The organism is Gilliamella sp. B2828, from assembly GCF_026537125.1.
Classification (GTDB): domain Bacteria; phylum Pseudomonadota; class Gammaproteobacteria; order Enterobacterales; family Orbaceae; genus Gilliamella.
This window is the reverse complement of record NZ_JAFNMU010000001.1, coordinates 284355-342025: the sequence shown is the minus strand read 5'-3', so window position 1 is coordinate 342025 and position 57671 is coordinate 284355. Positions and strand designations below refer to the sequence as shown.

Sequence of the window (57671 nt, the reverse complement as noted above, 5' to 3'; positions counted from 1 at the left end):
TTTAATTGGTAAATCTGCACTTAAATCAATTTTATCCTGTTTAGTTTTATCTTTAGCTGTTTTACCTTGACGTTTCGGCTTATTATTACTGCCTACTAACGAAAAATCAATTTTACGTTCTTCAGGGTTCACATTATCGACTTTAACCTGTACTTTATCACCCAAACGATATATGAAACGAGTATTTTCGCCAATTAAGCGATTGCGTGAGCCATCAAAATTATAATAATCATTTTCAAGTGAAGAGACATGAACCAAACCGTCAATAAACAAATCATCCAAACGAACAAAGAATCCAAAATTAACGACGCTTGAAATTGTTCCATTAAACACTTCTCCAACATGATCTTGCATGTAATCACATTTGAGCCAGTCCACTACATCACGCACGGCTTCATCAGCTCGTCGTTCAGTCATTGAACAGTGTTCACCAAAGTAAAGCATTTCACTAGTATTATAACGATAACCACCAGTTTTACTGGTTTTATGATTTTGGTCAGCCAAGATCCATTTAATAGCTCGATGTAACAGTAAATCGGGATAACGACGAATAGGCGAAGTAAAGTGTGCATACTCTTCCAGCGCCAAACCAAAGTGGCCTCGATTTTCTGGATCATAAATAGCTTGTTTCATTGATCGTAAAATAACAGTTTGTAGCATTTCATGATCTGAACGCTTTTCAACAGCAACCATTAACTCTGCAATATCTTTTGGTTTAGGATTTGGACCACCACCAAGGAACAACCCTAGTTCACTTAAAATACTGCGCAGATTATTCATGCGCTCTTCATCAGGTTTATCATGTACTCGGAATAAAGACGGAACATCCGCTTTAATGACGAATTTTGCAGCAGCTACATTCGCTAAAATCATACACTCTTCAATAATTTTATGAGCGACATTACGTTGAGTCAGTTCAATGCTTTCAATACGTTTATCAGCATTAAAAATGAATTTTGGCTCTTCGGACTCAAAACCTATCGCACCGCGTGCAATACGAGCTTTATCTAGTACATTATAAAGACCTTGCAAGTTTTTAAGGTGTGGCACTAAATCACGATAATGTTCAAGCAATTCTTTATCACCATCTAAAATTTTGGCTACTTTGCTATAAGTCAATCTTGCATGAGAATTCATCACGGCTTCGTAAAACTCAAAACCAGTTAGACGACCTTTATTTGACACCGTCATTTCGCACACCAAACATAAGCGATCAACTTGCGGATTTAATGAACAAAGCCCATTAGATAACACTTCTGGCAACATAGGAATCACACGAGAGGGGAAATAGACTGATGTACCGCGTAAGCATGCTTCTGTATCTAAAGCCTTACCTGGTCGGACGTAATAACTCACATCCGCAATAGCAACCCATAAACGATAGCCTCCACCACGATTTTTTTGGCAATAAACAGCATCATCAAAATCACGGGCGTCTTCGCCATCAATGGTAACTAAAGGTAATTCGCGCAAATCCTTACGGCCTTTTTTGGCGTTTTCTGGAACTTGCTCAGTAAATTTGCTGGTCTCTATTATCACTGTTTTAGGTAATTCATAAGGAATTTCGTGATTACGAAGCGCAATATCAATAGCAAGGTTGGTTCCCATAATTTCACCAAGCACTTCTTTAATGGTCCCTACCGCTTTCTGACGACGCTCAGGACGTTGCTGTAATTCAACAACCACTACTGATCCCATACGCACAGTACGATGCGCTTTACCAACAATTAATATATCAAAATTCAACCGACTGTCATCCGGCACGACAAAGCCAACACCTTGTTCAATAAAATATCGTCCAACGATAAAATTACTGCGAGGTTCTAAAATTCGCACTACACGTGCTTCAATTTTACCACGATGTTGCGTCCCCATTGGTTGAGCTAAGATCACATCACCTTGTAACACTTTTTTCATCTGTTCGGGTGATAAAAAATAATCTTCTGGAGTACCTTCTACTCGCAAAAAACCGAAGCCATCACGGTGTGCAATTACACTCCCTTTAACCATATCGAACTTTTCAGGTAAGGCATAACATTTGCGACGGGTAAATACAACTTGTCCGTCACGTTCCATCGCTCGAAGACGACGATGTAAAGCTACTTTTTGCTCATCGTCTTTTATTGAAACAGCTTGGGCAATCTTTTCTAAATTTGCAGGTTTCGCTTCTTGTTTAAGATAATCTAAAATAAGTTCACGACTGGCAATTGGAGAATCATACTTTTCTGATTCTCTATCAAAGAAAGGATCTTTTATCATAAATAACATCCTGTGATCTAATATTATTGCTAGCATAACACAGAGTGATATAACTTAAAATGAACATTCAATTTATCAACAACAATCAGGGAAATCTTAATTTATTTTTAATTTTTATTAATGAATTATTAATATTGGTAAACACAAAAAGCGGATGTTAAGATTTAGTCAATTCTACACCAACAGCAATCGAGCATTTATAGGATAATTTACGTTTATCAATCAAATGATACCAATATGCTATATATCGACTTAATATTGATATAAAATATAATGTTAAATAGCTATAACTTAGCTAGGAATGTCAAAAATCAAGCAATACGGATAAACATGAAAAAAACAATTGTTTGTATTTTAGAAATGATTCTTTGGACTTTTGTAATATTACCTGGTGGGTTAGTTGCGGGTCTTGTAAACTATTCAGCAGAAAGCTGGCTTGATATGTTCACTTTTGAGCAATTAAGGTTTGCTTTTTTTAGCCTTATTTTATCAGTTATCACTGTATTTATATTATTTTTTTGGAATAAACAGCTCGATAATTGGTCTAAATATTTATTTATCTCTATCTTTTTATGCATTTTAGCTTCGTATTTACCTATTTTTTCACCTCCTGTTGCCTATTTTATTAGAGCCTATGGTATTTATAATATCATTGTTTTAGGAGCAACTTTAGCCGTTCTGTCTCTGTTTAGTTATTAAAAAAGTTGGTATTTTCATTAACTTTCAAATTTCTCATCAAGGTTATTGTTAATGCTAAGGCGTTATCGAACGCCTTGACCCATTAAATTTAGATGATATTACTGTCTATGATCGAGTTTTTCACGTTCAATAGCTCGATAACCAATATCATGACGATAAAAGCAACCGTGCCAACGTATATTATTCACTTGCTGATAGGCACGTTGTTGAGCATCTAATACTGTATTTCCTAAAGCGGTAACACATAATACGCGTCCTCCATTAGTAAATACTTGCCCTTTTTCAAAACTGGTACCGGCATGAAATACTTTACAATCTAAGGAGGATTCGGTTGGTAATCCAATGATTTCATCTTGCGTATTATAGTCGCCTGGGTAACCGCCTGCGGCCATTACAATACCGAGTGCAGGTCTAGGATCCCATTTTGATTTTACGGTATCTAATTTACCATCAACGGCAGCTAAACATAATTTGATTAAATCTGATTGCAAACGCATCATGATCGGTTGGGTTTCTGGATCACCAAAGCGACAGTTAAATTCTATAACCTTGGGATTTCCCTCTTTATCAATCATCAAACCAGCATATAAAAATCCAACATACACATTACCTTCTTGTGCCATACCATTGACGGTTGGATAAATGATTTGATTCATGATGTTAGCAAAAACCTCATCGGTCACAACCGGTGCTGGGGAATATGCTCCCATACCACCAGTATTAAGGCCAGTATCACCATCACCAACGCGTTTATGATCTTGACTAGTTGCCATTGGTTCGACATGTTTGCCATCAACCATAACAATGAAGCTGGCTTCTTCACCTTCTAAAAACTCCTCAATAACCACACGATGCCCAGCATCACCGAAAGCATTACCAGCCAACATATCTTTTACAGCAGCTTCAGCTTCTTCAAGTGTCATCGCCACAATAACACCTTTACCCGCAGCTAAACCATCCGCTTTAATCACAATTGGTGCGCCTTTCTCATGTATATAAGCAAGAGCTGGTTCGACTTCAGTAAAATTCTGATATTCAGCGGTAGGGATGTTATGTCGTGCTAAAAAATCTTTTGTAAAGGCTTTCGAACCTTCAAGTTGTGATGCCGATTTTGTTGGACCAAAGATTTTTAATCCCGCCTTTTGAAAACTGTCAACAACGCCAATAACTAAAGGTGCTTCAGGACCAACAATGGTAAGATCAATTTGTTCTTGCTGAGCAAAATTTAATAATCCACTAACGTCCGTGGCTTTAATATTAATATTTTCCAGACCTGATTCAAGTGCAGTCCCTGCATTTCCAGGAGCGACAAAGACTTTAGATACTAATGGAGACTGTGCTATTTTCCAAGCTAACGCATGTTCACGCCCACCATTACCAATCACTAATACTTTCATAAAAGATCCTTTATATGCTTCTTCCTTAAGAAGATAACCAATGTAATTTTAATAAAGATAAAACAAACTTAAAAAATGCATTAATGCCTAAAATGACGCATGTTGGTAAAAATCATCGCAATATCATGTTCATTCGCAGCTTGGATAACCTCTTCATCACGAATCGATCCTCCTGGTTGAATTACGCAAGTTACCCCCGCAGCCGCAGCTGCATCAACACCATCACGGAATGGAAAAAATGCATCAGAAGCAACGACAGAACCAGCAACTTCCAGATTTTCATCTTGTGCTTTCATTCCTGCAATTTTAGCGGAGTACACACGACTCATTTGCCCTGCACCAATACCAATGGTCATTTTATTTTTTGCATAAACAATCGCGTTCGATTTTACAAATTTAGCCACTTTCCAACAAAATAGTGAATCTGAAAGCTCTTGCTCAGTTGGCTGTCGCTTGGTGACTACTGTTAGTTGTTCGGGTGAAATCATATCCATATCACGCGATTGCACTAACAAACCTCCAGTAACGCGCTTGAAGTCCAAGCTGGCTAATGACGACGTTGACCATTTACCACATTCAAGCACACGCACATTTTTTTTAGTTTGTGTAACAGCCAACGCATCAGTACTGATTGACGGTGCAATAATCACTTCAACAAATTGTTTATCAATGATTGTCTGAGCAGTCTTAGCATCCAACTGTCGATTAAAAGCAATAATTCCACCAAAGGCAGAAGTTGGATCGGTTTTAAAGGCATTAAGATAGGCATTTAAAATATTATTACTTACAGCAACACCGCATGGGTTAGCGTGTTTAACAATTACGCAAGCTGGTTCATCAAAGGATTTCACACATTCTAGCGCTGCATCCGTATCAGCAATATTATTGTAAGATAATTCTTTGCCTTGTAGCTGTTTAGCTGTAGCAATAGAAGCTTGTTCAAAATTTTCTTCAATATAAAAAGCTGCCTGTTGATGAGCATTCTCACCATATCGCAAATCTTGTTTTTTAACAAATTGAAGATTTAAGGTTCGTGGAAACTTTCCTGCTGGCTTTTCGATTTCACCATAATATGGGGGAACCAATTTGCCAAAATAGTTGGCAATCATACCATCATATTTAGCAGTATATTCAAATGCTTTTATTGCTAAGTTATATCGATATTTAAAAGATAAACAATTTTGTTGTTCATCCAACATATCAATGATTGTACTATAGTCCCGACAATCTACTACAATAGCGACATCTTTGTTGTTTTTTGCAGCGGAGCGTACCATCGTTGGTCCACCAATATCAATATTTTCTATCGCTTCTTCTAAAGTACAATTAGCGTTGGCAACTGTTTTTTCAAAAGGATATAAATTTACAACGACCATATCTATAGCGTCGATATGATGTTGCTGCATGACTTGATCATCTATTCCTCGACGCCCCAAAATGCCGCCATGTATTTTGGGATGTAAAGTTTTGACGCGTCCATCCATCATTTCTGGAAAACCCGTATAATCGGACACTTCAATGACTGGAATATGGTGGTCGATTAATAATTTGGCGGTGCCACCAGTAGAAAGGAGTTCAATATTTCTTTTTGATAATGCTTTGGCGAATTCAATAATACCCGTTTTATCAGAAACACTAAGTAAAGCACGGCGAATAGGACGAAACTGCTGCATGAAAAACTCCGAAATTTATATTCTAAATCCAAGTCTGTAAGTGGATATTATATATAAAATCAGAAACGATGTTTAGTATTAACTCCTTAAAAAAAATCGAAACATTTGAATTATATTATTTTCATAGGCAAGAATTATAAAAATAACCTGTCTTATTTATGATTACCTTATTATTAACCTGCAAAATTTACATAATGAAATGTATCTACGAATGATCCATTTAGTGGGGAAAATGCTAATTACAAAGAATATATTGCTGTTATCTAGGAAAAATTGCCTCTATGACTATAATCACTTGTACTTTTAATATTGGCAGAAATCCGATAAGTACGATTAAATAAGCTTAATTATCGTAAACATGGTAATCATACTATTATAAACAAATTAACGATATAATAAAAAATATCCTTCAAACTATGGCTGAATTTTTAGTTAAGTTTTACTATTAAGAATGGAGATTAACCCATTAAATTAGGTTTTCGAATAGAGAGATTAAGTTTATTGATTAAAATTTTTTAGAAATAAATATTAAAAAACACAACGTTTAAGAATAGCTATTAATAAAAAATCAGGCAAAATATTTACCTGATTTTTTTACTAAATTTCAATTAATCATCACTATATCCTAAGCTACGTAACGCGCGCTCATCATCGGCCCAGCCGGCTTTAACTTTGACCCAAAGTTCCAAATGTACTTTGTTATCAAAAAATGACTGCATATCCTTACGGGCTTCTATACCGATTTTTTTTATTTTTTCACCTTTGTTGCCGATAACCATTTTCTTCTGACCATCTCTTTCAACTAATATTAACCCGTTAATACGATACATTCCATTGCGTTCATCAACTTTAAATTGCTCAATTTCAACAGTCACAGAGTATGGTAATTCATCACCTAAAAAACGCATTAACTTTTCACGAATGATTTCGGACGCCATAAAACGTTGAGATCGATCGGTAATATACTCTTCAGGAAAATGATGTTCGCCTTCTGGCAAATGTTCTTTAACAATTTTTCTTATAATGTCAATGCCATCACCTTTTTCAGCGCTAATTGGCACTACATCAACAAAATTAACTTTTTGGCTAATTTCTTGAATATGTGGTAATAGTTGAGTTTTATCGATAACGTTGTCAATTTTATTGATAACCAACAATACTGGGCATTTGCAATCTTTAAGTTTGTTGGCAACCATTTCATCGTCATCATTCCAATGGGTTCCTTCAACAACAAAGATAACTAATTCGACATCACCAATTGAACTGCTTGCAGCACGATTCATTAAGCGATTAATAGCTCTTTTTTCTTCAATATGTAAGCCCGGAGTATCAATATAAATAACTTGATCATTATCTTGAGTATCAATACCAACAATACGGTGACGCGTAGTTTGCGCTTTACGCGATGTTATAGAAACTTTCTGGCCTAGTAGTTGATTTAATAATGTTGATTTACCCACATTTGGTCGACCTACTATGGCGACAAATCCACAATGTTGTGTTGCTTTTGTCATTTTATACCTAATTGATTAAGTGCTTCTTGAGCAGCAGCTTGCTCGGCTTTGCGACGGCTTAGACCTCGCCCTAAATATTCACGACTATCATTCTCAAGTTTACATTGAATTAAGAATTCTTGCTCATGATTATCACCCGTTACTTCGAGAATTAAATAACATGGGCGCTCACAATGAATGCCTTGTAAATATTCTTGTAAACGTGTTTTGGCATCTTTTTGTTTAATACCTGGTTGAATCTGATTCAATCGAGTTTGATACCAAGTCAAAATTAAGCGTCGTACAGTTTCGATATTGCTATCTAAATAAATGGCACCAATAATGGCTTCAACCGCATCGGAAATGATCGAGTCGCGACGAAACCCGCCACTTTTTAATTCACCTTGACCAAGGATAAGATAATCACCTAATTTAAATTCTTTACCCATTTCAGCCAGTGTTTGCCCACAAACAAGTGTTGCGCGCATTTGACTCAAATCGCCTTCATCTTGTTTGACAAAACGTTCATACAGTTCATTAGCAATCACAAAACTTAAAATTGAATCACCTAAAAACTCTAAACGTTCATTATGCAATTTGTTAGCACTTCGATGAGTCAGTGCTAATTCTAATAAGGATAAATTATTAAATTGGTAACCAACTGATTGTTGTATTTGACTAAATTTTTTCATTATCATTACAATTAATGTATACCACCAATACGGCTAAATCGAATGCCTGTTGGCCATTCATCTGGTTGTTTCTCGAAACTGATCCAAATTGCTGTCGCACGACCAACAAAATTCTGCTCAGGTACAAAGCCAAAATAACGACTATCACCACTATTATCTCGATTATCACCCATCATGAAATAGTGATCTTTCGGTACTACCCATGTAGCAATTGGTTGACCATTTTGGCGATAGAAATATTTAGGATCCTCATGTGAACCTTGGGTGGTTAAAATTTCATGAGGTTTATCACCTAACGTTTCTTGTTGCATATTCATATTAAGTGATACAACAGATTGAGAATTTACAATCCCTTTATCAGCATACTGCTCTAATGTATAAAAATTCGGATTTGTTTTAAACTCTTGATGAACTTCTTTCCAATTGCTTGGTTGTGGTTGCGTATAATGTAAGTCCAATGGTTCAGATTTTTGTCCATCAATACAATTAGTTTCATCAGTTTGACAGGCAGGATAAATCAATATTTTCTTCTCTTTAACAAGATAGACAATTTTATCTCCTGGCATTCCAACGACGCGTTTAATAAGGTCCATTTGAGGTATGTTTGGATGTTTAAATACAGCAACATCCCCCCGTTTAGGATGACCTGTCGAGATTAATACTGTATTAGTAATAGGATCTCTTAATCCATAAGAATACTTTTGAACTGCAATAAAGTCTCCAATAAGCAAAGTTTGCATCATTGAACCTGAAGGTATTTGAAAAGGTTCGAATAAAAATGAACGAATGACAAATACAACAAATAAAACAGGGAAAAACGATGCGATACTTTCAACCCAACCTTTAGGTTTACCGACTTCAGCAAGTATTTTTCCATCAATTTCGCCGTTATGTTGCTTACGAACTTCTTCAACTTTTTGTTGTCTTGCTGGTTTCCATCTAAATTTCTCTAGAAACCAGAAGATTGCAGTAATCAATGTAGCTACTGTTAATATGATGGCAAATATTCCAGCCATTTTTTACCTCTTTAACTGATTAATCTTTTCCCACATGTAAAATGGCCAAAAACGCTTCTTGCGGTAATTCAACATTACCAACTTGTTTCATGCGTTTTTTACCTTCTTTTTGCTTCTGTAACAGTTTCTTTTTACGGCTAACATCACCACCATAGCATTTGGCTAATACGTTTTTACGTAATTGTTTAACCGTTGAACGAGCAATAACATGATTACCAATAGCAGCCTGAATAGCAATATCAAACTGCTGACGAGGAATAAGGTCTTTCATTTTTTCTACTAATTCTCGTCCACGATAAGGTGCATTATCTTTATGTGTAATTAATGCTAATGCATCAACACGTTCACCATTAATTAATACATCTAATCGCACCATATCAGCAGCTTGGAATCGTTTAAAACTGTAATCCAATGAAGCATAACCGCGAGAAGTTGATTTTAATTTATCAAAAAAGTCTAAAACCACTTCTGTCATTGGAATTTCATAAGTCAATGCAACTTGATTACCGTGATAGACCATATTTGTTTGCACACCACGTTTTTCAACACATAACGTAATTACATTACCTAAATAGTTTTGTGGAACCAATATATTACATTCAGCAATTGGTTCTCGTAATTCTTGAATATTATTTACTGCTGGAAGTTTAGCTGGACTATCCACGTATATAATTTCATTAGAAGTCGTTAATACTTCATAAACTACTGTTGGCGCTGTCGTGATGAGATCTAGATTATATTCTCGTTCTAGACGCTCTTGTATGATCTCCATATGTAATAAGCCAAGGAAACCACAACGAAAACCAAATCCTAAAGCGCCAGAATTTTCTGGCTCATAAAATAATGATGCGTCATTCAAACTTAATTTGCCCAGAGCATCTCGGAAAGCTTCATAATCATCTGAGCTTGTTGGAAACAAACCAGCATAAACTTGCGGTTTGACTTTTTTAAAACCAGGTAATGGTTTATCTGCTGGCCTTTTAGCTGAAGTTAAAGTATCACCTACTGGCGCACCTAAAATATCTTTGATGGCACAAACCACCCAGCCAACTTCACCACAATTTAAAGTATCTTTATCAACTTGTTTAGGCGTAAAAATACCTAGACGATCGACATTATAAGTCATACCTGTACTCATAACTTTAATTTTATCGCCTTTGTGTAATTCGCCATTTTTAATACGAATTAAAGACACAACCCCTAAATAATTATCAAACCATGAGTCAATAATTAGTGCTTGTAGTGGTGCATTGGAATCCCCTTCCGGTGGAGGAATATCTTTTACTAATTGCTCCAATACATCTGCCACGCCCAGTCCTGTTTTAGCAGAGCAACGAACTGCATTACTTGCATCAATACCTACAATATCTTCAATTTCTTCAGCCACGCGTTCAGGTTCTGCCGCAGGTAAATCAATTTTATTGAGTACTGGAACAACTTCTAAATTCATATCTAAAGCAGTATAACAATTTGCAAGGGTTTGCGCTTCAACTCCTTGGCCAGCATCAACAACTAATAATGCACCTTCACAGGCTGCAAGTGAACGAGAAACTTCATAAGAAAAGTCTACATGTCCAGGGGTATCAATAAAATTCAGCTGATAGGTTTGACCATCATTTGCATGATAATCTAACGTAACACTTTGAGCTTTTATTGTAATACCACGTTCACGTTCCAGATCCATTGAATCAAGAACCTGCGCTTCCATTTCACGATCAGAAAGCCCTCCACAAATTTGGATAATACGATCTGAAAGTGTTGATTTACCATGGTCAATATGAGCAATGATTGAAAAATTGCGGATATTTTTATTCATATCAATAAATTATATTTTATGTTTTAGTTATATACTCTTAATTACCCGAAATGTTATTACAAAAAATAACAGGTTAGATAATCATGAAAAATAGGAAAGGAACATTTTACACATTAATAACCGCAAAGCATAGTGTTATCGAAAGTTTTGCGATTATTTCTCCACAATATTTTGGGCAATACGCTCAATAGTAACTTTAGGCAGATTACCAATAATAATAATATTTTTATTATTAATATTTGTCGAAAATATAGTACGATCGCCTTGCATAATAAGCTGATTTGATTGATTTGATTGATCTGAAGACACATTAACAGTAAATGAAAAAACTCCATCAGAAAACAATTTAGTGGCGATATCAGAATTATAAAAATTAACATTATAAGCAGCAATTTCTTTAAATCCTTTAGGTAACCATGCTAAACGCCAAACTTCAAGTATGTTATTTTGTTTTTCAATTGATAATAAAATAGGATAAGTACGGCTATCTATATATTCTTTGATCGTTTTTGGTTCAAAATTTTCATTTAAATCAACCACTTTTTGTTGGCTAATGATTTCACCACTTTGATCAAGTAGGTCAATTCGAAGAGGTAAAAAATTTTCATCATCAATCCAAATAATATAGCTATAACGATCTTTATCTTTAGCAATGATTTTAACCAATTGGACACTATGATTTGCTGTTCTGGTTTTACCTAACAAAATGAAATCATAAACATCAACTAATTGACTAAAATCATTATAAATAACATCAGGAAAGGCTTCTGTGATGCGTGAGCTAGTAATTGAAAAAGAGGCACTATCCGGTTGAAAATAACTTGTTACACCATTGTGCAAAATGATTTCTTTTGCTGGACCTTCAAGATAAAGTAATTGCGCTTTGATATTATCTTGCTTTTCAGAACCTAAATGAGAATATTCATAAGTGGTAACATATTGATCTTTATCTTGAGAAAGAAAATGAATTTGATATGTGCTGGTTTTGACAGCTTTGTGCATATTATTTAGTAATTGTAACGCTTTTTCGGTATCTTCCGCATAGGAAGTGAAAGTAAACAGCATCAACAGCAAAGTAATGATAAATTTAATACTCTGCTTAAATTTAAATGTATTTAAATAAAATGAACAATTCATAAACAATTAATGAGCATTAAGCCTTTTTTGTAACTCATAATCCTGTACAAGTAATCTAATTTTATCATATTGTCTTTTTTCAAGTAGTTGTTGGTCGTTATGTTGTTGAATACCACCAACTGGAGCAACATTAACACCTACAGGTAGAGTATTGAGTGTTGGAGTACCATTAAAACTGTCTAATTGTCCCTGCTGATGTTGAACACCTGCAATAATTGCCAACGTTACACAAGCTGCCAATCCAACTTGACTAACTTTTCCTACTACATCTTTTATACGATTCCAAAATAAATTTTCAACTTTCGGTATAGTGACTTCTTTTGAGATTGGTTGATCTGGAATTTCAAAATATAGGTTTTCGTCAGAAATAGCTTGAGCAATTTGATTTGAAATATCTAAAGTTAAAGTACTACTGTGCAGCTCACCTCGCATAGCAGATCTTACAATATGATAACGATGCCAACAAGATTGTAAATTTTCATCTTTTGATACAGCATCAATGAAACGATCATCTTTAAACTCACCATCCATAAGTGATGAAAGTTGCTGTTTCTGTTCTGTTTGCATAGTAGATACCTTAATGTTATAACTACTTTAACTTAATTGTTTCAATTAGTTATTAATGGTTTAATCTTTTCATCAATAATATCACGGGCTCTAAAAATACGCGACCTTACTGTTCCAACAGGCGTCCCCATAATTTCAGCAATTTCTTCATAACTCAGTCCATCAATTTCACGCAATGTAATAGCCATTTTTAAATCATCGGGTAATGCTTCAATTGCCTCAAATATTACTTTTCCAACTTCTTTTGAAAGTACTAAGCTTTCTGGATTGTCAATATCCCTTAAAGATTCTGCATTGTCATAACCTTCGGCTTCTGTTGCATCAATGTCCGATGATGGAGGTCGACGACCCTGCGAAATTAAATAATTTTTTGCTGTATTAACTGCTATTCTGTACAACCATGTATAAAATATACTTTCACCTTTAAATAGGCTTAAAGATCGGTAAGCCTTAATAAAAGTTTCTTGCACAATATCCGGAACTTCAGAAGCTGAAACGTAGCGAGAAACCAGATGAGCAAGTTTATTTTGATAACGAACAACAAGCAAATTGAACGCATTTTTATCACCATTTAATACGCGGTCAACTAATACTTGGTCTGTTACTTGCTCCCCCATTAAAGGCCAATCCTCACTATGTTAATAACTGCTTGTGGCCCAAAAATATGCTTACTAACAGTTAGATTATTAAATTAGAAAAAAGTTCCCATTTATTTTAATAGAAATATAAATTTTTTTCATATCAAAAATATCTTTAAAACAATTTCTACAAAAAATAATATTACTTTTATCGAACTTTTTATAATATGACGTAATTTACGATCAATGTTAATTCAATAAATAGATCTCTCGCTCACCAACATTATTATAAGTAATTTGATAAAATTGCGGTAAATTGAAATTGACAGAACTACTAGTAGCGAAAGTAAATCTGTCATCCGATAGAACATAAAAATCATTGATGGCTTTAACCATAGTTTCTTTATTGCCATTACAATTGCGATATATTTCTATCTGATTATGTTCATTTAAAATATATAGATCAAATCCTGTGTTGGTGTCTTCAAAAAAGAACTGAATTACACCTTGATACGCTACGCTGTCTATTTCTTTAGGCAGTTCATTCGTTTCATCTAATATATTTAATGGTGTTCCTTGTGCTTTATTATTAGATACTGCACCATAAAAATCAATGGCATTTTCAAATTGATGAAATGAGACACCGAGCCGTTCGAAAAATAGATACCATGATGCACCATCAATTCTTAAAGGTTTTACTTGAGTTAAATTATTTATCGTCGAACTTAATCGAAGTTCAATGCAATCATCCATCAATTTTTTTATTTGCTGTCTAATTTGATTATTTAAACATTGACTATAACAAAATATTTCCATTGAATTCGGTAAATCTGCATCTTTATGCATTCGGTTAAGTAACGCTTTAATAGCTTCAAGAACACATAATTTACCATTAAAATGTAAAACACGAATTTCATTCCATGAATTACGATATAATAAGTCTATCGATCCAACTAAGCTTAATTCATTTTCACCATAATTTAATACATTAGAATTAAATTCATTTTCTAAGTTTAAATTAGCTGTAGGATCGTTTTCGAGATTTAAAATGATGGCTAAATGACGTATTTCACATGGTCCATAAAGCTGTTCTTCGGTTGCTGTTGGAACATTAATAGGAAAATATGCTTTGAGATCTCTAATAAATTTGGTTATTTTAGTCTTATCGCGATCTTCCCCATTATGATAATAAAACTCTGTTGAGTCACAAATCATATTATTAAAATAACACCAACTCACTAATTTTACCAAATACTTACTGTATTCAATATATTGATGACCAATAATGTCATTTAGAAGTGGTTTTTGTTTATACACATACCAACCCGCTCGATTGATTCTATCTTCTTTAACGCAAATAAAAGTAAGCGTGCTTTCTTGTAAATTACTGGAAATATTAAGTTTTAATGTTGTAATTTTACCTGGCAACACTTCAAAAGAAGCATAAAGTTTACGCGTTAATATAGCTAAGTCTTGTGGGCTAATTAATGAATCTAAATTATTACGACGACCAAAATTCAGTAAATTTCGATAACCTGTCATCATAGTCTGTAATAATATTTCATGTATTTCCCGAACTTGTTCAATTTTCCATGTATTGCTAGCATCTAATTTAGCTATGAGCTCTTTACTCCATCCCCATTGTTTGACTAACTCATCTAGAATTTTTCGACGCCATGATGGTAGACAAGTTGGTACTGATAGTTTTTCATTAACTTTTAAATAAAAACACGTTCTAATAAGTTCTAATCGAGCAAAATCTTTAATTTCAATGAGGTAATTTGTTAACCTTTGCAAAAGCATATAATATGAATCTAAATAGCAACCTTGATAAATTTCTGCCTTTTGAATAGAACTACGCATCTCATAAGCGATTGGTTTATTTTCTGGATAAATCCACGAGTAAGCTTCAAGTAATAAAGTTTTCAAAACAGCTTTAAATGGAGAATCAATACTTTTATAGAGTTGCCACAAACTAGCACCAAAATATTCTTCCGCCGATAATCCCGTTAATGGCCCAAAATCGATCCATTCATCACGAATGATAATATTCTGTTCGACTAATGCTTGAACACATTTTTCATAAGTCGGATATTTTGTGTTATTAATAGTTAAATTGCTAGGCACGGCAAACCATAATAATAACTTACCTGCCAATAAGTTAGCCGAACGATAAAATTCTTCTAACAATAATATATGTTGAGCCGAACCGCAATTTTCACCAATTAAACATTCATGATGCTTATTAATAAAACGATCGACATCTACTACAAATAAGGTTAACTTAATTCCTAATTCATCTGCCCATTGTTCAATTAGACGGCATTTTTTTTGTAAAGATGATTTTCTGTTGGCAGATAAATTATTTTCAATACAAATCCATATATCCAAATCTGATGTAATTGATTGTCCAATCGAACATGTGCTTCCCATTGAATACAAGGCTGAAATATCAGATTTATCGGTTGTCAGTGGAGTAATGAAATTAAAATCATTTTGCAATTGAGTGGAAACGGTTTCAGAAATTTGATAACAAGCAATACCCTTAGGCATATCTTCATTTAGATAACCTGGAAGGTTGGGATCATGAAAATGAAAAAAAGCCGGCAGAAATGAAAAAACATGTTGAAATTCTTCTGACATAGCATTCAGAGCACGTTCATGCTTCAGTAAAGCAAGATCTTTAAGTTGTTTTTTTATGTTGTTAATATAATATTGCATGGCATTATTCAAGTAAAACACGTGTACTACTAACAAACAATTTCAATCTAACATTTTCTTATTATAACGTAAATAGAATGTTAAATTAAAAAATAAAATAAATATTATGATCACATTAGAAAAAATATCGGATATTTTGAAAACCACTGAACGTCCTAAACAAATCAAAAATAAAGCAGCTGTGTTAATGCCAATTGTCAAAGTAGATAATCAATTACACTTATTATTCCAAATTCGATCTCAGAAACTTAAGTGGCAGCCTGGTGATATTTGTTTTCCGGGTGGTAAAGTTGAAATAGAAGATATAAACCCTGAACAAACCGCGAAAAGAGAAACTTGTGAAGAATTAGGGATTCCAATCAATGAAATCACTATTTTAGGTCAGTTACCAAAATTTATTGCCTCATTAGGAATGATAATTTATCCGTTTATTGGTAAAATTGATTCTATTAAAAATTTAAAACTAAACATTGATGAAGTTGAAAGCGTTTTTACTGTTCCACTTGATTGGTTTAAAAGAAATCAACCTGTACATGCTACGATGCAAGTTGGACACAAACCAGATAATGATTTTCCTTATAACTTATTACCTAATCGTTCAAAAGACTGGCAAAAAAGATCTGAACATTTAGTTTACTTTTATCAATATAATAATTATATTATTTGGGGTTTAACTGCACAAATAACAAAACAATTTATTAATACTATTCAAAAAGCAATAAAATAAAAAATTAGCTTACTAATTTAAAATATATTTTTACTTTAATTTCTGTTCTTCAGTAATCGTTGTTTTTTAACACAATGTTTCTATAATTTTATCTATTACTATATATTTTTATCAGCTTCGTTAAATCTGAATATTTTAAAATAAACAGCTTTTTTGTTTCTTAGAAAAAACTTTATAACTATAAATTAATTATTAATGTATAGATAACGACATAAATATCTTAGATTTTGAAGGTATACGTATATCTTTACATTATGTTTATGATGGCAAATTAAATACAGCGTTAAAAATTAACTTTAATTGAAATAATTCAAAAAATGAAGGAAATAATCATGAAACGTTTAAATAAATCATCAATTGCACTTGCTCTTTTATTATCATTACCTGTTGCTAATCTTTATGCAGCTGATGCTTTAACTGCGCAAGAAGCAAAAAACTTAATTCCACTTAAAGAAATTTCTGTAACAGGTAGATATTTACAAGCTGAAAATGCAGCAGATGATATTTCTCAAGCTGCCGATGAAGCTGGTGCTAAGTACTATTATATCAAATCAATTGAAAATGCAATGACTAATAATTCAGCTGATAGTGCCATTGTTTATGCTGATATTTATCAATCCAATCAACCTGTCGCAGTTATAAAAAAAGAAGTTACAAAAAATGGTGTTGTTCTATATCCACGAGCTAAAGCTCTTTATTATCTCCCATTTGAAGTTATCAAATTTAAAGGTAATTACAATAATACTGCTGAAGTAATGAATGATGCGAGTAAATTGGCCGCAGAAAAAAATGCATATGCATTTTATGTTTTCTCTATTGCGCCTTCAGATATCAAAAATCAATCGCAAGAAATTGATGTTGCATTATACAAAAAAGATGCAGTAGTGAGAGATTTTATTGTTTCTAAGGCAATAGAAGGTGAAGATGCTTACGAAATCACAAGCGATGCGTTTAAAACAATGACACCATATAAAACAATCAGTTTCCATGGTTCATTCAACAATACAGCAGAAATCAGCGCTGAAGCTCAAAAATATGCAATTGCCAATGATGCACACTTCTATTATGTTAAAGAAATAACAACAAATTCAGCCAGTACTGCACAAACTGTTTATGTAAATTTATATAAATAGTGAAGTAATTTTTTATATAACTTTCTACGTGAAATATAAACTTAACTACGTGGAAAGTTATATTATCCCCTCCTTACTCTAGTCATAATATTCTTAAATATACATTGTCTTTAAGTGGAAAAGAACATCGATAATCAATATACGATCGACGTATTAGTTGAAGCGACTAAATAACGGAAAAAATGTATGATTAATTTAGTTATGATACTAGGACAAAATTATGAAGAATTGGTAAAATATAAGAAGAAAATCTATGTTTATGGCTGGGGTACCAGGATTCGAACCTGGGCATGGCGGGATCAAAACCCGCTGCCTTACCGCTTGGCTATACCCCAAGAAAAGATAATTATTAAGATTAAATGGTGCGGAAGAAGAGACTTGAACTCATATACCTTACGATAGTAGAACTTAAATCCAGCGCATTTACCAAACTCGTCATATCCGTAGTAAATAATCAATAAAGAGGCATATACTCAAGGATTAAACGGACTAAATCATCTTAAAAAATTATTCAAAAAGTAATGGCTGGGGTACCAGGATTCGAACCTGGGCATGGCGGGATCAAAACCCGCTGCCTTACCGCTTGGCTATACCCCAATAAAGGACAAACTATTAAGATTAAATGGTGCGGGTGAAGGGACTTGAACCCCCACGCCTCACGGCGCCAGAACCTAAATCTGGTGCGTCTACCAATTTCGCCACACCCGCACTGAATACTCCGATAAAAGTACTACCTAATCTTAATGGTGGCTACGACGGGATTCGAACCTGTGACCCCATCATTATGAGTGATGTGCTCTAACCAGCTGAGCTACGTAGCCATCTCATTCGCAACGTCATAACCAACACTGCGAGGCGCATTATGCTTAAGTTCCGGCAAATCGTCAACACTTTTTTTTAGATATTTTGAAAAAAAGCTGTGATCGATTAAGATGCAATCAAATCCGGTTTAATAACAATTCAATTCGCCTTTTTTGTAGTTCAATTTGAATGTCTTTACCAATAAATCCATCCGAAATAATTTTTTGCACATTAACGCTATTAGCTAGTTTATAAGCATTTTCTAAATATTGTGCTTGTGGATAAGATTCTGTTTTAGCCAATGCTTCGCTAGCCAAAACTAATTGATAAAGGTGTTGTGGATTACGCCATACATCAATCCTATTTAGCAAACAAATAATTTGCTCGGCAGTCAATGTTTTTACACACTGGACATCTTTATAGTATTGATTAACCATTATAGCAAGCTTAGTATAGTTATTGGGTGATTTCATTTTATTGCATAATTGTTCAACTGAAAGCATACTTGGTAATTGCGAACATAAAACACTAAAACGAATAGTTAAATCGTGAGTTAATGAAACAGAACGTTTTAGAGCATCGATGACAGTATCAGATAAAGATAACAATGGAAACAATATAGCAAGTGCACCACATTGTTCCAAAACTTTAAAGTAGATTTGAGGATCTGTAGTAGATAAGGCTTTTTCAGTCTCTTTCCAGATACGTTCTGAAGTAAGATAACTAATTTCTCCAGCTAACACCATATCTTTCATCAGATTCATTGTTTCGCTTGCAACAACAAAACCTAATTGGTGATAGCGTGCAGCGAAACGCGCTACTCGCAAAATTCGTAAAGGATCTTCACGGAAGGCGGGAGATACATGACGTAACAACTTACGTTTGATATCATCAACGCCATGGTAAGGGTCAATAATATTACCTTCTTCATCCATAGCAATTGCATTGATGGTAAGATCTCGTCGGATAAGATCTTGTTCTAAAGTAATATCTTTACTAAAATCACAAATAAATCCAGAATAGCCATTACCTGCTTTGCGTTCTGTCCTCGCTAATGCATATTCTTCTTTTGTAACCGGATGCAAAAATACAGGAAAATCTTTACCAACCTGTTGATAGCCTAAAGATAATAATTCTTCCGGTGTCGCTCCAACAACAACCCAATCACGGTCTACACTCAGTAATCCTAATAATCTATCACGAACACACCCACCAACTAAATAAATTTGAGACATTTAACGCATCCAACGATCTTTTTTACGACGAGGCATTATAAATGGTAAAATTAGACCTAATATAAGACCACCACCAGCAACAAGACCGCCATAAGTGAACCAGGTAAGAATAAGATCAACTCGTTTATCATCAACTTGATTTAACATTGAGTCTATCTGAGTTTTCTGCTGTTTGACTTTTTTTTCAAGATCGGCATTTTTATTTTGAAGAGTTTCAATTAATTTTTCCGCAGATTGCAATTTTTGCTCATATTCATTCACTATGATTCGTTGATGTTCATCAACATTATTCACTTTGTCTTGATATTCAGCTAATTTTGCTTCTAATTCGGGAAGGCGTTCTCGATAACTTGGCTCATCATTAAGTTTATTGCTCTCAATCCACGCTATTTTGCCATTATTAATTTGAACTCTTGTGTATTTTCCATCGTCACTTTTTTCAAGAAAAGTCACTTTTTGACCAGCTTTAACTGATCCAGAAAAACCATAATTAGCACTAGGACCACGGCGTAAGTAGATATCCATGTCTTCTGTCACGTATTTATCTGCAGCAATAGCACTAAAAACAAAACCAAGAAAAGAAATTATAATAATATTATGTTTTTTCATCATATTTAATTCAATCCATCCGTTTTTTAACCATGATAACATAAAAAATAAACTTTTCGCACATTCATTTCACAATATATGTCTTGAAAAAAAAGCCATCAACACAAAAAATGAAATCGATTACATTTTTTATGAGATCTTAATCACAAAATAAAAAATTAATCATTTAACTTTAATAGAAATAAAATTATTTTGACAGATAAATAACATAAATTTTGGAGTCATCATGAACTATCGTCTTAAAAACAACCATATAGATGTCCTATTTCGAACAACACCTTATGCTGAACTTAGCTATTTTGGTAAGCGATTACAAAACATTCAACTTGAACAACTGGAAATATTAACTCCTGCTGTTCCTAACGCTCGTATTGATGTTGACGTTCCTTTTACTCTATGTCCTGAAGAAGGTTTGGGTAATTTTAGTACACCGGGACTTGAAGGCCATCGCAATAATAAAGATTGGTCTCCTGTTTTTATCACCAAAGAAGTAATTCAAAAAGAAAATGAAATTACCATTATAAGTGAAGATAATATTGCTAACCTACGTTTCATCAGCCATTTTATTTTAGATAACAGCGGCGTATTACAATGCCAAAATAGTTTAATTAATTTAGATGATGAGCCTTATCAGGTCAATCGTTTATCAATCACTCTCCCCTTACCTGAGAGAGCGCAAGAGTTAATGGCCTTTAGTGGACGTTGGATTAAGGAGTTTTACCCTCATCGTATAAAAATCGAACACTGTGGGTATTTGCAGGAAAACCGTCGTGGACGCACTTCGCATGAATATTTTCCGGGTATGGTAGCTGGCACCGAAGGTTTTAAAGAACAATCTGGTGAAGTATGGGGTATTCATTTAGGTTGGAGTGGAAACCATCGAATCCAAGTAGCCGTAAAAAGTAATGGTAAACGTTTCATACAAGCTGAAGCCTTATATATGGCAGGTGAAATAACATTAGCTACAAACGAATCGATTTCAACACCATGGTTATATGCAACTTATAGTGATCAAGGCTTGAATCAGATGAGTCAGCATTTTCATGAGTTTTTACGTGGTAACATTATTAAATTTAGCCAAAATAAACCTCGTCCAGTCCATCTTAATACTTGGGAAGGCATCTTTTTTGATCATAATCCAGATTATATTATGCAAATGGCGTCCAAAGCTGCACATATGGGGGTTGAACGATTTATTATTGATGATGGCTGGTTTGGTAAACGTGACGATGATTATCAAGCATTGGGAGATTGGTATTTGGATAAACGGAAATATCCAAACGGATTAGAGCCCGTAATTAAACATGTTAAAGATCTGGGCATGGAATTTGGTATTTGGGTTGAACCTGAGATGATTAATAAAAATTCTGATCTTTATCGTGCTCATCCTGATTGGCTACTTGAACTGAAAGGTTATAATCAGCCTGAAGGTCGTCATCAATATTTACTCGATTTACAGAATCCAGCGGTTTTTGAATATTTGCTTGAAAGATTGACTTGGTTGCTTGGAAGCTATGACATTGACTATATAAAATGGGATATGAATCGTGAAATAGTGCAAGCAGGTCATAATGGTAATCCAGCGATTGTTGGACAGACCGAAGCGTTATATCGTTTAATTGATATTTTACAAGAAAAATTCCCTCATGTTGAAATTGAGTCTTGTTCATCTGGCGGAGGACGTATCGATTATGAAATATTAAAACGTACTCAACGTTTCTGGACATCGGACTCTAACGATGCATTAGACCGCCAAATCATTCAACGTGGCATGAGTTACTTCTTCCCTCCTGAGGTCATGGGCGCTCATATTGGTGGTGCTTTATGTCATACTACATTTCGCGAGTTACATATGAATTTACGAGGTTTAACTGCCCTATTTGGACATATGGGCGTTGAACTTGATCCTGTTAAAGAATCTGAAAAGGAACAAAAAGAATTTGCTCATTATATTAATTTACACAAACAATTGCGTCCATTATTACATAGCGGTAATAGTGTGCGTTTGGATGTTGATGATCCTAATGCAATGCAAAGTTATGGTGTTGTAAGCAAAGATAAAAAAGAAGCTGCTTTCATTATTGCTCAATTGACATTACCAACCTATGCATTGAGTGGCAATTTACGATTGACGGGTTTGTCAGCTGATAAACAATATCATATAGAAATTCTTGATATGCCAGATAATATTGATCCAAAAATCAGTGGTCATGTGATGAAAATATTACCTATGTGGATGCAAACGAAAACAACAGTTTCTGGCGATTGGTTAATGAATATAGGATTACCATTACCCGTGCTCGATCCTGCAACGGCTATGCTGATAAAAATCACATCCAAATAAATCAAAAAAAACACAAAAAAACTATATTATTTAACAAAAAATGGGGATGAAAGTATTCATTCCCTTTAATAACATGTTAAATTTGAAATGGTTCGGCAAATAATACAATGATTGGCAAATAAAAATTTTTCTATTATTATAAGGTTTTATCTCATATGTTCAGTACCAAACAGACTGAATTAGTTAGAAGATATAAAAATATTTCAAGTATCGGTTCCCTCCCCCCTTTGCGAACCACTTTTGCTTTAATCGTCGGTAAACTACAATATTTTATATGGATAAACTTTAAGTAATATGGATATAAATTTTAAGTAGTAATATCAAATTAAAAGGAAGTTTTATGGTGACAATAAAAGACGTTGCACAATTAGCCAATGTTTCAGTTGCAACAGTATCTCGTGTTATCAATAATGCAAACAATGTTAGCAATAATAAGCGTGAGATTGTTAAAACTGCTATGGAAAAATTGAATTATTATCCAGATGCAAATGCTCGTGCTTTATCTCAACAAAATTCAAAAACCATTGGTATTATTGTCGCAGACGTTTCGGATCCTTTTTTTGGTGCTATGGTCAGTGCGGTTGAAAAAGTAGCTTATCGAACAGGGCATTTTTTATTGATAGGTAATGGTTATCACAATGAAAAAAAAGAATATAATGCTATTACCCAATTAATTGAGCATCGCTGTTCTTCGTTAGTGGTTCATGCAAAAATGCTTTCCGATAGTACCTTAATAAGATTGATGCAACAAGTTCCAGGAATGGTATTAATTAATCGTATAATAAAAGGTTTTGAAAAACGTTGCATTGCACTTGATGACCGCTATGGTTCTTACTTAGCTGTAAAACATCTAATTCAAAATGGTCATACCAACATTGGTTATTTATGTTCAAATCATGACATATCAGATTCATCCGACCGCTTACAAGGATATAAAGATGCGCTTTTAGAACATGATATTGACATCAATGATAACTTGATTGCTATTTCCTCACCAAATGAAATAGGCGGTGAACAAGCTATGATGTCCCTTTTAGAGCGCAATCGTCAAATTACGGCCATTGCCTGCTATAATGACTCAATGGCAGCAGGTGCTATTTCTGTGTTATATGATAATGATATAAAAATTCCATCAGATATTTCTATAATTGGTTTTGACGATTTATTACTTGCTCGGTATTTACATCCCAAATTGACAACTATCCGGTACCCATTGCAAACTATGGCTGAGCAAGCTGCTGAACTGGCATTATGTTTAGCAAAAAAAGAAATTCCACCCGCCAATTTAATTAATGTTTTTACTCCAACTTTAACCAAACGATATTCTGTTAACAAAATTAAATAATGGTATTGGATAATAAAAAATGTCGAAAATACTATAGATTAAGTGTTTTCGACATTTAACTATTTTTTAGAAACTATTATTTAAAACCAAACTTCAGTTTGCACACCAAAGCTAATTTGATTATCCTTACCATTAAAGTCAAATTTACTAATTTCATTTTGCAATGACTCTATATATGAAACATAGAAACGTATATCAGGTCTTGATGTTAAAATACTTTTACCAACTTTAAATGAGTGGAAAAGCGTTGTTTTAAAACCCTCTTCATTATAGTTTTTACCTTTGACTTTATTTTTTTGTTGAAAATAACCTAATTCAATGCCACTTTGATTATAATTATCCCATATATAAGCAGGTCTTATTGCTGATTTAAAACTCGAAAAATCCGTATGAGCCAAATTAAGATCATATGAGTAAACATCTGTTCCTGTCGTCATCGCAATTGCATGAGCCATAATAACTTTATCGGCTAGATAAGCTTCACCTTCAGATACCAATCGATAAGCTTTTCCTCCTGTGTGAGTACCGATGTAATCATTATCAGCATTAGCTGCAAATTCAGGATTATTCGTATTAATATTAGCCAATTGTGAAGCAACAGAATTGGTTGCTATTTGTAAAGTCCATTGATTAAATCCACCAAAGAAATTATTTTGCCTTAAAACAAAACTTCCCAGCCAAGCATTTTTTACACTCACACTATCTTGAATTTTGGATTTATTGGGTGCAGAATAACGTCCGTTAACGGCAAAAATTGCATCTTGCCATAAAGGAATATCTCGATAGCGAAATTCAACTTCATTCAAATCGACTTCTTCTCGTTTCGTTACGGTTTGTACTCCAGTATTACCACCATTTATAATTTTAACTTGTTTAACATTGACATCTGCTCTCACAAGCGCTAAATCAAGTTTCCCCACTCCAATTCCAAGATCCTCGATACCTATACCCCCCCCCGCCGGTGTTTTTTGTGTTTTCCAATCTAACATTTGGATTTCATTATAAGGAAGTGAATGTTTTCCTACCCATAAATTTGCATTAGGAAATCCAGGTACAAAACCTTTGGTAGATAAGTAAATATCTGAAAACTGCATAATATTGTCATCTTGAGTATTAAATAAACCAGCAGCTTTATTAGTTGCTACATTACCATCAATCATAACAATGGCATCAACTCTATGACTATCTTCATCATAAACTTTTTGTTTAAAAACAAGATCGTACCAACCTCCATATTCATTACCAAACCTACCTAATGCACCTTCAGCATAATTTTTTGGTTTACCATTTTGGGAAGTAGACCAACCACCACGAAAATAACCATTAAATGAAAAACCGATTTCGTCTTTGATGAAATCTTTAAATTCTGACAGAGTAAAAGCATTTTTTAGTGGTTTTATTTGTGATGTTATATCTGCATTATCACTTGGCTTGATATCATTAACTATAACGATTTGATTATTGGATGCCTGATTTTGTTGAACAACAGATTTAGAATTAATGTGGGTTTGAATTTGGGTTTGTTTTAATACTGGGGTTTGAGTTGAAAATTGAGTTGAAGTTTTAACTAAAGCACTACTTTGTTTTTTCAATACTTTTTGCTGATTGTTAATTACAATCTGTTGTTGTTGAATATTCTTATTTAATTGTGCTAGCTGTTTATTCGATTCAATCACTTGTTTTTTTAAATCTATGGATTCTTGAGAAAGTGCTAATAATTTTTGTTCTAATAAAGATATTCTTGCTTCTAACTCTTCTTGAGTAGCAGCAAAAGAGTGTTGTACTGAGCACAAGCCAAGTAAAGTAATTAAAACAATTCTTTTAGGTTTGACGTTAAATACAGCTTTAGTTAAATATTTCATTTTTCCTACTCATTATTGTATAGAGATTAAAGAAGCCTCATAAACTTGAGACAAAAAAAAACCTAAAAAATAGCAATAACTATTTTTTAGGTTTTGCCCATAATATTACGGTAGCAATCCAATGCTTAATAAATAAGCTTATTTAATATAACGAATAAAATTGATTATTAACAATATAAATCTACACAATGTGATATATATCACATTAAAATTGCATTTATTATTCAATTTCCTTTTTTAAACTAATCAAAAAATATTAATGTAATCGATTACACAAAGTGTTAACTTGATCACTTAAATAAAATAAAAACGATTTATAATAAATATTAAAGAGCCAGATTAATAAATGAAATAGTAAATAATTGATAAGTTGAACAAAAAGGAGAAAATAATGAATCTTTGTTTCAGTGAAATTATCAATCGATCGGATTGGAATAATTTATCTATTTTAAGTGTTAATCGACTTGATACCCATCCCAAATTTAATAGTTGGAGAGATAAACAACACGCTAAAAATAATAGTGATTCAGATGCAATATTATCACTCAATGGTGATTGGTTTTTTAGTTATTTTAATACTCCAAAACAAGTACCTGAATCATGGTTGGAAAAAGAACTTGATAATACCACTATTCCTGTTCCATCAAATTGGCAATTTTATGGTTATGATGCGCCAGTTTATACAAATATTCGTTATCCTTTTCCTTATAATCCTCCTTTTGTTCCTGAAGATAACCCCACTGGCTGCTATTCTCGCTATTTCAAAATTGATAAGAAATGGTTAAATCACGGAAATACAAGAATTATATTTGATGGTGTCAGCGCAGCATTTCATCTTTGGTGTAATGGTAAATGGGTTGGCTATTCACAAGATAGTCGCATTGCTGCAGAATTTGACTTGACTCCTTTTTTAAAAAATGGTGAAAACCGAATTGCTGTATTAGTTTTAAAATGGTGTGATGGTAGTTATTTAGAAGATCAAGATATGTGGCGTTTGAGCGGCATTTTCCGTAGTGTTTCATTACTTAACAAGCCAAAAGCACATTTAAGTGATATTCATATTAAAACGGCACTTGATGCTTGCTATCAAAATGCCACATTAACATTACAAGTTGACGTAAAATATCAAAGCGAGACGGATAGGCTAGATGTTGGCATTGAATTATGGCAAAAAGATAAACTTATCGTTGAACAAACACAACCAATCGGAACACCTTTTATTGATGAAAAAGGTGGATACAATGACCGAATGACATGCAATATTCCCATCACTAAACCACAATTATGGAGCGCCGAAACTCCAAATCTTTACCGAATCGTTGTTAGTTTAAATCATAATAAATCTGGCTTAATTGAATCAGAAGCTTATAACATCGGTTTTCGAACTGTTGAAATCAAATATGGTCAGCTCTGTTTGAATGGTAAACCCCTTCTTATTAAAGGGACTAATCGTCACGAATTCTATCCTGACCTAGGGTATGCTGTTACTAAACAAGCCATGTTGGATGATATTAAATTAATTAAACAACATAACTTTAATGCTGTACGTTGCAGCCATTATCCAAACGATCCGCGTTGGTATGAACTTTGTGATCAATACGGTCTATATTTAGTTGATGAAGCCAACATTGAATCACACGGCATGTTCCCTATGTCTCGTTTGTCGGACGATCCTCGTTGGTTAGCGGCTTATAGTGAAAGAGTCACCCGAATGGTACAACGCGATCGTAATCATGCAGCTGTAATTATTTGGTCATTAGGAAATGAATCTGGACATGGTGCAAATCATGATGCACTATATACATGGATAAAAAGCTATGATCCTACTCGCCCAGTACAATATGAAGGTGGAGGTGCCAATACCAAAGCCACTGATATTATTTGCCCTATGTATGCCCGTGTTGAACAAGATCAACCTCATCCTAATGTTCCCAAATGGGCGATAAAAAAATGGATATCCATGCCAGACGAAAACAGGCCTCTCATTTTATGTGAATATGCTCATGCAATGGGAAATAGTTTAGGGGCATTCTATAAATATTGGCAAGCCTTTAGACAATATCCCCGTCTACAAGGTGGATTTATTTGGGAATGGGCCGATCATGGTATTCGTTGCCATACCAAATATGGCAAAAGTTATTGGACCTATGGTGGTGATTTCGGTGAAGCGTATCATGATAGGCAATTTTGTTTAGATGGTTTGGTTTTTCCTGACCGCATACCGCATCCAAGCTTAATTGAAGCTAAAAAAGTACAACAACCATTTCAATTTAAACTTGTTAGCCAAAAACCATTAGTTATCGAAGTGAAAAGTGAATATCTATTTCATACTACAGACAATGAAACATTGGAATGGGAATTACTGATAGATGGCAAAAAGCAACAAAGTGGTAAAGTTAAACTCAGAATATCACCTAACAATATCATTAATCTCAAACTTATTGAAGACATTGGTAATAATTTTGAAGGTGAAGACTTACACTTATCACTTAAAGTCATTCAAAATAGAGCTACCAAATGGTCGCCAGCAAAACATATCGTAGCTTGGGAACAATTTAAATTGACCAACAGTTTTATTCCACAATTGGCATTTAGCAAAAATAAAAAATTACTAAAATTAACTGAAAATAATAATGCTTTTAATATCAATTGGAAAAATCAAAGTTGGCAAATCAGCAAAAAAACGGGACAATTAAGCCAATGGGTTAAAAACAAGAAACCATTACTGGCCAGTGCACTTACTGATCAGTTTATTCGTGCACCAATTGATAATGATATTGGTATTAGCGGTGATTTCAACAGTAATAATAACCCTTATGCCTGGATTGAACAGTGGAAGGCAGCGGGTTATTTTGATCTAAGCCACCAATGTTTGGCAATCAAAGCATCACAATCCAGTGATTATGTTATCATTGAAGCCCTACACAACTACTCAGTGAAAAAACGCAAAGTCATTCAAAGTAAGTGGTTATATCAGTTTGATCAAGATGGTAAGTTAACTATCTCAGTTGAAGTAGATATTGCCAATGACATGCCTGCTCCCGCTCGTATTGGTTTGATGTATCAATTGAAAGAGATACCAGAACAGGTAAACTGGCTAGGATTAGGACCTCATGAAAATTATCCTGACCGAAAGACCTCTGCTATTTTTGGTGATTGGTCATTACCATTTGCAGAACTTTATACGCCTTACATTTATCCTTGTGAAAACGGCTTACGTTGCGATGTTAAACAATTAACTGTTAATGACATGACGATAATGGGTCATCAATTTAAATTTAACATCAACCAATATGGAACTAAACAGTTGATGGAAAAAAAACATCGTCATTTATTAGAGCCTCAAACATGCGCCTATGTCAGTATAGATGCTTATCATATGGGCATTGGTGGAGATGATTCATGGACACCTAGTGTACATCCAGAATTTTTACTAACAGATAAACATTATCGCTATCAATTGATTTTTACATGTTAATAAACGAAGATTGTACGACTAAAGTTAGGCACAGTTTATTTGTGCCTAAATTTTAGATAATTAAAAGGTTAATATTTCTTCACCTTCAAATAATTGATCGAGTTTTTCAATAAACTCTTGCTTAGGTTGATGATAAAAAATGCCATTATCAGGCATACCCCGTAAAAAGAGATAATATACCCCACCAAAATGAGTTTGAAATTGATAATTGGATAGTCTACTTCGCAAAAATCGATGCAATGCTAAACTATAAAGTTGATATTGTAGATCATAACGATGTTCTTCCATCACTTTTTTCAGTGCACGTTGCCCATAATAATCAATATTATCACCTAACCAATTTGACTTATAATCGACCAAATAATATTTTCCTTTAAATTCAAAGATTAAATCAATAAATCCTTTCAACATACCTTGAACCGTATCAAAGGATAATTCAGAACGCGATTGAGACAAATCATCATATTTTTTACACAAAGAATCCAATTGTTGGCAAGTTACAGATTGACGTATAGGTAAATAAAATTGTAACTCGTTTATGCATCTACCCATCAATATTTTTGATAAGTTTAACCCAGGTAGACCAAGGTCAGTCGCCAATACTTGCCTCATCCAATTGGCAATCGTGTTATTCCAATTAGAATTAAGATTAAGCTTTTTCACCATTTGTGCACATAATTCATCAATATTATCGGGTGAGATCTGTTCCATAATGCTGTGCATTAATGTACCTACATATGCCCCTTTAGGGAAATGGTGAATGTTGTAATTTGATATTATTGCCTCTTTACTATCCGATTCTGGTTGCGACTCATCCCAATCATTGATGATATCAAGATGATAAGTTAAGACACCTTCATCATGGCGTTGCAATTCAGTATAACTGGTCACTCGCCAACAGTTTGAAAGCTTACGCTTAAAAACGTTAGCGGATAATGTTGGAGCGGATAACATAGGTGGCACATAACGTTGCCCGTCAATTGGCAATTGAACATCAATTAAGTTTGCCAAACTACTAATAGCTCTTAAGTCATTTTTCAAAAGATGATTAATGGCTGTCTGGTTTTTTTTCAAAGAAGCAAGACCGATGCTGCAATGATAAACTGATCGCGTCATGGCAACATATAATAAACGTAAATCCTCGGCAAGGCGTTCATCTTCAATTTGTTGCTTAATTTCATCCGTTAATAACCATGCATAACTTAGTTTATAATCATTATCTTTATCATGATAAAATTGATTGTTAGATGATCGATACATTGAAATAAATGGTAACCAAACAATTGGAAATTCCAAACCTTTTGATTTATGTATCGTTATGATTTTAACTAGGTTATCATCACTTTCGAGACGCTGTTCGTGATTTTCTATATTAAGGTCAGGATTCACTATTTGTTTGGTCAACCAACGTACTAAAGCATGTGGGCTGTCTAATTCATCTGCAGCTTCTTGAAGCAATTCGCCTAAGTGCATTAGATTAGTTAAAGTACGCTCCCCATCTTGACGTGCCAAAATATTTTCAGCTAAATGACGTCTTTTCATCATACGGCGTAACATCACTAATACACCATAGTATAACCAAATCACTTGGTATTGTTTAAACTCTTCAACCAAACTTTCCCATTTATCCTGATCCTCTGTAATTTGCTCAAGTTCAGTCATTGTTTGACCAAATAATGATGTCATTAAGGCTAACCGTAGTGTTGATTCATTCTCTGGCATTAATACTGCTTGCAACAAACAAAGTACATCTTTTGCCTCACTTGATGAAAAAACACTATTATGATTTGATAGGTAGACACTTTTAACACCAGAAACGGCTAATTTCTGTTGAATAATTTCAGCTTCACGTCCGGTCCGCACTAAAATAGCAATATCAGAGGTCATCACCGGACGTTGTTCATGATTATCACTTAATACTGAAGAATTTGATAATAAACTTACTATTTGTTGAGCACAGCAGCTTGCCATGTATTGTTGATAATCCGCATTTGTTGAAACACTTTCAGGCAATAGATAAGCAGTTAATGCTGACACTTCTTTTTTATTGATTAATAATGATCTTTTCCGATTTCTTTCTGCTGCTTGCATTGGTAAAAAAGGAATTTCATCAAATACAAACGGTTTATCGTGATTGGCAAATAGTTGATTAACTGCATTCACCATTGAAGCTGAAGAACGTTGGTTTACATCCATCGTATAATGATTTTCACCTGTCGATCGCTTAGCTTCTAAATAAGTGAAAATATCAGCACCACGAAAACTATATATAGCTTGCTTTGGATCACCAATAAATAACAGACCGCAATCAGAATGCTGGCTATCGTAAATACGATTGAATATTTGATACTGTAATGGGTCGGTATCTTGGAATTCATCAATTAAGGCTACACAATATTGTGAAGCAATACTTTGCGCTAGTCGTTTACCATTTTTTACATACAAAGCACGATTAAGTTGCCAAATCAGGTCATCAAAACTTATAGCACCCTGTTTGAGTTTTTCTTTATAGATGCCTTTTTGGATAACACCGACAATATCCATTAAAATTTGGCTGCGTAAATTAAGTGGTTGTTGATAAAGTAACTCAATTTTTGCAAAAATACAGTGATAAGGAGCCTTCTTGCCATCTTTAGTTTTTTCGATTAATACGGATTGGCAAAATCTTTCAAGTTCATTGGGTAATTCAAACGTCTGGGTTGGTTGATTGGCCCATGTGGTGACTTTGTTTATCCAATTAGGTAAGTTACGGCTACTATAAGATTGTTTACTAATGCCTGATTGGGTAATAATCTCGGTTAATTCGTTAACCGCAGCTAACCATGATCGTTTTACCTCTTCAATCTGGTTAAAGTTATTCTGGTAAAATGTGTTAATCATATCGCTGATATCAGGATCAGCCTCATTATTGTTTTTTAATTCTAAAGTTAAATACGGCTTAATGTCTTTTAATAATGTGGCAGGATCTTGCCAAGTGCCGATGACTAAGTAAGCAAGAGATTTATCAAGTGGCGTAAAGTAATGACGCCAAAAGTCTTGTGCTACACGTAATTGCAGTTGATATTCATCAGCCATGAGTGTTTGTTCAAATAACACTCCTGATTCAAAAGCATGACTGGTTAATATACGTTGACAAAAACTATGAATAGTATAAATAGCGGCATCGTCCATTGATTGTTGAGCATCAGTAAGTTTTTGCACCGCAAACTTGCGATCATCGATTATTTCAATCAGTTTTTGATAAATAGGATCTTGATGATATCCCTGAAGTAAACCAAGCCTTAATTCTTGAATATTTTGTCGAATACGTGAACGTAATTCTTGCGTTGCCGCCTTAGTAAAAGTTACAACTAGGATTTGATTAACGTCAAGTGGCTTTGGATAACTATTTTGACCAATACCAAGTAATAACCTTAGATAAATAAAAGCGAGTGAATAAGTTTTACCTGTTCCGGCCGATGCTTCAATTAAGCTTCGACCGGTTAAAGGTAGATCAAAAAGATTAAGTTTTTTTACTGAACTTGCTGAAACCATTCAAGCTTTCCTACAGCATCTAATGTTAGCTCAATACAAGCAATAGCAGCAGTTGGGAACATAGGAGGTGGGACCTGCGGACAAAGTTCATTAACAACATATCCCACTAATGGCAGATGCGATACAATAATAACATTTGTTAAACCATTAGATAACAATACTCTAATTAAATCAACGATATGTGATGAGCTACCACTGGGTACTAAGCATTTTTCAGTTTCGACCTTTGTCACGTGGACATAAGTTGATAATCCGGACAATGTTTGCTGAGCACGTAAATAAGGACTCACTAAGGCTAAATCGAAGTTAAAATTTTGTTCTTTAAGCCATATACCAACTTTTTTAGACTGTTCAATACCATAATCAGTCAGAGTGCGACTTGAATCAGATGAAGCAGAAAATCCTGCTTCACCGTGTCTCATAATACAAACTTTCATTAATCTATTATTAACGTAATTTTAATTGGAAGATCATGCATTCTGCACCACAGCAAAAAGTAAATGTTGCTGATAATTTAAAACCATCATCAACTTTCTCAATATTACTGTTAATTTCACAAGGTTCTGTTTCAACAGTTTTTGCAGCTTGGGTCAATGATGCCAATTTAGCTTGTGCTTCTGATTCTGTTGCAAAGACATGTTCGTACTCAGCGCTGCAATTGTCATTATCAATAATTGTACCAACATCTACACAACAACACGCTGGAGTTTCGTTCGCTTTACATTTGTTTAAAGAATCTGTCATGCTATACCTCTGTTTACCGATTGATTTCGTTAATAGTATACTCTTAATCATAACTTAGGGCAAAATGTAAAAATTTTTATCACAACTGAAATTTTTGGCATATATTAAAACTTTATTTTTATTTTTCTCAATTAATTAAATAATATGATGCAACAAAATAATTACGTCCGAAAAATGGCAATCTTAGTTGCCGCAACGTTCTTTATGGAAAATCTAGACGCTACGGTGATCACTACTGCAATACCTGCAATGGCAAAATCATTTTTAACGAATCCTCAAGACTTATCTATTGGTATTAGTGCCTATATGCTCGCGCTTACGATTGGTTTACCCGCAAGTGGCTGGATAGCAAATCGTTTTACAGCCTATCGAATCTTTTCTATTTCGATTGTATTATTCATGTTGGCGTCAATATTGTGTGCTTTATCGACTAATTTAACTATGTTTACTATCGCAAGATTAATACAAGGTTTAGGTGGATCTTTAATGGTACCTGTAGGCAGAACCGTTGTATTAAGCCGAACTGAAAAACAGCATTTAGTTAGTACCATTTCGATTCTAGTTTGGCCAGGATTAATTGCACCACTGATGGGGCCAATTATTGGTGGATTCTTTGCTCAATATCTTACTTGGCACTGGATATTTTTTCTTAATATTCCATTAGGCTTTATTGCTCTATTTTTCGCCCATCGACTTTTACCGAAAGATCGACCTGAAAAGCGTTCATTTGATAGTGTTGGATTTATCGCCTGTGGATTAGGTCTATTACTGTTTGTTTATGGGCTTGAAATGATTTCTCACTCAAATAGTCGTCTTTGGCTTGCTCTCGGCAGTTCCTCTGCCGGTAGTTTAGTCTTAATCTTTGCCTATTATCATCTCACGCATACTCAATACCCATTAATCAGTCTGTACGCTTTTTCAAAACGCACATTTAAAATGACTTTTTTGGGCGGATCATTAACACGAATTAGCTTAAACACCGCACCATTTATTTTACCACTGATGTTCCAAGTCGGTTTTGGATGGTCGCCATTAACTACCGGTTCATTACTGCTTTCACTATTTGCGGGTAATATCATCCTCAAAACCGTTAATACCCCTTTAATTCACAAGTTTGGATTTCGTAAAATTCTTATCGTTAATGGTCTATTACTTTCATTCAGTTTTGTATTGTGTGCCTTTTTCACTTCAGAAACACCAATCATCTGGATTATATTGGTGCTATTTTTTTCTGGTGGTGCACGTTCTATCCAATTTACCACGATCACAACACTTAGTTTTTCTGAAATTGATAAAAACGAAATACAAAGCGCCAATATATTATCAACCATTATTCAACAATTGAATAACGTACTTGGTATTGTTTTAAGTGCATTATTCCTTTTTATTGCTTCCAGCTATAATGAACATAGTCAAACAGGTTTAATGGTTGAAGATTTTCGACTAGCCTTGTTTATGGTAGTAGGAATGACTTTAATAGCGATGATTGACTTTATCACCTTACCAAAAGGTGCAGGCAATAATCTAAAAGAAAAACAATAAAAAACCTCTACCATATGGCAGAGGTTTACAAGCATCAAAACACAATGTATTAAAATTTAGGTGCTGCTGGACGACCACGTTTTTTAGTGAAATTTTTGCTGTCGCCTATATCAGATTTTGTGCTTTTGCGACCACGCTTAGTTTCCGTAGCTTTGCCACTAATAAGGCTCATCTTCATTGGTTGATTAAGCACTCTTACTTTTTCAAAATGATTTAAGATATCTTTAGGCATACCTTTTGGTAGTTCAACAGTTGAATAAGTTTCATAAAGTTTAATATTACCAATATATCGACTACTAATATCTGCTTCATTCGCAATTGCACCAACAATATGACGTACTTCAACACCGTTTTCTTTACCCACTTCTATACGGTACATATCCATTTCACCCACATCACGGCGTTCACGACGTTTTGGTGTTTCACGATTATCCCCACGCAAACGACGTTCACCACCACGACTATCTCGATCGCGCAATTCACGTGATGGTTTGAATACTGGATCTGGAGGTAAAATTAATGGACGCTCACCTTGAGCTAACCTTAATAAAGCAGTCGCAATGGTTTCAAGATCTGCCCCACTGTCAGCTTGTATTTGTGATAACAAAGTTTGATACTGTTGTAAATCGCTACTATCAAGTTGTTTTTGAACTTGCTCAGTAAACTTCGCTAAACGACGTGCTTCAAGTAGCTCTTTTGAAGGTAATCCCACTTCAGGAATTGGTTTTTTAATTGTTTGCTCAATATTTTTAAGCAAACGACGTTCACGACTATCAACAAATAAAATTGCACGACCAGCACGTCCTGCTCGCCCTGTTCGCCCAATACGATGAACATAAGACTCTGAATCTAAAGTAATATCATAGTTGATAACTAAGCTAATACGCTCAACATCTAAACCACGAGCGGCAACATCGGTTGCAATCAAAATATCTAAACGACCATTACGTAATCGATCTAAAGTTTGTTCACGTAACTGTTGTGTCATATCACCATTTAAAGCCGCACAACTGTAACCATGTTTTTCAAGTACTTCGGCCACATCCAATGTCGCTGATTTTGTGCGAACAAAAATAATCGCAGCATCAAAATCTTCAGCTTCCAAAAAGCGAACAATTGCTTCATTTTTTCTCATACCACGAACAAGCCAATAGCTCTGATCGATATCTGGTGCAGTTTGGTTAGTCCCTTTGATTTGTACCTCTTTAGGGTTATGCATAAATCGTTTAGTAATACGGCGGATTGGCGCTGGCATTGTTGCTGAAAATAGTGCTGTTTGATGATCTTCAGGAATCGTCGCCATGATGCTCTCAACATCATCAATAAAACCCATTCGTAGCATTTCATCAGCTTCATCAAGCACTAATCCTTTAAGATTAGAAAGATCTAATGTTTTACGATTTAAATGATCAAGTAAACGTCCTGGTGTACCAACCACAATTTGAGGGCCTTGCTTTAACGCTTTTAATTGAACGTCATAACGTTGACCACCATATAATGCTAATACTTTGATCCCTTTCATATATTTTGAATATTCTGCACAAGCGTCAGCAACTTGAATTGCAAGTTCTCGAGTCGGTGCTAAAACTAAAAGTTGTGGTGCTTTTAGATTTGCATCAATATTCATTAAGAAAGGAATTGAAAACGCAGCAGTTTTACCACTACCTGTTTGTGCCATCCCCAATACATCGTTTCCTTCTAATAATAAAGGAATACATTCAGATTGAATTGGTGATGGTTTGCTAAAACCAAGATCATTTAATGCGTTAAGGATATCCTCAGATAAACCAAGGTCAATAAAAGAAATTTCTTTTGTCATGTAAACTCGCTTAAAAATTTTGAATATACAAACTTAATTTTGGTTAACCATATTAGATACATTGATTAACAAATAACAGTAATCGCTAAATTATTACTATTTCAAACAAAAAAAGTTTATATAAATTTATGCCAGCTCACTAAATTGAAAATTTACAACTCACCCCAATAACTAACTACCGATATTGACTCAACTACGATCCAATGTATACAAAATAAATAAATTTAAAGTTAAATGATATTTATTTAAAAGATGATAAAACTATTTGTATTATCAAATGTTGAGAATATATTTTTTGGCAAATCAGAACTACGCTATAACAATATTTTCACTTTTAAAACTGGCATGACCCATGTTACTTTTCATTTTCTGCAAGTAACTTCATTTCATAGAGCGCCTGTTGATGTTCAACAAAGTTATAAATATTATTAGCTAAAGCATATTTAAATAACATTTTAGCACGCTCGTTGTTACCTTTACTTTGATAATATTTACCTAAATAAAAGTAGGCTTCGCAAAGACGTTCGGCTAGTTGCCGGTTACTTTCAACGCCTTGTTGAAGATTTTGCATTAACTTAGATTCATTAATCTTACCTAAATAAAATGCAATGATATCGCTACTATAAATCGTTTTATCATTCATAAGATCATAACGTTTTTGTAGCTTATTTTGTGCAGCTTTATTATCTATCTCTTTGTCAATTAAATAAAGCCATAAAATTCTTATCGGTTCATTCACATCAAATTGATAGAATTGATGTGCATCGCGTTCTGCTGATTGATAATGACCAGTACGATATAAAGTAATGGCACGATTTAAATAAGCATAAGCATAATTTGGATCAAGTTCTAATGTCGTATTAAAGGACATTAAAGCATTGTCAAAATCCCCTTCACGTAAAGCATAAGTTCCCATGAAATTGTAAATGTCTGGAATTTCAGGATTGAATTCCATCAAGTAACTAAAATCACTTTGCGCAAATGCTTTGAAGCCTAGTGAATCGTAAACAATGCCACGTTGAAATATAAGCTGTATCCGCGTAACTGTATCAATGTCTTTTTGAGATAACTGTTGACTTATTTGTGCAATTTTCAGTTCGTCATCATAGGAGACTTGATCAGGAACAGCAAGCAAAGGCTGAGAATTACAACAACCTGACATAAGAATAATTGCTAATGAAAAGCTAATAATTCTCATCAGGTTGTATTGTCTCATCTTAACTCCTAGTGAATAATTTTTTATTCGGTAGTTTGAGCTGCTTCTGTTGTTGGTTCTACAGCATCTTTCATGCTCAAACGAATCCGACCTTGTCGATCAATTTCTAACACTTTAACATTCACTTCTTGTCCAACTTTTAAATAATCAGAGACTTTTTCAACACGATGATCTGCAATCTGTGATACATGGACAAGACCTTCTTTACCACCAATAATTGATACAAAAGCACCAAAATCAACAATCCGTGTAACTTTACCTGCATAAATTTTGTCAATTTCAACATCTGCAACTAAATTATTAATGCGCGCCATTGCGTCTTTCGCTTTATTGCTGTCTGAAGCAGCAATTTTAACAGTACCATCATCAGTGATTTCAATAGTGGTACCCGTCTCTTCGGTCAAGGCTCTAATCGTTGCGCCACCTTTTCCAATAATATCGCGAATTTTGTCCGGATTGACATTCATGGTATAAATACGTGGTGCAAACTCTGAAATCTCTTGACGAGGTTTATTAATAGCTTGTTCCATCACGCCTAAAATATGTAAACGAGCACCTTTTGCTTGATTAAGCGCAATTTGCATAATTTCTTTAGTGATACCTTCAATCTTGATATCCATTTGTAATGCACTTACACCTTCACGGGTACCCGCTACTTTAAAGTCCATATCACCAAGATGATCTTCATCACCTAAAATATCAGATAAAACGACAAATTTATCGCCTTCCTTCACTAGCCCCATTGCAATACCAGCAACGGAGGACTTAATTGGTACACCAGCATCCATAAGTGCTAATGACGCACCACATACAGAAGCCATTGAAGAAGAACCATTAGATTCCGTAATTTCAGAAACAACGCGAACCGTGTAAGGAAACTCTTCTATACTCGGCATTACAGCTGCAACACCACGTTTAGCTAAACGACCATGACCAATCTCACGGCGTTTTGGTGAACCAACCATACCTGTTTCACCAACAGAATACGGAGGGAAGTTATAATGCAATAAAAAGCGTTCAGTGTATTCACCGGTCAACTCATCAATAATTTGAGCGTCACGTTCAGTACCTAAAGTGGCTGTTACTAATGCTTGAGTTTCACCACGAGTAAATAATGCACTACCGTGAGTTCTAGGTAAGACATTCGTACGAATATCAAGCGCACGAATCATATCTTTTTCGCGACCATCAATACGTGGTTCACCAGCAATAACGCGTTGACGAACGATTTGACTTTCTAAATCAACAATAATATTGATAACTTCGTTTTCATCAAGTTCTTCATCTTTCTCTTTAAGTGCCGCTAATACCTCTTCTTTAATTAAATCGATTTGAGCATAGCGCGCTTGTTTTTCAGTAATTCGATACGCTTCACCTAAGCGATCTTTTGCTAATTCAGAAACAGCATTATAAAGTGCTTCATTTTTAACTGGTGCAACCCAATCCCATTTTTCGCAATTAGTTTTAGTCACAAACTCATTAATATTATCAATGACAACTTGTTGTTGCTCATGACCGAAAACGACCGCCGCCAACATTTGATCTTCAGTTAATAAATCTGCTTCAGATTCAACCATTAAAACCGCACTTTTAGTACCAGCAACCACTAAGTCTAAACGACTTGTCGCTAGCTCTTTTACTGAAGGATTTAAAACAAATTCATCATTTATCAAGCCCACACGAGCTGCACCAATTGGACCATGGAAAGGCACACCAGATAGGCATAGCGCAGCAGAAGCACCAATCATAGCAACCAAATCAGGACTAACATCTGGATTAACTGATACAACCGTGGCAATAATCTGAATCTCATTAACAAAGCCTTCAGGAAATAAAGGACGAAGTGGTCGGTCGATCAAACGAGCAATGAGAGTTTCCCCTTCACTTGGCCGGCCTTCACGTTTAAAAAATCCGCCAGGAATACGCCCAGCTGCATAAGTACGTTCTTGGTAATTAACTGTTAAAGGGAAGAAGTCTTGGCCTTCTTTAACTTTCTTGTCAGCAACAACCGTTACAAATACAGCAGTATCATCCATATTAACCATTACAGCAGCAGTTGCTTGACGAGCCATAATGCCTGTTTCTAAAGTGACGGTATGACGACCATATTGAAATTTTTGATATGTCGGATTAAACAAAATAATGTCCTCTTGTAGTAATTTTGTTGAAGTTTGATATTTTGATAGAGATCAGCACAACTTTAGTTATGATACTTACTTCAACAATGTGGGAATGATCAACAAAAGATTATTTCACTGTCACGACTAATGACAAATCTATAAATTATAGAACTCTCATTAGTCGCGCGAAACATGAGATATAATCTTTTACTTTTCGAACTCAGCATTATATCAGAGCCCTAATTTTTCACAACGAAAAAGAGGCCTAAGCCTCTTTCCTAGTAGATTATAAATTAGCGACGTAAACCTAATTTTTGAATCAGTTGGCTATAACGTTCGAAATCTTTACGACGTAAATAATCTAATAATTTACGACGACTAGATACCATGCGTAACAAACCACGACGACTATGGTGATCTTTCTTATGTTCAGAAAAATGACCTTGTAAGTCATTAATGCGTGCAGTTAAAAGTGCAACTTGAACTTCAGTTGAACCAGTGTCGTTAGTACCACGACCAAAGTCGGCAACGATTTTCGCTTTAGCTTCTACAGTTAGAGACATAATAAACCTCTTAAATTAACATAAAATATGGAATGACCGATCTCTAATTCAGACACTCCTCGATATTCATATACTAGATATATGAATCGTGCGCAATTATACTAGAATTTACTGAAATAGCAATTTGATTTGTTTTTATTGCACTGGCATCATTTAATGGTATAGCCATACTCTTCTTGAATGAGTTTTTTAAGTGCTTCAATATAATTTTGTGCCGAAATACTCAATTGTACTTTTTGAGAGGTAATCCACCCTACTAATATTTTTTCTTTCACTTTGAGCGGTATAGATATAATATCAGAACCATTCAAATCTGTGCTTAATATTCCCGTACTTATAGTATAACCATTTAAACCATGTAGTAAATTGAACAAAGTTGCTCTATCACTAACATGAATACTTTTTTTATGATATACCGTACTCAAAATCTCTTCCGAAAAATAAAACGAATTATACTCACCTTGTTCAAACGATAAGTAAGGATACTCTTCTAAATCATGTAAAGTTAGTAATTTCATATCAGCTAAAGGATGATTAGTACTGATAAATACATGAGGATCCGCTTCAAACAGAGGATTAAAAGTCAGCCGATGCTCTTTTAATAAACGTAAAATGACCTTTTGATTAAAATCATTAATATATAAAATGCCGACTTCGCTACGTAAATTAGCCACATCAGTAATGATATCGTAAGTTCTAGTTTCTCGTAATGTAAACTCGTATTCATCGGTGTGATTTTTTTTAATAAGATTAACAAAAGCGTTGACTGCAAATGCATAATGCTGAGTTGAAATGCTACATAACTGTTTCGATGGTGCTTTTTTAGCATAGTGTTGCTCTAACAGTTCAGCTTGATCCAATACTTGCTTAGCATACCCTAAAAATTCCACACCATCGGTTGAAAGTGAAACCCCTTTTGACGTACGCACAAAAATCTCAATACCAAATTCTGTTTCTAATTCTTTAACGGCAGTTGATAAACTGGGTTGGGTAATATATAAATTTTTAGCCGCTTCATTTATTGAACCTGAGCGGGCAATTTCTAAAATATAACGTAACTGTTGAAGTTTCATAGCATCACTTAATTGATTGTTATAAACAAATCATTTTGCAAAATAAATTCAACTATATACAAAATATAATTACAAGCGCAATAAAAAACTACAGTCCAAAACTCTAATTACACAAAATAGATAAACTAATTTAATATAACTTTTTATTCATGATATGGATCATAACTGTAATTAATTTTTAATTTCCTCGATAATTATTCTACTCACCAATTATCTAATATTAATATATCTTGCCAGTTTCCTTTATAAATACCGCCATGATAACAAATCACTTCTTCAATTTGGTAATGAAATAAACTTTTCACTGAACTTTGTGCTTGAGATAAGTCATAAGCAAATTCTGGATAAGGAATAATTAGTCGATCATCAACCAAAACCAATGCATCACCAGCTATAAGCGTTTTGGTTTCCTTAATATATAAGGATATGTGACCTTCAGTATGTCCTGGTGTAAAAATAACCTCAACACCTTGACTTATAGCTAAAATTTGGTGATTACTTAAAATATCAGTAACTTCAACCCTTTCTATACTTTCTAATATATTATGGAAAGTAATAGCCTGCTTTTTTTCATCATCAGATAAGGAAGAATATCTTTTTTCTGCTTGTTCTAAACGCAAAGGTTTTCTTCTTTTTTCGATATATGCTTTTTCTACATTAGATGACAATATTTTAATATAAGGATATTTTTTTTTAAAATCAGCTAATGAGCCAATATGATCAAAATCATGATGTGTAATAATAATATGAGATAACTTATTTAAATTTAGATCCTTTTTTTTTGCTTCTTGTTCAAATAAGTTGAACTGACAAGGATACCCAGCATCAATTAATATCATATTATTATCATCTTGTATAATAACAGGATGAATGACCTGTAAAACGCCATTATAATCAAAATTTATATCTAATACTTCAATTATCATTTTGTACTTAGCTTATTTGAGAATACTATGTAATTTGAATTAACTAAAATAACATAAAATTTAATTTTTGAAACTTATTCTTTACCAATATATTTCTACATTCAGCTTCAACGTACGAACTGAAGCGTTAAGACCAACTAGCGAGAGCAAAACAGCAGTTTTCTACACATCAAGGAAAATAGTTAAATGGCTTTGATAAGCTCCTTATAAAAATTCGCTATACATATTAAAACATCTTCTATCGTGCTTGACGCTATTCAGTGAGTGCTTTGCCTAAATCATCAAATTTTTTCGCTCTAATTCTTTTAATAAAATAGCAGCGATCAAACCATTTTTACATGGTATTGCTTTTTATATACATATGATCCGCTGTCCATAACTCAATGCTTTTACTGCTGATTTTGATGTCCTGCTTAGTGACCAGATTAACTTGGGCATTTTGGGCTTGCAGGTTTATATCACCCTGATTGGCAAAGGTGCTGTCTGAGCCCTCTATACCTACTGGACTAATAAGATTCTGCTTCCCTGTGCATAGGTTAAAATCCCTTATTCGATAATCGGATTAATGCCATTTTGAATGGTTTATCACCTGACAATTATAATAATGGCAAAATTATTTGCCCGGACTTGTTGCCCATGATCTAAAAATTGGGTGGATTTTTCAGTTTAAGATATTGTCCCATGCTGACGTTATTGTACTTTCCTTGCTACCCTTTAGGCATGCCGTGTTTTTTTAACCCGGCTTTAGCTTTGGAAGTGATTTCAGTTATTTTCAATTAGGGTAAGGATTCGGACACGCATCAGATCCTTGTGATATCCGTTCGGTATCCTTTTACCAAACTCTATTGACGGTGCATCAGGGTGAGCAACGGCATGATCCAACCGATCACATTGCCAGCCGGAACAAAACCAATAATAACCGTGTTACTATAACCTGAGTTGAATTCACGTTAACAAATAATCTAAAAAAGATTATAAAACACTCTTTTCGTATATTTTGCAATCTTTTTTTAAAATTCTTTAAATTTGAATTATGAATATAACTTACTGATATCATTAATAAATTAATGAAATATCCATCAAGCTTATTGCCTTAGCATTATCAAAAAAAGAGAAACCGAATTGAACTTTTACCAATGGTTTTTGAACATTTTGCACGGAACGTTGGTTAAGTTTTAATAGCTGAATAATCCTTTTTACGGAATCGTCCCCCCTTTTGTTCAAAATTTTTGACAAAATAACGGATGGCAAAGTGATAAAAATGGGTTACAACCGACCAATAAGATAAGCTGTTAAATGAAATTTTAGTGTGACGAATGAATTTTTTGAATATCGTGTTTTATAAGTAAATGATCATTTAAGTTGTAAAAAATATTCAGGAGTGTATACCGTTTTGTTTTTTGTTTTTTGTTTTTTGTTTTTACATTCACCTATAAAGTGCCAGCCAGAGCATAAAAGAAAAAACATACGTTTAAGTGTAAAACTGAATCACTAAAAGAAGTTTTCATAGAAGAGTTTGATACTCATAATGGTCGAGACGGTAATAAGCATGGGCCTTATTAGTTTTCGCCCTTTGGTGATAACCATTTTTGCTCCTAACCTTGCACCAATAAATTGGCCTACAAGCATGACTAAACCAATTGACCAAACCACTTCTCCACCAACAATAAAAAAGATTAAACCCGCTAAGTTAGAAGTAAAATTAAGTACTTTCGTGTGTGCAGTGGCTTTGGTTAAATTAAAACCAGCTAGAGAGATATAGGCAAGTGCGTAGAATGAGCCTGCTCCGGGACCAAAGAATCCATCATAAAATCCGATTATTAACGCTGGTAATATGGCAAATTGGATTATGGTTAAGCGACTTTTACGATCATTTACCCCAATGGTTGGGGATAATAAGAAATAGAGCCCTACACTGATGGTTAAAATGGGTAATAATAATTTTAAAAAGTTCGCTTGTATATGCATGACTGATAATGTGCCAAGCGCCGAGCCGATAAAAGCACATATAATCGCCCATTTTTGCTGTTTTAAATCAACCATGCGTTCACGAATAAAGTAAAGACTGGCTGAAAATGATCCACCACAGCTTTGTAATTTATTAGTGGCTAAGGCGCTCGCTGGAGGTAAGCCAACTGCCAATAATGCAGGTACGGTTAATAATCCTCCACCACCAGCAATTGAATCGATAAATCCAGCTAAAGTAGCAAGAGCAAATAATAATAATAAGAGTTCATCACTCATAATTTATTCATATCATTACACTGGGCCCGATAACGAAGATAGTGATCCATTAAAACAATAGCAACCATTGCTTCAGCAATTGGCACAGCCCTTATACCGACACACGGATCGTGCCGTCCATGTGTTGATACTTCAACACTCTCACCATGAATGTTGATAGATTGACTTGCGATTTCAATACTTGGCGTCGGTTTTAATGCAATACTCGTTAAAATAGTTTGCCCTGAGCTAATTCCACCCAAAATACCACCAGCATGGTTAGATAAGAAACCTTGTGGAGTTATTTCATCACGGTTTTCACTACCACGTTTACTAATAACATCAAAACCATCACCGATTTCTACACCTTTTACAGCATTTATGCTCATTAGTGCATGGGCAAGTTCGGCATCTAATCTATCAAATACAGGTTCACCTAAACCAACTGGTACATTTTCAGCTACAATGCAAACCTTCGCCCCTATTGAATCACCTTCTTTTTTTAATGATCTTAATAATTCATCTAATTTTTCAAGTTTACTTTCATCAGCACAAAAAAATGGATTTTTTTCAACTTGTTGCCAATCTTTTAATTGACATTTTATCTCACCCATTTGGGCTAGATAGCCGCGAATGGTGATCCCTAATTTTTCATACAAATATTTTTTTGCTATTGCACCAGCAGCAACTCGCATCGCAGTTTCACGTGCCGAAGAACGCCCACCACCACGATAATCGCGGATCCCGTATTTATGTTGATAAGTGAAATCAGCATGGCTTGGTCTAAAAATATCTTTAATTTTGCTGTAGTCTTGTGAACGTTGATCGGTATTCTCAATTAATAGACCAATGCTAGTACCAGTTGTTACCCCCTCAAAAACGCCTGATAAGATTTTTATTTGGTCAGCTTCACGCCGTTGAGTTGTATAACGCGAGGAACCTGGACGACGACGATCAAGATCATGTTGCATATCTGACTCAGTCAAAGCGAGCCCAGGAGGCACACCATCAACAACACAACCTAAAGCAATACCATGTGACTCTCCAAATGTTGTGACTTTAAATAATTTTCCTATTGAGTTTCCAGCCATAATAATTTTTCCGAATATTGAAAATAGCCTAAATAAAACAGTGATGATATTGAATCAGCTTTTCTCGAGTGATAGAAAAAACACCTAACCCACCTCGTTCAAATTGCAACCACTGAAAAGGTACTTGATGATATTGCTCTTGTAAGTGAACCCAGCTATTTCCTACCTCACAAACTAATACACCTTGTGGTGATAAATAATTAATTGCATCACTTAAAATTCGTTTAACGATATCTAAACCATCAAATCCTGCTTCAAGTGCTAATTTAGGCTCATAGGAAAACTCATCAGGCAAATCGTCCATATCTTCATTATCAACGTAAGGAGGATTGGTAACAATAAGATCATATTGTTTTGTTGGAATATCATTGAATAAATCAGATAGCATTGGTGTTACTTGGAAATTCATTTGATGCAAGTCGATATTTTGTTGTGCTACATCTAATGCTTCTAATGAAATATCAGTAATATCAACTTGTGCATCAGGAAAAGCGTAAGCACACGCAATACCAATACATCCACTACCTGTACAGAGATCTAAAATCTGTTGGGGTGATTGGGATAATAAAGATTGGAAGTGATTATCAATTAATTCACCAATCGGAGAACGAGGAATTAAGACTCGTTCATCAATATAAAAACTATGTCCACAAAACCATGCTTGATTCGTTAAATATGGTGTTGGCACTCGATCATGAATCCGTCTTTGGATTACATTGAAAAGCTCTTGTTTTTCATCATTTGTAAGATTTGCTGAATAAAATTCGGTAGGAATAAACAGTGATAAACCCAAAGTGGTTAAGATAAGTTGTTTAGCTTCATCGATAGGATTATCAGTTCCGTGACCTAAAAAAGCATCTGATAAACTAAGTTGCGATGATGTCCAGCGTATAAAATCCTGAACCGTGCGTAAGTTTTCCATAATGGCTCCAATGATTAAGGAGAGGGAAGGTATAACTCGTCACTTCCGATCACATTATAATGAGGAAATGCACTAATATAATATTGAAAATGATATATGTAAATCACATTGAACAAAAGATTCTTCATTTCCAAAAACTAAAATAAATATGGCGGTGAGGAAGGGATTCGAACCCTTGATACGTTGCCGTATACACACTTTCCAGGCGTGCTCCTTCAACCACTCGGACACCTCACCTTATATTTACAACCTGCTTTAGAAAAAGCAGGTTGCATACTATAATAATCTCAAGCTAATTAATCAAGTTTTTTTAATGCGTAAAAACAATGATACCAAACACAACTAAAACGGATAGAATTGCAACTGTTGTCATTAAAGCAAATTTTAAATCTGTACACATCTTAAATTTTCTCCAATAATTCTGTTATTGACCAAAACCTATTTATTAATTGGTGAACTAAGTGAAATAACCTCTTGAGTTGATTTTTTTACCTCAATATTTGGATATTTAGGCGCTAAATCCAAAAGAATTTCGACTGATTCATTTAAATAAGCATCTGGTTGCTTATAATCTTTAGGTAAATCTTCTAATTTAGAAATGGGTGGTTTACCTTCACGAGCTAAACGTTCATTGGTTCTTTTTAAATCACGATCTTCATAACTTTTTTGTTCAGCTTCACGATTCTTTTTATTGAGAGACACAATATACCGACGTTCTTTTTTATCATTAAGCTCTTGAATATCTTGATCGATATAAACAAATTCTGGATTATTTGAAATTCGAGTTAAATGTTCTGATTTCAAATAAGGCAATATTGGTTTTATATTAGTCAGCGTTAAATATTCAGATGATGGTATTTTATCCCATGGCATGGCATTATCTAAAAAACGTTCACCTGTTTCATCGTCATATTTTGTTTTGCCCATTTCAATATCGGGTTCAACACCTTTAAGTTGTGTACTCCCTCCATTGATACGATAAAACTTCTGTACAGTATATTGTACACCACCTAACTCGGGCCAATTAGGATGGAGTCTGGCATCTGTTTGATAAGCAATATTTCGTGAGGTTTGAACAGTCCCTTTACCATAAGTTGTTTCACCGACTATTACAGCTCGACCATAATCTTGTAACGCTGCAGCAAATATCTCTGAAGCAGAAGCGCTATAACGATTGACCATTACAACAATGGGACCTGTATATTCAATACCTTTATTTTTATCATCATAAACAATTACTTTTTGAAGATTATCGCGAACTTGAACTACTGGTCCATAATCAATGAAAAGACCTGTCAAAGAGATAACCTCCGCTAAAGAACCCCCACCATTATTACGTAAATCAATAACCAGACCTTGTAACTTAGCTTTATTAGCATCCAATAAAAGAGATTCGACTTTATCGGTTAATCCCATATAAAAACTTGGTATATCAATAATACCAACTTTTCCTCGCGGGTTATCGACAATATTTAATTTTGCTTCACGATCTTCAAAGTGAATTTTATCTCGAGTAAGTTCAATAATTTTTGGTTTACTATTGTTACCCGCGGGCAATATTTCAAGTTTAACCACTGTTCCTTTCGGACCTCGAATTTTGTCAACGATATCATCTAAACGCCAACCAATTACATCTTCTATAGGAGAATTACTTTGCCCAACACCGATAATTTTATCACCTACGGCAATTGATTTACTTTTTTCAGCCGGTCCGCCAGTAACAAAAGACATGATTACTGTATAATCGTCTTGTTGACTAAGTGTTGCACCTATACCTTCAAAAGATAAACTCATTTCCGAATCAAAATCACGTTTTTTACGTGGTGCTAAATAACTGGTATGAGGATCTATTTCTCGCGCAAATGCATTCATAAAGACTTGGAAAGCATCTTCATTATTTGATTGTTCAATAGTTTTTAAAACTCGATTATAACGTTTGGTCAATATTTCTCGAATTTGAGTTTCAGTTTTTCCAGATAAAGATAAGCTAAGCTCATCATATTTAACACGCTTATTCCAATAAGAATCGAGCTCTTTTTCAGTAATTGCCCAAGATATATCTTCACGATTAAAATCAATTTCATCGTTAGTCGAAAAATCCATTGGAGATTGTAAAACTTTAAGCGCATATTTATAACGTTCATAACGTTTACGCATTGCAAGATTATAGATATCGTATGCCGTTTTTAAATTACCATCAAATAATTCTTGACCTAATAACTCTTGCCTGTTGCGGAAAGTATCGATATCGTCTTGAATGAATATCGCTTTACTACCATCTAGCATTTTAAAATAGCGATCAAAAATTTTAGCTGAAAATGCACCGTCTAATGCAAAGTTACGATAATGTGCTTGAGTAAAAAAATTTGTTACTCGCTTAGCTACAACTTGATGAACATCATCTTGTTTAAGTATTGGTAATTGTTCAGCGACAGGCTGTTTGGCCTGTACACTTAGACTTACAATGCATAGTGCAAGGCTTAATTTAATAGTGCCTTTGAGTAATTTATTCATTCAAATTCTCTATTTGGTAATAATATGCTCAGGTTTAACAGTTAATTCCATACCAGATCCGACATTTACTTTGATATGCTCTTTTTCAATATTAATGATTTGTACTTTTAACGGTTTATTACCTAATATTACTTTAACATAATCACCTATTTTTAATGTTTTGGCTTTTTTGACAGACGGACGTGAATTTTTACGTTTTTCTTTTTGTGTTCGCTCTTTTAAACGCTCTTTAGCTTTCTGTTTACTTTCTTTTAATTGTTGTTGAGCATATTCCATTTGTTCTTTGCTTATAAGTTCATTTAGATTTCCATCTAAATCAACACGATGAGCGCCTTCTTTAATACTATATAAATAGCGCCAACTCATGGTATAAGCGCGTAAGGCAACACGAAGTTTTGTTTTACTTAGCGCCTCATCATCCAAGCGAGAAAGGATATCTTGAAAAATTCCAATTTTTAAAGGTTTTGCTTCACCTTCAAGAGTAAAACAATTTGGAAATTGTTGAGCTAAATATACAATAATATCTTTACTATTTGTTAATTGAAACTGACTTTCCATTGTTTATTCCATAGCAACTAAATTGATTTTTTACTAGCGTTAAAGTATATCGCAGCTTGCGCAATAACACTAACTATCTTTTTTATGTTTATTAATAAAACTTATAAAATCTTTAATGCCGTTTCGCATTAACCACGATATAACAATGGATTTTTCATCAACAGATAACTGTTCAAATGCTGTCATCCATAATTGCAATGGATCAATTGGTGAAACAACATATGTAGCACTTTCTTCTTCAAGATATAATGCTTTTTTGACACTTAGAGGTAAGCTGCTTATATGATACTCTAAAGCCTTTCCTCTAACACCCGTTCTTTTGCGTGCAGTCCAATTTTCAGCTCTTGCTTTACGATTAACACCTTGTATCGTTGATGGCATCCCGGCAATACTTGATAGCTCTTTTGATGAGAACCATTCTTTCATTTTACTATCCCATTTTAACACAATAAGAAAAAATTATAGAAATTAAAGAAACTTTGATACAATAAATAAGAAACAAGAAGTCATAAATAACTATAGTTAGATTATAAACTTACTTGTTTAAGTAACATCAAAGCATATCATAGATATACAAGGTTATAAACTAAGAGGAAATAAAAAATGAAAATTGATTCTAGTGATTGGCATCCTGCAGATATTATTGCCGCACTAAAAAAGAAAGGCACAACGCTTGCTAATCTTTCTCGACAATCAGGTTTAAGTTCATCGACATTGAGTAATGCTTTAGCTAGACCTTGGACAAAAGGAGAATTTATTATTGCACAAGCATTAAATATGGAGCCACATGAAATTTGGCCCAGTCGTTATATAGATTCCATAACCAATCAACCGATAAAGCGCGTACTACGACTTAAGAAGAAAAAAAAGCGAAAATCCATGACTAAACAAAAAAAAATTAATAAAGAGTGATGAAATTATGGAAACATATAGAAATAAAAACAACATTTCTATCTTGATGTAGATTAAGTTTTTTGTAGATCTTGAACGTTACCAAACATATGCTATCATTCACATTCATGGAGAAAAAATATTAATTATCAGGTTACAATATAATGAAAAATGTTAATAAGTTCTTTATCGCTTTATTCTCAATCATATTATTATCGGGTTGTACACAAAATAATTTTATTGAACAAGGTACACCACTAAGTAAAGACAAAGTTAGTAGTATAGTTGAAGGTTCAACAACTGAAGCACAAATAATATCGTTATTTGGTGAACCGGCAAGTAAGAAAGTGATTAATTCTGATGAAGTACAATGGACATATAAATACATTAGAAAAAGCTCAACCAGCCATTTAATTATTGGTGAGACCCAATCTAATGCTATCAGCGGAACATTGGATGTTATCATTTCGAAAGGCGTAGTAACTTGGTATAATTATGATGAAAATCATGAACATAAAAGATGGTAGTTACACTTACTTTATTTATACCGATAGCACATTGCTATAATGTGCTATTAGCGTGAATTATTTTACTTCATTTAAGAGCAACTCTATCTTTTTCCGATAATAACCGTATAAAAAAGTATACACTTTACCCATCTATCTAATTAAGAACAGACATTACTGGACAAAATCATACATTAAGTTATACTCATTAACGAGATTAACCAGACAATCGCTGCTTTGTTATTGTCCTTTGTAAAAAGGAAACAAATAAAGGGGAGGAAAGTCCGGGCTCCATAGGGCAGAGTGCCAGGTAACGCCTGGGGGATGTTGGCGTGAGCGAACATTCACGACTAGTGCAACAGAAAGTATACCGCCGATGGCTTATTTATAAGAACAGGTAAGGGTGAAAGGGTGCGGTAAGAGCGCACCGCGCAACTGGTAACAGTTGTGGCACGGTAAACTCCACTCGGAGCAAGGTCAAATAGGGATTCATTGGCGCGGCCCGCGTTGAATCCGGGTAGACTGCTTGAGCTAATGCGTGAGTATTAGCCTAGAGGAATGATTGTCCACGACAGAACCCGGCTTATCGGTTAATTTCGCCCTCTTATTTTAAATTCATCTGTAAAATTAAATCTCAAGATTGCTTCTTCTTTGCTAACCAACGTTTAAAAGCAAGCCACAACGAGAAAATTAATCCTAATAATAATAATAAAACTGGAATCAACATAAGAAGAGACATGATTTGTTTTTCATATTTATTAAAAACTGGCGATAAACCAAATAAATAACCTAATGTTACAATTAAGAAGATCCATAATGTTGCACTTATCCAGTTATAAATATGAAATTTTCGACTATGTAATCCTGATAATCCCGCCATGATAGGTAATAACGTACGTACAAAAGCAATAAATCGCCCAATAAAAAGAGCTTGTAATCCATATTTATGGAATAAAACTTCTGATTTTTTATGATATTTTTCTGGAACATGTTCCATCCAGCTTTGTACAAGCTTGGTGTTACCTAACCAAAGACCTTGTGCATAACCTAACCAAGTACCTAAAGCGGCTCCAGCAATTAAAATAACATTTATTAAACCAAAATGAAAAACGTCGAGACTAATCAATACTCCAGTTAAGAATAATAAACTATCACCAGGTAAGAATGCTGCTGGTAAAACGCCATTTTCTAATAAAATAACGACAAATAACATACCGTAAAGCATCCAAAGCACATTAGGATTTGATAGCGTTGCCACATCCAGATTAACAAAAGCATGATAAAGAGTAATGATTGTTTCCATCTATTTAATTTCCCATTTCATTTATAATTATTAGTTATTAATCGTTCCACCAACGGTTAAGTTATCCACTTTTAAAGTGGGTTGTCCAACTCCTACAGGAACACTTTGTCCAGCTTTACCACAAATGCCTACACCTGAATCTAATGTAAGATCGTTCCCTACCATCGATATTTGTTGCATGGTTTCAATGCCGGAGCCAATCAAAGTTGCACCTTTAACTGGCGTAGTTATTTTTCCTTTTTCAATCAAATAAGCTTCTGATGTTGAAAAAACAAATTTACCCGAAGTAATATCAACTTGACCGCCAGAAAAATTAGGTGCATAAAGACCATAATCTACACTGTTGATAATGTCGTTGAAAGACGATTCTCCTGCTAACATATAAGTGTTGGTCATTCTTGGCATAGGTAAACATGCATAGCCTTCACGACGCCCATTACCGGTTGAATATGTATTCATTAATTTAGCATTCATCTTATCAAACATATAACCTTTTAAAATACCTTTTTCGATAAGAACAGTTTTTTGACTTACTGTACCTTCGTCATCAATTGATAATGATCCCCTGCGATTTTCAATTGTTCCATCATCGACAATTGTACAGAGTTCCGAAGTAACTTTTTCACCAATTTTTCCTGAAAACACCGAGCTGTTTTTGCGATTAAAATCCCCTTCTAAACCATGCCCTACCGCTTCATGAAGTAATACACCAGGCCAACCCGCACCTAAAATTACTGGCATTGTACCTGCTGGAGCAGCTTTAGCAGATAATGAAACCAATGCAATCCGCACAGCTTCACGAGTATAACTATCAGCAAAGCTTTCAGACGCCTTAGGATTAATGTTCAAAAAATACTCATAACCAAAACGACCTCCACCGCCACTACCACCACGCTCACGTTTTCCATCTTTTTCTACAATAACCGAAACAGATAAACGAACTAATGGACGGATATCGGCACATAGTGTACCGTCAGTACCTGCAATCAAAATTTCTTCGTAACTACCCGTTAAACTGGCTGATACTTCAATTACATTTTTATCAATTGACCTTGCTAACTGATCAATATGTCGCAGCAATGCAATTTTTTGCTCTTGAGAAAAAGAATTAATTGGATTAATTGATGGATACAATGGTACGGTTTTAGCTGTTCTAAGCGGCGTAACAACAATAGGAGGTTGCTGTTTAGTAATGGAATTGGCTGCCAATACGCTTTGCTCTAAACGAGTTAGAGAAAGCTGATCAGTATAGGCAAAACCCGTTTTTTCGCCAACAACTGCACGAACACCAACACCTTGATCACGATGGAAAGAAGCATTTTTGATAATGCTATCTTCCAATACCCAGCTTTCGTAATAGCCAGATAAAAAGTATAAATCTCCAAAATCAATTTGCCTTGAACTTAACATATCAAGCAAATGCAAAATATCATGTTGACTTAAATTATTAGGGTTGAGTAGTCGATCACTCACTTGAGTTAATATCATAAATTCCTTAAATTTTTATTTTTGATGCTATCTTTCTGATATATATCCATTATTCTTTTATTTCCATACAGAAACGTATAGTTAACCTGAAACTTTTTAACACATTACTGTTTTACATTAGTACCACATCATATTGTTCTTGAATATAAAGTGGTTCAATTTTTACTTCAACTCTTTTACCAACAAAGACTTCAACTTCTGCAAGTGCATGTGACTCATCAATAGTTAAAGCATTAGCAACAGCAGATGACGCATAAACTAAAAAATATTCAGAACGATGAGCTTTATACACTCTAACAATTTCACGTAAAATTTCATTGCAAACAGTTTCAACTGATTTAACCATCCCTCTACCCTTACAAGCAGGACATTCTTCACACAAAATATGTCCAATACTTTCTCGAGTTCGTTTACGTGTCATTTCAACTAATCCCAATGTTGAAAATGAATTAATCGTCGTTCTAGCTCGATCTTTTGATAAAAAATCCTGCAATGATTGTAATACACGTTCTTGATGTACATTTTCTTGCATATCGATAAAATCAATAATAATAATACCTCCTAAATTGCGTAATCGTAATTGACGAGCAATAGCGATGGTTGCTTCTATATTGGTATTAAAAATTGTCTCTTCTAAATTTCGATGACCAACAAATGCACCAGTATTAATATCAATTGTTGTCATGGCTTCGGTTTGGTCAATAATTAAATAACCACCAGATTTTAGTTTAACTTTGCGATCTAATGCTCTCTGAATTTCATTTTCAGTATCATATAGATCGAATATCGGAATGTTACCACGATAATGAAAGAGTTTATTGGTCACTTCTGGCATAAACTCTTGAGTGAAATCGACTAAAAGATCGTAAGTTAATTTAGAGTCGACTAAAATACGCTCAATTGGATCACCGACAAAGTCCCTTAACACGCGTTGCGATAAAGCTAACTCACCATAAACTAAATTTTTGCTGGTAGGACGAGCCATTCGTTCTTGAATTTTACTCCATAACCGTTTTAAAAAATTTGCATCTTGCTCAAGCTCATGAGCGTTTGCACCTTCTGCGGCAGTTCTAACAATAAAACCACCATCTGGAGTTACGAATTGTTCAACAATATCTCTTAATCTTTGGCGTTCTTCTTCACTTTCAATACGTTGAGAAGTAGCAACATGAGCGGAATTTTGACCTGGCATCAATACTAAATAACGTGACGGTAAAGTAATATCGGTTGTAAGACGAGCACCTTTAGTTCCTAAAGGATCTTTAACTACTTGTACCATTAAATCTTGTCCTTGACGGACAAGTTCAGAAATGTCTTTTACTTGAAATTGCTCTTGCTCTGAATCCGAAACACATTCAGTATGAGGCATGATATCTGATGCATGCAAAAATGCAGCTTTTTCAAGACCGATATCGACAAATGCTGCCTGCATACCAGGCAAAATACGAATAATTTTTCCTTTATAGATATTACCGACAATGCCTCGACGAGATTCACGATCAACATGAATTTCTTGTAATACACCATCTTCAATATAAGCAACTCGCGTTTCGGATGGAGTGACATTCATTAATAATTCAACTGACATACAGAAATATTCCCCTAATTAATCGCAAAGTTTTGTTTTATTCTTTGCATTAGCAAATATATCCATATCCATAAAAAACCATCAACGCAACTTGATAATAATATATATGGTGACATAGTAATTGTATGATAAATACTTACCTGAAATATAAATATTAATGCATTATAACAAACCGAAATACCAAATAAGATAAAAGCCTGTTGCCATAAAGCTAAATTACTCAGCAATTGGTATTTAAATACGAGTAAATAAGCAATTAAAGAATAAATGAAGGCATGAACACCTAATATTGTCCCTGAACATAAATCTATTATTAAACCAAACACAAATGCTGTACCTATACCAATCTGATATGGCATAGTAATTAACCAATAAGCGATTATTAATAAAAATAAATGTGGTTTAAACATATCATATGATGGTGACCAAGGTATAATTTGAAAAAATAAGCCTATTAACAAAGTGAACCAAATAATTAATATGCTATTACGAGCCCTCATGCTTTACTCCTTGATCTCCCCATAGTAATAATAAATAACGTAAACGTTTTAAATCGGCTGTCGGCGTTGCTGAAATAACTGGAGTTGAATCGCTAATATCAAGTTTAACTGAACTGACTATTGCGACAGGATAACCTTCAGGAAAACGACCGTCTAATCCAGAAGTTACTAATATGTCACCAACTTTAATATCAACATTATTTGGTAAAAAATCGAGTGTTAAATCATTACTGCATCCGTTACCAACTGCCACCATAGAAATATCGTTTCTTAATATTTGTACAGGTATTGCATGTTGATAATCACAAACTAAAATTGCTCGGCTAGTATTTTGAGCTGTTTCATAAATTTGCCCAACAATACCTTTATCATCAACTACAGGTTGACCAATGTAAACACCCTCTTTTTTACCTTTATTGATAACAACTTGATAAACATAAGGGTCAGTATCAGCTAATATGACTTGAGCTGCCATTTTATGTTCATCATGTCTTAAAGGCGATCCGAGTAATTCTCTTAATCGATCATTTTCATGTCTAAGATGCTCAAGCAATAATAAATCTGTCTTTTTTTCAAGCAATATATTATTTAGATTTGCATTTTCTTTTTCTAACACTTCGCGTGTCTTTGACATCTCATACAGTGTGTCATACGTCGCTTTTGGCGCATTTGAAATATAATACAATGGCGAAATCATTGTATCTAAATAGTAACGAACTTCTTTAAACGGACGATAATTTAAATCTAATACTATTAATATAAAAGATAATAGTAAAGATATAAATAATTGCACACTAAGAGGAGAACGTTTAGAAAAAAGTAATTTCATTATCCAGTGCTTACCTGTTATATGCTTAAAATCTAATTAATTCAAGATATGACTCCGCCGACTATGTCGGCGGAAAAAATGAGATGTTTATTGACCATCGACTTCATAAATATGAAATTAATCAATAAGTAAATAATAA

Annotated in this window: 44 protein-coding genes, 5 tRNA genes and 1 other RNA gene (1 of these 50 only partly in view); 10 read left to right on the top strand and 40 right to left on the bottom strand. The window is 34.2% G+C overall.

The features are described from left to right. Window positions 1–2259, bottom strand: the 5' portion of a protein-coding gene (rnr, locus tag J3U19_RS01505; RefSeq protein ID WP_267345251.1) for a ribonuclease R. Its footprint begins 204 nt before the window's first position; the window shows 2259 of its 2463 coding nt (coding positions 1–2259); its start codon is at window positions 2257–2259; the stop codon falls past the left edge of the window. Window positions 2260–2589: 330 nt separating this feature from the next. On the opposite strand from rnr, the gene J3U19_RS01500 reads away from it, so the two are divergent. After that, complete coding sequence (locus J3U19_RS01500) at window positions 2590–2958, top strand: hypothetical protein (RefSeq protein WP_267345250.1); 369 nt, start codon at window positions 2590–2592, stop codon at window positions 2956–2958. Window positions 2959–3056: 98 nt separating this feature from the next. On the opposite strand, the gene purD is transcribed toward J3U19_RS01500, so the two are convergent. The 10 genes from purD to J3U19_RS01450 form a co-directional block, all read right to left on the bottom strand. Further along, window positions 3057–4355 carry a phosphoribosylamine--glycine ligase gene (gene purD / locus J3U19_RS01495; RefSeq protein ID WP_267345249.1) on the bottom strand — a complete coding sequence of 433 codons (1299 nt, stop codon included), beginning with the start codon at window positions 4353–4355 and terminating at the stop codon, window positions 3057–3059. 80 nt (window positions 4356–4435) lie between these two features. Further along, complete coding sequence (gene purH / locus J3U19_RS01490) at window positions 4436–6028, bottom strand: bifunctional phosphoribosylaminoimidazolecarboxamide formyltransferase/IMP cyclohydrolase (RefSeq protein WP_267345248.1); 1593 nt, start codon at window positions 6026–6028, stop codon at window positions 4436–4438. A gap of 608 nt (window positions 6029–6636) precedes the next feature. Further along, on the bottom strand, window positions 6637–7542 hold the full coding sequence (gene era, locus J3U19_RS01485) for a GTPase Era (RefSeq protein WP_267339411.1): 906 nt from the start codon (window positions 7540–7542) through the stop codon (window positions 6637–6639). Continuing rightward, window positions 7539–8216, bottom strand: a complete 678-nt coding sequence (gene rnc / locus J3U19_RS01480) for a ribonuclease III (protein WP_416380331.1) — start codon at window positions 8214–8216, stop codon at window positions 7539–7541. The genes era and rnc overlap by 4 nt, the downstream gene beginning before the upstream one ends. 8 nt (window positions 8217–8224) lie before the next feature. Then, on the bottom strand, window positions 8225–9229 hold the full coding sequence (gene lepB / locus J3U19_RS01475) for a signal peptidase I (RefSeq protein ID WP_267345246.1): 1005 nt from the start codon (window positions 9227–9229) through the stop codon (window positions 8225–8227). A 19-nt stretch (window positions 9230–9248) separates the two neighbouring features. Then, window positions 9249–11045, bottom strand: coding sequence for a translation elongation factor 4 (gene lepA / locus J3U19_RS01470; protein ID WP_267339414.1), 1797 nt, complete (start codon window positions 11043–11045; stop codon window positions 9249–9251). A gap of 153 nt (window positions 11046–11198) precedes the next feature. Then, window positions 11199–12182: a MucB/RseB C-terminal domain-containing protein gene (locus J3U19_RS01465; protein WP_267339415.1), complete on the bottom strand. Its 984-nt coding sequence runs from the start codon at window positions 12180–12182 to the stop codon at window positions 11199–11201. A gap of 6 nt (window positions 12183–12188) precedes the next feature. Further along, the gene (locus J3U19_RS01460) at window positions 12189–12749 is read right to left on the bottom strand and encodes an RseA family anti-sigma factor (RefSeq protein WP_267339416.1); all 561 of its coding nucleotides are present in this window, start codon (window positions 12747–12749) and stop codon (window positions 12189–12191) included. Window positions 12750–12790: 41 nt separating this feature from the next. Continuing rightward, complete coding sequence (gene rpoE / locus J3U19_RS01455) at window positions 12791–13366, bottom strand: RNA polymerase sigma factor RpoE (RefSeq protein ID WP_267339417.1); 576 nt, start codon at window positions 13364–13366, stop codon at window positions 12791–12793. 210 nt (window positions 13367–13576) lie between these two features. After that, complete coding sequence (locus J3U19_RS01450) at window positions 13577–16069, bottom strand: class I adenylate cyclase (RefSeq protein ID WP_267345244.1); 2493 nt, start codon at window positions 16067–16069, stop codon at window positions 13577–13579. An 85-nt stretch (window positions 16070–16154) separates the two neighbouring features. Here J3U19_RS01450 and J3U19_RS01445 point away from each other — a divergent pair, with 85 nt between their 5' ends. Together J3U19_RS01445 and J3U19_RS01440 are read left to right on the top strand one after the other, a co-directional pair. Next, window positions 16155–16775 (top strand): NUDIX hydrolase, encoded by a 621-nt coding sequence (locus tag J3U19_RS01445; protein ID WP_267345243.1) that lies wholly within the window; start codon window positions 16155–16157, stop codon window positions 16773–16775. Window positions 16776–17107: 332 nt separating this feature from the next. Beyond that, complete coding sequence (locus tag J3U19_RS01440; protein WP_267339420.1) at window positions 17108–17908, top strand: YdgH/BhsA/McbA-like domain containing protein; 801 nt, start codon at window positions 17108–17110, stop codon at window positions 17906–17908. A 260-nt stretch (window positions 17909–18168) separates the two neighbouring features. On the opposite strand, the gene J3U19_RS01435 is transcribed toward J3U19_RS01440, so the two are convergent. The 6 genes from J3U19_RS01435 to J3U19_RS01410 form a co-directional block, all read right to left on the bottom strand. Continuing rightward, a tRNA-Gln gene (locus J3U19_RS01435) sits at window positions 18169–18243 on the bottom strand. Window positions 18244–18430: 187 nt separating this feature from the next. Next, window positions 18431–18505: transfer RNA gene (locus J3U19_RS01430), tRNA-Gln, on the bottom strand. 26 nt (window positions 18506–18531) lie between these two features. Further along, window positions 18532–18616: transfer RNA gene (locus J3U19_RS01425), tRNA-Leu, on the bottom strand. Between the two features lie 36 nt (window positions 18617–18652). Continuing rightward, a tRNA-Met gene (locus J3U19_RS01420) sits at window positions 18653–18729 on the bottom strand. Window positions 18730–18846: 117 nt separating this feature from the next. Beyond that, window positions 18847–19944, bottom strand: coding sequence for a multifunctional CCA tRNA nucleotidyl transferase/2'3'-cyclic phosphodiesterase/2'nucleotidase/phosphatase (locus J3U19_RS01415; RefSeq protein WP_267345242.1), 1098 nt, complete (start codon window positions 19942–19944; stop codon window positions 18847–18849). Next, window positions 19945–20556 (bottom strand): TIGR04211 family SH3 domain-containing protein, encoded by a 612-nt coding sequence (locus tag J3U19_RS01410; protein ID WP_267339422.1) that lies wholly within the window; start codon window positions 20554–20556, stop codon window positions 19945–19947. Between the two features lie 223 nt (window positions 20557–20779). Here J3U19_RS01410 and J3U19_RS01405 point away from each other — a divergent pair, with 223 nt between their 5' ends. After that, window positions 20780–22897 carry an alpha-galactosidase gene (locus tag J3U19_RS01405; protein ID WP_267339423.1) on the top strand — a complete coding sequence of 706 codons (2118 nt, stop codon included), beginning with the start codon at window positions 20780–20782 and terminating at the stop codon, window positions 22895–22897. Between the two features lie 340 nt (window positions 22898–23237). Then, window positions 23238–24242, top strand: a complete 1005-nt coding sequence (locus tag J3U19_RS01400; RefSeq protein ID WP_267345240.1) for a substrate-binding domain-containing protein — start codon at window positions 23238–23240, stop codon at window positions 24240–24242. Window positions 24243–24322: 80 nt separating this feature from the next. Here J3U19_RS01400 and J3U19_RS01395 read toward each other — a convergent pair whose 3' ends face one another. Next, window positions 24323–26104, bottom strand: coding sequence for a carbohydrate porin (locus tag J3U19_RS01395; RefSeq protein ID WP_267345239.1), 1782 nt, complete (start codon window positions 26102–26104; stop codon window positions 24323–24325). Between the two features lie 391 nt (window positions 26105–26495). Between J3U19_RS01395 and J3U19_RS01390 the strand changes: the two genes are divergently transcribed. Next, window positions 26496–29582: a beta-galactosidase gene (locus J3U19_RS01390; protein ID WP_267345238.1), complete on the top strand. Its 3087-nt coding sequence runs from the start codon at window positions 26496–26498 to the stop codon at window positions 29580–29582. 60 nt (window positions 29583–29642) lie between these two features. Here J3U19_RS01390 and recB read toward each other — a convergent pair whose 3' ends face one another. Genes recB through J3U19_RS01375 form a run of 3 tightly spaced genes read right to left on the bottom strand, consistent with a single transcriptional unit; the run spans window position 29643 to window position 33860 of the window. After that, entirely contained in the window at window positions 29643–33116 is a 3474-nt protein-coding gene (recB, locus tag J3U19_RS01385; protein WP_267339427.1) for an exodeoxyribonuclease V subunit beta, read from the bottom strand. Then, window positions 33095–33538: a phosphohistidine phosphatase SixA gene (gene sixA / locus J3U19_RS01380; RefSeq protein WP_267339428.1), complete on the bottom strand. Its 444-nt coding sequence runs from the start codon at window positions 33536–33538 to the stop codon at window positions 33095–33097. The genes recB and sixA overlap by 22 nt, the downstream gene beginning before the upstream one ends. 25 nt (window positions 33539–33563) lie before the next feature. After that, window positions 33564–33860: a YfcZ/YiiS family protein gene (locus J3U19_RS01375; protein ID WP_267339429.1), complete on the bottom strand. Its 297-nt coding sequence runs from the start codon at window positions 33858–33860 to the stop codon at window positions 33564–33566. Between the two features lie 144 nt (window positions 33861–34004). Here J3U19_RS01375 and J3U19_RS01370 point away from each other — a divergent pair, with 144 nt between their 5' ends. After that, window positions 34005–35402: an MFS transporter gene (locus tag J3U19_RS01370; RefSeq protein WP_267345237.1), complete on the top strand. Its 1398-nt coding sequence runs from the start codon at window positions 34005–34007 to the stop codon at window positions 35400–35402. Between the two features lie 49 nt (window positions 35403–35451). Here J3U19_RS01370 and J3U19_RS01365 read toward each other — a convergent pair whose 3' ends face one another. The 14 genes from J3U19_RS01365 to J3U19_RS01305 all read right to left on the bottom strand — a co-directional run bounded on the left by J3U19_RS01365 (window position 35452) and on the right by J3U19_RS01305 (window position 50853). After that, window positions 35452–37221, bottom strand: a complete 1770-nt coding sequence (locus J3U19_RS01365; RefSeq protein ID WP_267345236.1) for a DEAD/DEAH family ATP-dependent RNA helicase — start codon at window positions 37219–37221, stop codon at window positions 35452–35454. A 355-nt stretch (window positions 37222–37576) separates the two neighbouring features. After that, window positions 37577–38437 (bottom strand): lipoprotein NlpI, encoded by an 861-nt coding sequence (nlpI, locus tag J3U19_RS01360; RefSeq protein ID WP_267339432.1) that lies wholly within the window; start codon window positions 38435–38437, stop codon window positions 37577–37579. 23 nt (window positions 38438–38460) lie between these two features. Then, entirely contained in the window at window positions 38461–40575 is a 2115-nt protein-coding gene (gene pnp, locus J3U19_RS01355) for a polyribonucleotide nucleotidyltransferase (protein WP_416380323.1), read from the bottom strand. Window positions 40576–40850: 275 nt separating this feature from the next. Further along, the gene (rpsO, locus tag J3U19_RS01350; RefSeq protein WP_267339433.1) at window positions 40851–41120 is read right to left on the bottom strand and encodes a 30S ribosomal protein S15; all 270 of its coding nucleotides are present in this window, start codon (window positions 41118–41120) and stop codon (window positions 40851–40853) included. A 149-nt stretch (window positions 41121–41269) separates the two neighbouring features. After that, window positions 41270–42193 carry a LysR family transcriptional regulator gene (locus J3U19_RS01345; protein ID WP_267339434.1) on the bottom strand — a complete coding sequence of 308 codons (924 nt, stop codon included), beginning with the start codon at window positions 42191–42193 and terminating at the stop codon, window positions 41270–41272. Between the two features lie 203 nt (window positions 42194–42396). After that, a complete protein-coding gene (locus J3U19_RS01340) occupies window positions 42397–43119 on the bottom strand; it encodes an MBL fold metallo-hydrolase (protein ID WP_267339435.1) in 723 nt (240 codons plus the stop codon). A 1491-nt stretch (window positions 43120–44610) separates the two neighbouring features. Further along, entirely contained in the window at window positions 44611–45363 is a 753-nt protein-coding gene (locus J3U19_RS01335; RefSeq protein WP_267339436.1) for a TSUP family transporter, read from the bottom strand. Further along, complete coding sequence (aroC, locus tag J3U19_RS01330; protein ID WP_267339437.1) at window positions 45360–46433, bottom strand: chorismate synthase; 1074 nt, start codon at window positions 46431–46433, stop codon at window positions 45360–45362. The genes J3U19_RS01335 and aroC overlap by 4 nt, the downstream gene beginning before the upstream one ends. A gap of 28 nt (window positions 46434–46461) precedes the next feature. Then, window positions 46462–47355: a 50S ribosomal protein L3 N(5)-glutamine methyltransferase gene (gene prmB, locus J3U19_RS01325; RefSeq protein ID WP_267339438.1), complete on the bottom strand. Its 894-nt coding sequence runs from the start codon at window positions 47353–47355 to the stop codon at window positions 46462–46464. Between the two features lie 149 nt (window positions 47356–47504). Beyond that, window positions 47505–47592, bottom strand: a tRNA-Ser gene (locus J3U19_RS01320). A gap of 73 nt (window positions 47593–47665) precedes the next feature. Continuing rightward, window positions 47666–47755, bottom strand: a complete 90-nt coding sequence (locus J3U19_RS11505; RefSeq protein WP_416380322.1) for a YnhF family membrane protein — start codon at window positions 47753–47755, stop codon at window positions 47666–47668. Window positions 47756–47793: 38 nt separating this feature from the next. After that, on the bottom strand, window positions 47794–49869 hold the full coding sequence (gene prc, locus J3U19_RS01315) for a carboxy terminal-processing peptidase (protein WP_267339439.1): 2076 nt from the start codon (window positions 49867–49869) through the stop codon (window positions 47794–47796). A gap of 9 nt (window positions 49870–49878) precedes the next feature. After that, a complete protein-coding gene (gene proQ, locus J3U19_RS01310) occupies window positions 49879–50427 on the bottom strand; it encodes an RNA chaperone ProQ (protein WP_267339440.1) in 549 nt (182 codons plus the stop codon). Between the two features lie 69 nt (window positions 50428–50496). Next, window positions 50497–50853: a DNA-binding protein gene (locus tag J3U19_RS01305; protein WP_267339441.1), complete on the bottom strand. Its 357-nt coding sequence runs from the start codon at window positions 50851–50853 to the stop codon at window positions 50497–50499. A gap of 177 nt (window positions 50854–51030) precedes the next feature. Between J3U19_RS01305 and J3U19_RS01300 the strand changes: the two genes are divergently transcribed. The 3 genes from J3U19_RS01300 to rnpB all read left to right on the top strand — a co-directional run bounded on the left by J3U19_RS01300 (window position 51031) and on the right by rnpB (window position 52426). Beyond that, a complete protein-coding gene (locus J3U19_RS01300) occupies window positions 51031–51339 on the top strand; it encodes a helix-turn-helix domain-containing protein (RefSeq protein WP_274460506.1) in 309 nt (102 codons plus the stop codon). A 143-nt stretch (window positions 51340–51482) separates the two neighbouring features. Beyond that, on the top strand, window positions 51483–51845 hold the full coding sequence (locus J3U19_RS01295; RefSeq protein WP_267339442.1) for a hypothetical protein: 363 nt from the start codon (window positions 51483–51485) through the stop codon (window positions 51843–51845). A 192-nt stretch (window positions 51846–52037) separates the two neighbouring features. After that, window positions 52038–52426: RNase P RNA component class A (gene rnpB / locus J3U19_RS01290), an RNA gene on the top strand. Window positions 52427–52458: 32 nt separating this feature from the next. Here the strand turns inward: rnpB and J3U19_RS01285 are convergent. From J3U19_RS01285 to mreC, 5 genes are all read right to left on the bottom strand, one after another. Further along, window positions 52459–53127, bottom strand: a complete 669-nt coding sequence (locus tag J3U19_RS01285; protein WP_267345235.1) for a DedA family protein — start codon at window positions 53125–53127, stop codon at window positions 52459–52461. Window positions 53128–53157: 30 nt separating this feature from the next. Beyond that, window positions 53158–54615 carry a metalloprotease TldD gene (gene tldD, locus J3U19_RS01280; RefSeq protein WP_267345234.1) on the bottom strand — a complete coding sequence of 486 codons (1458 nt, stop codon included), beginning with the start codon at window positions 54613–54615 and terminating at the stop codon, window positions 53158–53160. A 112-nt stretch (window positions 54616–54727) separates the two neighbouring features. Then, on the bottom strand, window positions 54728–56203 hold the full coding sequence (rng, locus tag J3U19_RS01275) for a ribonuclease G (RefSeq protein WP_267339445.1): 1476 nt from the start codon (window positions 56201–56203) through the stop codon (window positions 54728–54730). A gap of 14 nt (window positions 56204–56217) precedes the next feature. Beyond that, a complete protein-coding gene (mreD, locus tag J3U19_RS01270; RefSeq protein ID WP_267339446.1) occupies window positions 56218–56703 on the bottom strand; it encodes a rod shape-determining protein MreD in 486 nt (161 codons plus the stop codon). Next, window positions 56690–57532: a rod shape-determining protein MreC gene (mreC, locus tag J3U19_RS01265; protein ID WP_267339447.1), complete on the bottom strand. Its 843-nt coding sequence runs from the start codon at window positions 57530–57532 to the stop codon at window positions 56690–56692. Before mreC ends, mreD begins: the two co-directional genes overlap by 14 nt. Window positions 57533–57671: the final 139 nt, after the last annotated feature.

Excerpts from the sequence above, each read along its gene's own strand:
- J3U19_RS01370 (WP_267345237.1), top strand. The coding sequence starts at position 34,005 with ATGATGCAACAAAATAATTACGTCCGAAAAATGGCAATCTTAGTTGCC.
- tldD (WP_267345234.1), bottom strand. The coding sequence starts at position 54,615 with ATGATATTAACTCAAGTGAGTGATCGACTACTCAACCCTAATAATTTA.
- prmB (WP_267339438.1), bottom strand. The coding sequence starts at position 47,355 with ATGGAAAACTTACGCACGGTTCAGGATTTTATACGCTGGACATCATCG.
- J3U19_RS01340 (WP_267339435.1), bottom strand. The coding sequence starts at position 43,119 with ATGATAATTGAAGTATTAGATATAAATTTTGATTATAATGGCGTTTTA.
- J3U19_RS01285 (WP_267345235.1), bottom strand. The coding sequence starts at position 53,127 with ATGGAAACAATCATTACTCTTTATCATGCTTTTGTTAATCTGGATGTG.
- purH (WP_267345248.1), bottom strand. The coding sequence starts at position 6,028 with ATGCAGCAGTTTCGTCCTATTCGCCGTGCTTTACTTAGTGTTTCTGAT.
- J3U19_RS01410 (WP_267339422.1), bottom strand. The coding sequence starts at position 20,556 with ATGATGAAAAAACATAATATTATTATAATTTCTTTTCTTGGTTTTGTT.
- J3U19_RS01395 (WP_267345239.1), bottom strand. The coding sequence starts at position 26,104 with ATGAAATATTTAACTAAAGCTGTATTTAACGTCAAACCTAAAAGAATT.
- J3U19_RS01445 (WP_267345243.1), top strand. The coding sequence starts at position 16,155 with ATGATCACATTAGAAAAAATATCGGATATTTTGAAAACCACTGAACGT.
- J3U19_RS01460 (WP_267339416.1), bottom strand. The coding sequence starts at position 12,749 with ATGCAAACAGAACAGAAACAGCAACTTTCATCACTTATGGATGGTGAG.
- J3U19_RS01400 (WP_267345240.1), top strand. The coding sequence starts at position 23,238 with ATGGTGACAATAAAAGACGTTGCACAATTAGCCAATGTTTCAGTTGCA.
- J3U19_RS01415 (WP_267345242.1), bottom strand. The coding sequence starts at position 19,944 with ATGTCTCAAATTTATTTAGTTGGTGGGTGTGTTCGTGATAGATTATTA.
- purD (WP_267345249.1), bottom strand. The coding sequence starts at position 4,355 with ATGAAAGTATTAGTGATTGGTAATGGTGGGCGTGAACATGCGTTAGCT.
- aroC (WP_267339437.1), bottom strand. The coding sequence starts at position 46,433 with ATGGCTGGAAACTCAATAGGAAAATTATTTAAAGTCACAACATTTGGA.
- mreC (WP_267339447.1), bottom strand. The coding sequence starts at position 57,532 with ATGAAATTACTTTTTTCTAAACGTTCTCCTCTTAGTGTGCAATTATTT.
- J3U19_RS01335 (WP_267339436.1), bottom strand. The coding sequence starts at position 45,363 with ATGAGTGATGAACTCTTATTATTATTATTTGCTCTTGCTACTTTAGCT.
- prc (WP_267339439.1), bottom strand. The coding sequence starts at position 49,869 with ATGAATAAATTACTCAAAGGCACTATTAAATTAAGCCTTGCACTATGC.
- sixA (WP_267339428.1), bottom strand. The coding sequence starts at position 33,538 with ATGAGACACGGTGAAGCAGGATTTTCTGCTTCATCTGATTCAAGTCGC.
- J3U19_RS01405 (WP_267339423.1), top strand. The coding sequence starts at position 20,780 with ATGAACTATCGTCTTAAAAACAACCATATAGATGTCCTATTTCGAACA.
- rpoE (WP_267339417.1), bottom strand. The coding sequence starts at position 13,366 with ATGGGGGAGCAAGTAACAGACCAAGTATTAGTTGACCGCGTATTAAAT.
- J3U19_RS01390 (WP_267345238.1), top strand. The coding sequence starts at position 26,496 with ATGAATCTTTGTTTCAGTGAAATTATCAATCGATCGGATTGGAATAAT.
- J3U19_RS01300 (WP_274460506.1), top strand. The coding sequence starts at position 51,031 with ATGAAAATTGATTCTAGTGATTGGCATCCTGCAGATATTATTGCCGCA.
- rng (WP_267339445.1), bottom strand. The coding sequence starts at position 56,203 with ATGTCAGTTGAATTATTAATGAATGTCACTCCATCCGAAACGCGAGTT.
- recB (WP_267339427.1), bottom strand. The coding sequence starts at position 33,116 with ATGGTTTCAGCAAGTTCAGTAAAAAAACTTAATCTTTTTGATCTACCT.
- J3U19_RS01465 (WP_267339415.1), bottom strand. The coding sequence starts at position 12,182 with ATGAATTGTTCATTTTATTTAAATACATTTAAATTTAAGCAGAGTATT.
- lepB (WP_267345246.1), bottom strand. The coding sequence starts at position 9,229 with ATGGCTGGAATATTTGCCATCATATTAACAGTAGCTACATTGATTACT.
- rpsO (WP_267339433.1), bottom strand. The coding sequence starts at position 41,120 with ATGTCTCTAACTGTAGAAGCTAAAGCGAAAATCGTTGCCGACTTTGGT.
- J3U19_RS01500 (WP_267345250.1), top strand. The coding sequence starts at position 2,590 with ATGAAAAAAACAATTGTTTGTATTTTAGAAATGATTCTTTGGACTTTT.
- J3U19_RS01345 (WP_267339434.1), bottom strand. The coding sequence starts at position 42,193 with ATGAAACTTCAACAGTTACGTTATATTTTAGAAATTGCCCGCTCAGGT.
- nlpI (WP_267339432.1), bottom strand. The coding sequence starts at position 38,437 with ATGAGACAATACAACCTGATGAGAATTATTAGCTTTTCATTAGCAATT.
- proQ (WP_267339440.1), bottom strand. The coding sequence starts at position 50,427 with ATGGAAAGTCAGTTTCAATTAACAAATAGTAAAGATATTATTGTATAT.
- J3U19_RS01440 (WP_267339420.1), top strand. The coding sequence starts at position 17,108 with ATGAAACGTTTAAATAAATCATCAATTGCACTTGCTCTTTTATTATCA.
- era (WP_267339411.1), bottom strand. The coding sequence starts at position 7,542 with ATGACAAAAGCAACACAACATTGTGGATTTGTCGCCATAGTAGGTCGA.
- J3U19_RS01295 (WP_267339442.1), top strand. The coding sequence starts at position 51,483 with ATGAAAAATGTTAATAAGTTCTTTATCGCTTTATTCTCAATCATATTA.
- J3U19_RS11505 (WP_416380322.1), bottom strand. The coding sequence starts at position 47,755 with ATGTGTACAGATTTAAAATTTGCTTTAATGACAACAGTTGCAATTCTA.
- J3U19_RS01375 (WP_267339429.1), bottom strand. The coding sequence starts at position 33,860 with ATGACAGATTCTTTAAACAAATGTAAAGCGAACGAAACTCCAGCGTGT.
- J3U19_RS01365 (WP_267345236.1), bottom strand. The coding sequence starts at position 37,221 with ATGACAAAAGAAATTTCTTTTATTGACCTTGGTTTATCTGAGGATATC.
- lepA (WP_267339414.1), bottom strand. The coding sequence starts at position 11,045 with ATGAATAAAAATATCCGCAATTTTTCAATCATTGCTCATATTGACCAT.
- mreD (WP_267339446.1), bottom strand. The coding sequence starts at position 56,703 with ATGAGGGCTCGTAATAGCATATTAATTATTTGGTTCACTTTGTTAATA.
- J3U19_RS01305 (WP_267339441.1), bottom strand. The coding sequence starts at position 50,853 with ATGAAAGAATGGTTCTCATCAAAAGAGCTATCAAGTATTGCCGGGATG.